The organism is Thermus caliditerrae, from assembly GCF_021462525.1.
GTDB lineage: Bacteria > Deinococcota > Deinococci > Deinococcales > Thermaceae > Thermus > Thermus caliditerrae.
This window is the reverse complement of sequence record NZ_JAKEDT010000009.1, coordinates 1-55067: the sequence shown is the minus strand read 5'-3', so window position 1 is coordinate 55067 and position 55067 is coordinate 1. Positions and strand designations below refer to the sequence as shown.

The 55067-nt window shown below is 67.4% G+C and carries 53 protein-coding genes and 3 tRNA genes (1 of these 56 running past the window's edge); 25 read left to right on the top strand and 31 right to left on the bottom strand.

Going from position 1 to position 55067, the window contains the following annotated elements:
• The 6 genes in view from pstC to L1088_RS06640 are tightly spaced (at most 10 nt apart) and all read left to right on the top strand, a layout consistent with a single transcriptional unit that may run on beyond the window.
• Window positions 1-146: the end of a phosphate ABC transporter permease subunit PstC gene (pstC, locus tag L1088_RS06665; protein ID WP_234554248.1), read on the top strand. Its footprint begins 802 nt before the window's first position; 146 of the gene's 948 nt are visible here — the last part of the coding sequence; its start codon lies off the left edge, out of view; the stop codon is at window positions 144-146.
• The gene (gene pstA, locus L1088_RS06660; RefSeq protein WP_234554247.1) at window positions 143-991 is read left to right on the top strand and encodes a phosphate ABC transporter permease PstA; all 849 of its coding nucleotides are present in this window, start codon (window positions 143-145) and stop codon (window positions 989-991) included. The genes pstC and pstA overlap by 4 nt, the downstream gene beginning before the upstream one ends.
• A complete protein-coding gene (pstB, locus tag L1088_RS06655; protein ID WP_234554246.1) occupies window positions 992-1774 on the top strand; it encodes a phosphate ABC transporter ATP-binding protein PstB in 783 nt (260 codons plus the stop codon).
• A gap of 10 nt (window positions 1775-1784) precedes the next feature.
• Window positions 1785-2957 carry an MFS transporter gene (locus L1088_RS06650; protein ID WP_234554245.1) on the top strand — a complete coding sequence of 391 codons (1173 nt, stop codon included), beginning with the start codon at window positions 1785-1787 and terminating at the stop codon, window positions 2955-2957.
• Window positions 2958-3989: a DNA replication/repair protein RecF gene (gene recF / locus L1088_RS06645; protein WP_234554244.1), complete on the top strand. Its 1032-nt coding sequence runs from the start codon at window positions 2958-2960 to the stop codon at window positions 3987-3989.
• The gene (locus tag L1088_RS06640) at window positions 3974-4726 is read left to right on the top strand and encodes a DciA family protein (protein WP_038048725.1); all 753 of its coding nucleotides are present in this window, start codon (window positions 3974-3976) and stop codon (window positions 4724-4726) included. The genes recF and L1088_RS06640 overlap by 16 nt, the downstream gene beginning before the upstream one ends.
• A gap of 69 nt (window positions 4727-4795) precedes the next feature.
• Here the strand turns inward: L1088_RS06640 and L1088_RS06635 are convergent.
• The 9 genes from L1088_RS06635 to pgi form a co-directional block, all read right to left on the bottom strand.
• Window positions 4796-4872: transfer RNA gene (locus L1088_RS06635), tRNA-Val, on the bottom strand.
• 1 nt (window position 4873) lies between these two features.
• A tRNA-Glu gene (locus L1088_RS06630) sits at window positions 4874-4948 on the bottom strand.
• Window positions 4949-4954: 6 nt separating this feature from the next.
• Window positions 4955-5030: transfer RNA gene (locus tag L1088_RS06625), tRNA-Lys, on the bottom strand.
• Window positions 5031-5054: 24 nt separating this feature from the next.
• Window positions 5055-5756 carry a hypothetical protein gene (locus L1088_RS06620; RefSeq protein ID WP_038048724.1) on the bottom strand — a complete coding sequence of 234 codons (702 nt, stop codon included), beginning with the start codon at window positions 5754-5756 and terminating at the stop codon, window positions 5055-5057.
• Window positions 5757-5813: 57 nt separating this feature from the next.
• On the bottom strand, window positions 5814-8189 hold the full coding sequence (gene ctaD, locus L1088_RS06615; RefSeq protein ID WP_234554243.1) for a cytochrome c oxidase subunit I: 2376 nt from the start codon (window positions 8187-8189) through the stop codon (window positions 5814-5816).
• Window positions 8190-8204: 15 nt separating this feature from the next.
• Window positions 8205-9218, bottom strand: a complete 1014-nt coding sequence (gene coxB / locus L1088_RS06610; RefSeq protein WP_234554242.1) for a cytochrome c oxidase subunit II — start codon at window positions 9216-9218, stop codon at window positions 8205-8207.
• An 11-nt stretch (window positions 9219-9229) separates the two neighbouring features.
• Window positions 9230-11053 carry a heme o synthase gene (locus L1088_RS06605; protein WP_234554241.1) on the bottom strand — a complete coding sequence of 608 codons (1824 nt, stop codon included), beginning with the start codon at window positions 11051-11053 and terminating at the stop codon, window positions 9230-9232.
• Between the two features lie 164 nt (window positions 11054-11217).
• Complete coding sequence (pckA, locus tag L1088_RS06600) at window positions 11218-12807, bottom strand: phosphoenolpyruvate carboxykinase (ATP) (protein WP_234554240.1); 1590 nt, start codon at window positions 12805-12807, stop codon at window positions 11218-11220.
• 24 nt (window positions 12808-12831) lie between these two features.
• Window positions 12832-14121, bottom strand: coding sequence for a phosphoglucose isomerase-related protein (pgi, locus tag L1088_RS06595; RefSeq protein WP_234554239.1), 1290 nt, complete (start codon window positions 14119-14121; stop codon window positions 12832-12834).
• Between the two features lie 48 nt (window positions 14122-14169).
• On the opposite strand from pgi, the gene L1088_RS06590 reads away from it, so the two are divergent.
• The 7 genes from L1088_RS06590 (at window position 14170) to groL (ending at window position 22465) form a co-directional block, all read left to right on the top strand.
• Window positions 14170-16416, top strand: coding sequence for a GNAT family N-acetyltransferase (locus tag L1088_RS06590; protein ID WP_234554238.1), 2247 nt, complete (start codon window positions 14170-14172; stop codon window positions 16414-16416).
• Window positions 16394-17164: a TrmH family RNA methyltransferase gene (locus L1088_RS06585; protein ID WP_234554237.1), complete on the top strand. Its 771-nt coding sequence runs from the start codon at window positions 16394-16396 to the stop codon at window positions 17162-17164. Before L1088_RS06590 ends, L1088_RS06585 begins: the two co-directional genes overlap by 23 nt.
• 1 nt (window position 17165) lies before the next feature.
• Window positions 17166-18455 carry a DUF4129 domain-containing protein gene (locus tag L1088_RS12455; protein ID WP_326490762.1) on the top strand — a complete coding sequence of 430 codons (1290 nt, stop codon included), beginning with the start codon at window positions 17166-17168 and terminating at the stop codon, window positions 18453-18455.
• Window positions 18425-19339, top strand: a complete 915-nt coding sequence (locus L1088_RS06575; protein ID WP_234554236.1) for an AAA family ATPase — start codon at window positions 18425-18427, stop codon at window positions 19337-19339. The genes L1088_RS12455 and L1088_RS06575 overlap by 31 nt, the downstream gene beginning before the upstream one ends.
• Window position 19340: 1 nt before the next feature.
• Window positions 19341-20417, top strand: a complete 1077-nt coding sequence (locus tag L1088_RS06570; RefSeq protein ID WP_234554235.1) for a DUF58 domain-containing protein — start codon at window positions 19341-19343, stop codon at window positions 20415-20417.
• Window positions 20418-20515: 98 nt separating this feature from the next.
• Window positions 20516-20821 (top strand): co-chaperone GroES, encoded by a 306-nt coding sequence (gene groES, locus L1088_RS06565; protein WP_038049680.1) that lies wholly within the window; start codon window positions 20516-20518, stop codon window positions 20819-20821.
• Window positions 20822-20833: 12 nt separating this feature from the next.
• Entirely contained in the window at window positions 20834-22465 is a 1632-nt protein-coding gene (gene groL, locus L1088_RS06560) for a chaperonin GroEL (RefSeq protein ID WP_038048704.1), read from the top strand.
• A gap of 158 nt (window positions 22466-22623) precedes the next feature.
• Here groL and dnaE read toward each other — a convergent pair whose 3' ends face one another.
• The gene (dnaE, locus tag L1088_RS06555; RefSeq protein WP_234554234.1) at window positions 22624-27567 is read right to left on the bottom strand and encodes a DNA polymerase III subunit alpha; all 4944 of its coding nucleotides are present in this window, start codon (window positions 27565-27567) and stop codon (window positions 22624-22626) included.
• A 58-nt stretch (window positions 27568-27625) separates the two neighbouring features.
• Between dnaE and L1088_RS06550 the strand changes: the two genes are divergently transcribed.
• The 3 genes from L1088_RS06550 to L1088_RS06540 are packed head-to-tail and all read left to right on the top strand — an operon-like array spanning window position 27626 to window position 28906.
• Entirely contained in the window at window positions 27626-27928 is a 303-nt protein-coding gene (locus tag L1088_RS06550; RefSeq protein ID WP_038040844.1) for a type II toxin-antitoxin system Phd/YefM family antitoxin, read from the top strand.
• Window positions 27903-28349 (top strand): type II toxin-antitoxin system VapC family toxin, encoded by a 447-nt coding sequence (locus tag L1088_RS06545; protein ID WP_234554233.1) that lies wholly within the window; start codon window positions 27903-27905, stop codon window positions 28347-28349. The genes L1088_RS06550 and L1088_RS06545 overlap by 26 nt, the downstream gene beginning before the upstream one ends.
• Window positions 28346-28906: a 5-formyltetrahydrofolate cyclo-ligase gene (locus tag L1088_RS06540; RefSeq protein WP_234554232.1), complete on the top strand. Its 561-nt coding sequence runs from the start codon at window positions 28346-28348 to the stop codon at window positions 28904-28906. The genes L1088_RS06545 and L1088_RS06540 overlap by 4 nt, the downstream gene beginning before the upstream one ends.
• Here L1088_RS06540 and L1088_RS06535 read toward each other — a convergent pair.
• The 5 genes from L1088_RS06535 to dnaX all read right to left on the bottom strand — a co-directional run bounded on the left by L1088_RS06535 (window position 28903) and on the right by dnaX (window position 34207).
• Entirely contained in the window at window positions 28903-29817 is a 915-nt protein-coding gene (locus L1088_RS06535; RefSeq protein WP_234554231.1) for a 2-oxoacid:ferredoxin oxidoreductase subunit beta, read from the bottom strand. The genes L1088_RS06540 and L1088_RS06535 overlap by 4 nt on opposite strands.
• A 1-nt stretch (window position 29818) precedes the next feature.
• The gene (locus L1088_RS06530) at window positions 29819-31672 is read right to left on the bottom strand and encodes a 2-oxoacid:acceptor oxidoreductase subunit alpha (RefSeq protein ID WP_234554230.1); all 1854 of its coding nucleotides are present in this window, start codon (window positions 31670-31672) and stop codon (window positions 29819-29821) included.
• A 72-nt stretch (window positions 31673-31744) separates the two neighbouring features.
• Window positions 31745-32224 carry a hypothetical protein gene (locus L1088_RS06525; RefSeq protein ID WP_038048693.1) on the bottom strand — a complete coding sequence of 160 codons (480 nt, stop codon included), beginning with the start codon at window positions 32222-32224 and terminating at the stop codon, window positions 31745-31747.
• Between the two features lie 5 nt (window positions 32225-32229).
• Window positions 32230-32511 (bottom strand): metal-sensitive transcriptional regulator, encoded by a 282-nt coding sequence (locus tag L1088_RS06520; protein ID WP_038048692.1) that lies wholly within the window; start codon window positions 32509-32511, stop codon window positions 32230-32232.
• A gap of 7 nt (window positions 32512-32518) precedes the next feature.
• Window positions 32519-34207: a DNA polymerase III subunit gamma/tau gene (gene dnaX / locus L1088_RS06515; RefSeq protein WP_234554229.1), complete on the bottom strand. Its 1689-nt coding sequence runs from the start codon at window positions 34205-34207 to the stop codon at window positions 32519-32521.
• A 17-nt stretch (window positions 34208-34224) separates the two neighbouring features.
• Between dnaX and L1088_RS06510 the strand changes: the two genes are divergently transcribed.
• Both L1088_RS06510 and argB read left to right on the top strand, forming a co-directional pair.
• Window positions 34225-34716, top strand: coding sequence for a hypothetical protein (locus tag L1088_RS06510; RefSeq protein WP_234554228.1), 492 nt, complete (start codon window positions 34225-34227; stop codon window positions 34714-34716).
• Window positions 34709-35479, top strand: coding sequence for an acetylglutamate kinase (gene argB / locus L1088_RS06505; RefSeq protein ID WP_234554227.1), 771 nt, complete (start codon window positions 34709-34711; stop codon window positions 35477-35479). Before L1088_RS06510 ends, argB begins: the two co-directional genes overlap by 8 nt.
• On the opposite strand, the gene L1088_RS06500 is transcribed toward argB, so the two are convergent.
• The 10 genes from L1088_RS06500 to L1088_RS06455 are packed head-to-tail and all read right to left on the bottom strand — an operon-like array spanning window position 35445 to window position 41555.
• The gene (locus L1088_RS06500; protein WP_234554226.1) at window positions 35445-35945 is read right to left on the bottom strand and encodes a type 1 glutamine amidotransferase domain-containing protein; all 501 of its coding nucleotides are present in this window, start codon (window positions 35943-35945) and stop codon (window positions 35445-35447) included. The genes argB and L1088_RS06500 overlap by 35 nt on opposite strands.
• Entirely contained in the window at window positions 35908-36378 is a 471-nt protein-coding gene (locus tag L1088_RS06495; protein ID WP_038048682.1) for an NUDIX hydrolase, read from the bottom strand. The genes L1088_RS06500 and L1088_RS06495 overlap by 38 nt, the downstream gene beginning before the upstream one ends.
• Before the next feature lie 29 nt (window positions 36379-36407).
• Window positions 36408-37004 (bottom strand): MazG family protein, encoded by a 597-nt coding sequence (locus L1088_RS06490; RefSeq protein WP_234554225.1) that lies wholly within the window; start codon window positions 37002-37004, stop codon window positions 36408-36410.
• Window positions 36979-37422 carry a hypothetical protein gene (locus L1088_RS06485; protein ID WP_234554224.1) on the bottom strand — a complete coding sequence of 148 codons (444 nt, stop codon included), beginning with the start codon at window positions 37420-37422 and terminating at the stop codon, window positions 36979-36981. The genes L1088_RS06490 and L1088_RS06485 overlap by 26 nt, the downstream gene beginning before the upstream one ends.
• Window positions 37422-37760, bottom strand: coding sequence for a YbjQ family protein (locus L1088_RS06480; protein WP_038040862.1), 339 nt, complete (start codon window positions 37758-37760; stop codon window positions 37422-37424). Before L1088_RS06480 ends, L1088_RS06485 begins: the two co-directional genes overlap by 1 nt.
• 10 nt (window positions 37761-37770) lie before the next feature.
• Complete coding sequence (locus L1088_RS06475) at window positions 37771-38520, bottom strand: hypothetical protein (protein ID WP_234554223.1); 750 nt, start codon at window positions 38518-38520, stop codon at window positions 37771-37773.
• Window positions 38517-39032 carry a nitrous oxide reductase accessory protein NosL gene (locus L1088_RS06470; protein WP_234554222.1) on the bottom strand — a complete coding sequence of 172 codons (516 nt, stop codon included), beginning with the start codon at window positions 39030-39032 and terminating at the stop codon, window positions 38517-38519. Before L1088_RS06470 ends, L1088_RS06475 begins: the two co-directional genes overlap by 4 nt.
• A 9-nt stretch (window positions 39033-39041) precedes the next feature.
• The gene (locus L1088_RS06465; protein ID WP_234554221.1) at window positions 39042-39728 is read right to left on the bottom strand and encodes a nitrous oxide reductase accessory protein NosL; all 687 of its coding nucleotides are present in this window, start codon (window positions 39726-39728) and stop codon (window positions 39042-39044) included.
• Window positions 39712-40389, bottom strand: coding sequence for an ABC transporter ATP-binding protein (locus L1088_RS06460; protein WP_234554220.1), 678 nt, complete (start codon window positions 40387-40389; stop codon window positions 39712-39714). Before L1088_RS06460 ends, L1088_RS06465 begins: the two co-directional genes overlap by 17 nt.
• Entirely contained in the window at window positions 40368-41555 is a 1188-nt protein-coding gene (locus tag L1088_RS06455) for a right-handed parallel beta-helix repeat-containing protein (RefSeq protein WP_234554219.1), read from the bottom strand. Before L1088_RS06455 ends, L1088_RS06460 begins: the two co-directional genes overlap by 22 nt.
• An 81-nt stretch (window positions 41556-41636) precedes the next feature.
• Here L1088_RS06455 and L1088_RS06450 point away from each other — a divergent pair, with 81 nt between their 5' ends.
• Genes L1088_RS06450 through L1088_RS06440 form a run of 3 tightly spaced genes read left to right on the top strand, consistent with a single transcriptional unit; the run spans window position 41637 to window position 42976 of the window.
• Window positions 41637-42050 carry a copper chaperone PCu(A)C gene (locus L1088_RS06450; RefSeq protein ID WP_234554218.1) on the top strand — a complete coding sequence of 138 codons (414 nt, stop codon included), beginning with the start codon at window positions 41637-41639 and terminating at the stop codon, window positions 42048-42050.
• Window positions 42047-42637 (top strand): SCO family protein, encoded by a 591-nt coding sequence (locus L1088_RS06445; protein WP_234554217.1) that lies wholly within the window; start codon window positions 42047-42049, stop codon window positions 42635-42637. Before L1088_RS06450 ends, L1088_RS06445 begins: the two co-directional genes overlap by 4 nt.
• A gap of 30 nt (window positions 42638-42667) precedes the next feature.
• A complete protein-coding gene (locus L1088_RS06440; protein WP_234554216.1) occupies window positions 42668-42976 on the top strand; it encodes a dolichyl-phosphate-mannose-protein mannosyltransferase in 309 nt (102 codons plus the stop codon).
• A 3-nt stretch (window positions 42977-42979) separates the two neighbouring features.
• Here the strand turns inward: L1088_RS06440 and L1088_RS06435 are convergent, their stop codons facing one another.
• Entirely contained in the window at window positions 42980-43774 is a 795-nt protein-coding gene (locus tag L1088_RS06435; RefSeq protein WP_234554215.1) for a ZIP family metal transporter, read from the bottom strand.
• Between the two features lie 65 nt (window positions 43775-43839).
• Here L1088_RS06435 and prfA point away from each other — a divergent pair, with 65 nt between their 5' ends.
• Together prfA and L1088_RS06425 are read left to right on the top strand one after the other, a co-directional pair.
• Complete coding sequence (prfA, locus tag L1088_RS06430) at window positions 43840-44904, top strand: peptide chain release factor 1 (protein WP_234554214.1); 1065 nt, start codon at window positions 43840-43842, stop codon at window positions 44902-44904.
• On the top strand, window positions 44904-45371 hold the full coding sequence (locus L1088_RS06425) for an NUDIX hydrolase (RefSeq protein WP_234554266.1): 468 nt from the start codon (window positions 44904-44906) through the stop codon (window positions 45369-45371). The genes prfA and L1088_RS06425 overlap by 1 nt, the downstream gene beginning before the upstream one ends.
• Window positions 45372-45455: 84 nt before the next feature.
• On the opposite strand, the gene L1088_RS06420 is transcribed toward L1088_RS06425, so the two are convergent.
• The 5 genes from L1088_RS06420 to L1088_RS06390 are packed head-to-tail and all read right to left on the bottom strand — an operon-like array spanning window position 45456 to window position 52891.
• Window positions 45456-46145 (bottom strand): PhlB family protein, encoded by a 690-nt coding sequence (locus L1088_RS06420; RefSeq protein ID WP_234554213.1) that lies wholly within the window; start codon window positions 46143-46145, stop codon window positions 45456-45458.
• Window positions 46146-46200: 55 nt separating this feature from the next.
• The gene (locus tag L1088_RS12450) at window positions 46201-49134 is read right to left on the bottom strand and encodes a glucodextranase DOMON-like domain-containing protein (protein ID WP_267961095.1); all 2934 of its coding nucleotides are present in this window, start codon (window positions 49132-49134) and stop codon (window positions 46201-46203) included.
• An 11-nt stretch (window positions 49135-49145) separates the two neighbouring features.
• Window positions 49146-50828 (bottom strand): glycogen-binding domain-containing protein, encoded by a 1683-nt coding sequence (locus tag L1088_RS06400; RefSeq protein ID WP_234554212.1) that lies wholly within the window; start codon window positions 50826-50828, stop codon window positions 49146-49148.
• A gap of 8 nt (window positions 50829-50836) precedes the next feature.
• A complete protein-coding gene (locus tag L1088_RS06395; protein WP_234554211.1) occupies window positions 50837-52081 on the bottom strand; it encodes a hypothetical protein in 1245 nt (414 codons plus the stop codon).
• Window positions 52082-52126: 45 nt separating this feature from the next.
• On the bottom strand, window positions 52127-52891 hold the full coding sequence (locus L1088_RS06390) for an early set domain-containing protein (protein ID WP_234554210.1): 765 nt from the start codon (window positions 52889-52891) through the stop codon (window positions 52127-52129).
• 91 nt (window positions 52892-52982) lie between these two features.
• Here L1088_RS06390 and L1088_RS06385 point away from each other — a divergent pair, with 91 nt between their 5' ends.
• Together L1088_RS06385 and L1088_RS06380 are read left to right on the top strand one after the other, a co-directional pair.
• Window positions 52983-54032 (top strand): NADH:flavin oxidoreductase/NADH oxidase, encoded by a 1050-nt coding sequence (locus L1088_RS06385; protein ID WP_234554209.1) that lies wholly within the window; start codon window positions 52983-52985, stop codon window positions 54030-54032.
• A gap of 20 nt (window positions 54033-54052) precedes the next feature.
• Window positions 54053-55018: a quinone oxidoreductase family protein gene (locus L1088_RS06380; RefSeq protein WP_234554208.1), complete on the top strand. Its 966-nt coding sequence runs from the start codon at window positions 54053-54055 to the stop codon at window positions 55016-55018.
• Window positions 55019-55067: the final 49 nt, after the last annotated feature.

Here is a 55067-nt window from a genome sequence, read left to right as displayed (position 1 = left end):
ACGAGTTCACCGAGGCGGTGGAGGACCTGCACCTTTCCGCTCTGATCGCCGTGGGCTTCCTCCTCTTCCTGGTGTCCATGGCGGTGAACTTCACCGCCGCTTACGTCCTCAGGCGGCAGGAACGCCTGGTCAAGGGGGTGCTATGAAGACCTTGGAAAAGGACCTGGCCTTAAGGCGCCGCTACCGGGCGGAGCGCTTCATGATGGGCCTGGTGGCTCTGGGCACCTTGCTGGCCTTCTTAATCCTCTTTCTGGTCCTGGCCTATGCCCTGGCCCAGGGGGTGGGGGCCTTGAACCTAGATTTCTTCCTAAAGGACATGCGCCCTCCTGGGGAAAGCGGTGGGGGGCTTCGCCAAGCCATTGTGGGCACCTTGATCGTGGACGGGCTGGGCCTTCTCATCGCCCTGCCCTTTGGGCTGGCCGCAGGCGTCCTCCTGGCAGAGTACCCGGACCACCCCGTGAACCCCTACCTCCGCCTCCTCTCCGACACCCTCAACGGCATGCCCGCCATCCTCTTCGGCCTCCTGGCCTTCGTACTCATCGTCAAGCCCATGGGAGGCTTCTCGGGGCTTTCCGGGGCCTTCGCCCTGGGCTTCCTCATGATCCCCATCCTGGCCCGGAGCACCGAGGGTGTGCTCAGCCTAGTGCCCAAGGAAATCCGTGAGGCGGGGCTGGCCTTGGGGCTTCCCCGCTGGCGGGTCATCCTTTCCCTGGTTCTGCCCACGGCCCGGGCTGGGCTCATCACGGGAGTTCTTCTGGCCTTCGCCAGGGCGGCGGGGGAGGCGGCGCCTCTCCTCTTCACCGCCTTTGGTAGCCCCCTACTGGAGCTAAACCCCCTCAAGCCCATGGACACCCTCCCCTTACGCCTCTTCGCCTTTGCCATCAGCCCCTACGAGGACTGGCACCGGCAGGCCTGGGCTGCGGGGCTGGTGCTTTTCGGGCTCATCACCCTGACAAGCCTATTGGCCCGGTGGGCCTCGAGGAGGTTCTAAATGGTCAAGGAAGCCGTGGACGTGCACATGGAGTCCAAGAACCTGGTGGTCCGCTACGGAAGCCGGGTAGGGGTGGGAGTCGGAGGTGGGGTGAACCTTCCCCTGTACCGCCACAAGGTCACCGCCCTCATCGGTCCCTCGGGGTGCGGGAAGACCACCTTCCTGAGGGCCCTAAACCGCATGCACGACCTCACCCCCATCGCCCGGGTGGAAGGGGAGGTTCTCCTGGATGGCGAGAACATCTACGCCTCCGGGGTGGACCCGGTGCTGGTGCGCAGGCGGGTGGGGATGGTCTTCCAAAAGCCCACCGCTTTTCCCACCATGTCCATCTACGACAACGTGGCAGCAGGGCTCAAGCTGGTGGGGATCCGGGACAAGCGTCGGCTGGACGAGGCGGTGGAGCGGGCCCTGCGGGGAGCCGCCCTGTGGGACGAGGTGAAGGACCGGCTCCGTACCCCGGCCAGCGGCCTTTCCGGGGGCCAGCAACAGCGCCTCACCATCGCCCGGGCCCTGGCGGTGGAGCCGGAGGTTTTGCTCATGGACGAGCCCACCGCCAGCCTGGACCCCATCTCCACCCAGGCCATAGAGGACCTCCTCCTCTCCCTAAAGGAGCAGGTGACCATCGTCATCGTGACCCACAACATGCAACAGGCAGCCCGGGTTTCCGACTACACCGCCTTCTTCCTCAATGGGGAGATGGTAGAGTTCGGCCCCACGGAAACGATTTTTACCCGGCCTAAAGACCTGCGCACCGAGGCCTACATCACCGGCCGTTTCGGCTAGACTCTGGGGCATGTCCCCCCTCGGCTTGCTCTTCCTGACCCTATTCAACAGCGTCCTGGGGCTGTCCATCCTCTTCCCCATCCTGGGGCCCCTGGGGCGCACCCTGGGCCTTACGGAGGTCCAGGTGGGCCTTTTCTCCACCGGTTACGCCCTCTTGCAGTTCCTCCTCGCCCCCTACTGGGGCAGGCGGAGCGAGCGCGGAAGAAAGCCCATCCTGCTCCTGGGCATCCTGGGCTTTGCGGGAAGCTTCCTCCTCTTCGGCCTCTTCGCCCTCTTGGGGGAACGGGAGCTGGTTCCGGAAAGCCTCCTTTTCCCCCTCCTCCTCCTCGCCCGCCTCCTGGGAGGGGCCTTCAGCTCCGCCACCCTGCCCACCGCCCAGGCCTACGTGGCCGACGTCACCGGACGGGAGGGCCGCACCGCGGGCATGGCCCTTTTGGGGGCGGCCTTTGGCCTGGCGGTGATCCTGGGACCCGCTTTGGGCGCAGGCCTCGCCGCCCTCTTCGGCCTCCTGGCCCCGGTCTTTTTCTCCGGAGGGCTCGCCCTCTTCAACGCCCTCTTCGTGGCCCTGCTCCTTCCCGAATCCCGGCCTGCGGGAAGCCGGGAGGCGGGGCGGCTTTCCCCGTGGGACGCCCGTGTCTTTCCCCTCCTCCTCCTGGGGTTTGCTCTGAACCTCTCCAGCGTATCCCTGGAGCAGACCATCGCCTTTTACTTCCAGGACCGGCTGGGGCTTTCCCCCTTAGCCACCGCCCGAAGCGTGGGCCTGGCCCTGGTGCTCTACGGCCTGGTGGCGGTCTTCATCCAGGGTTTTCTGGTGCGAAGGTTCTCCTGGCCCCCGAGGACCCTCCTTCTCCTAGGCCTGCCTGTGGGCATCCTGGGCTTCGGGGTGCTGGTACTGACGCAAAGCTTCTGGGGGCTGGCGGTGGGTCTGGCCCTCCAGGGGGCGGGAACGGCCCTGGCGGGGCCAGGGGTAACGGCGGCCCTTTCCCTGGCGGTGGGGGAGGGGGAGCAGGGTCAGGTGGCGGGGCTCAATAGTTCGGCACAAGCCCTAGGGCGGATGCTGGGGCCCATCTTGGGCACGGGGCTCTACCGCATGGCCCCCGAAGCCCCCTACCTCCTGGGGGGTGGCCTTCTCCTCTTGGCCCTCCTCCTTCTTCCCGCCCTCTTCCGCCGGGTAAAGCTCTAGATGCGGCTCCTCCTCTTCCGCCAGAAGAACTTCCGCAACCTGGTCTTCCCCGCCTTCCGCCCCCCGTCGGGCCTCTTCGCCCTGGTGGGGGGGAACGCCCAGGGGAAGACCAGCGTCCTCCTGGGCCTCCATCTGGCCCTAGGGGGCGAGGTGCGAGGCCCTCTGGCGGACCTCATCCGCTTCGGCGAGAAGGAGGCCTGGCTCTACGCGGAGGTGGAAACGGAGCTCGGCCTCTACCGGGTGGAGCAACGGCTTACCCCGGAGGGAAGGGAGGTCCTCCTCAACGAGAAGGCGGTGGGGCTCCGGGCCCTCTACGAGCTTCCCGGCTCCGTCTTGGTGCTCCCTGAGGACGTGGAGGTGGTCCTGGGCCCCAAGGAGGAGCGGCGGGGGTTCCTGGACCGGCTGATCGGCCGCTTCTCCCGAAGGTACGCCGCCCTGCTCTCCGCTTACGAAAAGGTCCTCCGCCAGCGCAATGCCCTCTTGAAGGCCGGAGGGAACGGGCTATTCGTGTGGGACCAAGAGCTGGCCCGCTACGGCACGGAGATCATGGCCTTCCGCCGCCGCTTCCTCCAGCGCTTTCTGCCCATATTTCAAGACATTCACCGCACGCTGGCCCCAGGGGAGGCAGGGCTCCACCTGGAGGTTTCGGTGCAGGGGGACTTCCTCGAGGCCCTAAGGGCGCGGCGGGAGGAGGAGCTGGCCCGGGGGCAAACCCTGGTGGGCCCCCACCGCGATGACCTGGTCTTCCTCCTGCAAGGACGCCCCGTGCACCGCTTCGGCAGCCGGGGGGAGGCCAAGGCCCTGGCCCTAGCCCTGCGCTTGGCCGAGCACCGCCTCTTCTGGGAGCACCACGGGGAGGCCCCCCTGCTCCTGGTGGACGAGTGGAGCGAGGAGCTGGACGCCGCCCGGCGCCAGGCGGTGCTGGCCTACGCCCAGGGGCTACCCCAAGCCGCCCTGGCCGGGCTTCTAGCCCCCGAAGGGGTGCCGGTATGCTGGGTGGAAGGGGGGGTGGTGCTGTGCCCTGGCGGCTGAAGGAGCTGATCCCCGAGGCCTTGAAGAAGGCAGGGGGCAAGGAAAAGCTCAAGCGGGGCCTGGTGCTCTCCGCCTGGAAGGAGGTGGCGGGCAAGGAACTGGCCCAGCTCACGGAGCCCGTGGCCCTGGAAGCCGGAACCCTCACCGTGCGGGTAGCCGACGCCGTCGTTGCCCACCAACTTACCTACAGCCGCCTGGCCCTCCTCCGGCGCTACGGGGAGCGCTTTCCTGGGGTGGTGAAGGAGATCCGCTTCGTGGTGGGACCGGTGGAGGCGCCCCCTCCCCCGCCTTCCGCCCCTTCGGAAAACCCCGAGGCCGCCCGCAAGGCCCTCACCCTGGCCCAAAGCGCACCGCCGGAGCTCAGGGAGCGGGTGGCCCGGGCAGCCCTGGCCCTCTTCCGGCGGACCCAGGGAAGGCCCTGCCCCATCTGCGGAAGCCCCAGCGAAACCCACCCCTGCCCCACTTGCCAGCGCCTCCTGGAAAGTCCTTGGGTGCGCAAGGAGGCGGAGCGCCTCAAGCGGGGCCGCCCCTCGGGCCTCGAGGGGGAGGCCCTCCTGGTGGCCCGGCACCTGGCCAGGCAATCCCTTCTAAGCGAGATGGAGGCCCTTTACCCCCAGGCCCTACGGGACGCATCTCTGCGCCCTCTTCTTCGGGACCTGGCCCAGCGCTTCGGAGCCCTATTTCCCGGGGAAACCCTCCCCGAGGCAGTGCGGAGCCTCCTCGCCAAGGAAGCCTAAGCTCCCAAATAAGCCTCCTAAAGGCTTTCCCCCCTCGGTAGCGAGGGGGGAAGCTTTGCGTCCTGGAGCTGGTGGGCGGCAGAGGATTTGAACCTCTGGCCTCTCGCTTGTAAGGCGAGCGCTCTGACCAACTGAGCTAGCCGCCCGTGGTGACCCCAGGGGGAATCGAACCCCCGTTTCGGCCTTGAGAGGGCCGCGTCCTGACCGCTAGACGATGGGGCCCCGCTTTGGTGGGCCGTGCAGGATTCGAACCTGCGACCTACCGATTAAAAGTCGGTTGCTCTGCCAGCTGAGCTAACGGCCCCAAAGCCTTCGTGATTATAGCGGGCTAACCGGACCCGCGCAAGGCGTCCATGATCCAAAGCCCCAAGCGCTCTTCCCGCACACGGGCCTGCAATGTCTCCAGGTGAAAGGGCCTAGGAAGCACCTCCTCCAGGGGCCGTTTGGGCAGCGGCGCCTGCTCCAAGAAGGCGAAGAAGTCGGGGTCGGCCCAGGGGGGTACCCAGGCCCCGCTGCGGCAGAGGAAGACCCGGTGGAAAAGGCCCGCCACCTTTCCCCCCGTGTCCTGGACCCGGGGCAGCGGCACCCAGGGTTCGGGCTCCCCTCTGGGGTCGCGCCAGGGGGGGTAGACCACCCGCAGCCTCGCCCCCTGGCGGGCGTAGAAGACCATCCAGTCGTCGCAGGCGGGTTCTTCCCCCAAAGGGCGGTAGCCCGCGTCGTGGTGGGCATCAAAGAGGACCACCTCCTCCACCCCTTCCCTCACCTCGGGGTGGAAGGCCAGGGCATTGGAGTCCGCGTAGTAGAGCACCGCCCCCGGGGCGAAGGCGAACCGCTCCCAAAACCCTTCCCAGCCCCGCGCCCTGGGTAAGGAAAGGCCCCGCAGGAGAAAAGCCAAAGCCCTGCGCTCCCACACCTCCCCCAGGTAGTAAGGGGTTTCAAAGTGGGCCCAGGCAAAAAGGTCCGCCTGAGGGTCCTGGGGGCTTTGGGGCACGGGGAAGAAGAAATCAAAGTCCACCGCCAAAAGCCGCATCCCCCTTTATCCATAGCAAAGCCCCCGCCTAAAGGCGGGGGCCCAGGGCGCACCCCTTTACCAGACGTAGAAGATGGTGACGATGAAGAGCCAGACCGCGTCCACCAGGTGCCAGTACATGCTGGCGGCCTCGAGGGTGCCGTGGTTATGCTGGGTGATCTTGCCCCTAAGGGCCTGCAGGTAGGCCAGGATGAGGCCAAAGCCCCCGATGACCACGTGCAACCCGTGCAGGCCCACGATGGTGAAGAAGGCCGCGGTCCAGAGGTTCTCCTGCCAGCTTGAAGCGTGGTGGAACTCGTAAAACTCGTAGGACTGCACCAGGAAGAAGAGAACGCCCAGGATAATGGTGATGAGAAGCCCGAAGCGGAAGGGGCTGAAGCGGCCCCGCCTAAGGTCGTGGTGGGCGAAGTGCACGGTGAAGGAAGAGCTCACCAGGAAGAAGGTGTTGAGCAGGGCCAGCCACAAAGCAGGCCGCTCCTCGGGGGGCGTGGCCGCCCCGGAAAGGCGCAGGTACAGGTAGCCCGCGATGAGGATGGCGAAGAGGCCCACTTCCGAAACGATGAACCAGGCCATCCCCATCCAGGCGTTGGACTTGCCAGAGAGGGTGTGGTGCTCCACCGGGTGGCTGTACTCGTCCTCGAGGGCCCAGCGCACCAGCCCGTAGGCAAAGAGGCCCAGGAAGACCCACATCCACACGTTGGGCACGGGCAGGGCGGCCACGGAAACGAAGAAGGCAAAGAGGGTGGCGGCGGCGTAGAAGGGCCAGAAGGAGCTGTTGGGCAGGTGGATGTGGCTGGGGTCTTCCGGCTTCAGCTCCACCCCCTTCTTGGCCCAGTCGTAGAGAGGCCGCTCGGAGGGGAAGTCCTTGGGCAGGGCCACGTCGAAGTTATGGGCCTTGGGCGGAGAGCTGGTGAGCCACTCCAAGGTGTAGCCGCCCCAGGGGTTATCCGGAGCCCTCTCTCCGGAGCGCAGGCTCTTCCACATGGTGTAGATCCAGACCAGGCCGCCCAGACCCAGCACGAAGGCCCCGATGGTGGAGATGAGGTTCAGCTCGGGCCAGCCGGCGATGTCCGCGTTGTAGGTGTAGTAGCGCCGGGGCATGCCCAAAAAGCCCAGGGCGTACTGGGGCAGGAAGACCAAAAGGTAGCCCACCAGGAAGAGCCAGAAGTGGAGCCTCCCCAGGCGCTCGTCGTACAGGCGGCCCGTCATCTTGGGCCACCAGTAGTAAAGCCCGGCGAAGGCCCCGAAGCCCGAACCCGCCATCAAGACGTTGTGGAAGTGGGCCACCACGAAGTAGGAGTCCTGGAAGTGGTAGTCCAAGGGGGTCATGGAGAGCATGACCCCGGTGATGCCCCCCAGGAGGAAGTTGAAGATGAAGCCCAACACCCAAAGGAGGGGGGTTTTCATCTGCAGGTGCCCACCCCAAAGGGTACCGATGAGGTTAAAGAGCTTCACCCCCGTGGGCACGGCGATGAGGGCGGTAAAGAAAGCGAAGGCGATCTGGAAGATGGTGGACTCGCCCACGGTGAACATGTGGTGGGCCCAAACCATGGTGCCCAGCACCACGATGCCCATCTGGGCCCAGACCATCTGCTTATAGCCGAACAGGGGCTTGCGGGAGAAGGTGGAAGCCACCTCGGCCAGGATGCCCAGGTAGGGCAGGAGCATCACGTAGACCGTGGGATGGGAGTAGAACCAGAAGAACTGCTGGAAGAGAACGGGATCACCCCCAATATCAGGGTTGAACCAGGAAAGGCCGATTTTCCGGTCCAGGAGGACCAGCAGGGTGGCCGAGGTGAGCCCCGCCAGGCTGAAGAGGTTGAGGACGCTGGCGGCGAAGACGCTCCACACGTACATGGGCATCTTCCACATGCTCATCCCCTGGACCCGGAGGTTGTAGATGGTGGCGATGAAGTTGGCGTTGCCCAAGAGGCTGGAGAAGCCCAGGAGCAGGATGGCCGCCATGTAGAAGTTCACGCCGCTCCCCGACTGCACGGAGAAGGGGTAGTAGAAGGTCCAGCCCACGCTGGGGGCCCCCCCGGGGAAGAAGAAGCTCATGAGGGCTAGGATGATAGAGCCGAGGAAGGCCCAGTAGCTGAAGGCGTTCACCCGGGGCAGGGCCACGTCCCTGGCCCCCAGCATCAGGGGCACCACGAAGTTGCCGAAGCCGGTAAGCCCGGCCTGGATGATGAAGAAGAAGAGCATGGTGGCCCCGTGGAGGGTGAGGACCTGGTTGTACTGCTCCCCGGTGAGCAGGGTGTTATTGGGCACCGCCAGCTGCGCCCGGATCAGCAAGGAGAAGACCCCCGCCAGGGCGAAGGCGAAGAAGGCGGTAACCGTGTACAGGAGGCCGATCTTCTTGTGGTCTACCGTGGTGAGCAGGTCCCAAAGGACCGCCCAGAAGCCTGGTTTTGGCTTGGTTGCAATGGCCATCTTCCTAACCCTCCCTTAGAACTTAGGCAGCGCCTTGAAGTCCACCCCCTCCACCTTCAAGCCGTCCAGGTAGCGGACCAAAGCGTCTAGGTCCGCCTCCGAAAGCTGGGGAAACGCGGGCATCTTGTTTCCTGGCTTCATGGAGGCGGGGTCCTTGATCCAGGCCTTCAAGTTCTCCGGGGTGTAGTCCACGATGCCTGCCGCCAGGCTGGTGCGGTTGCCCACAAAGCCCAGCTCGGGACCGATGACCGCCGGGGGCATCTTGCCCTGCACCGAGTGGCAGGCCATGCAGTTTTGCTGGAACACCTGCTGGCCTTGGGCGTCGGCCACGGGGGGCGTGTAGGTCTTGGCCGCCTGGACAAAGCGCTCGAAGTCTTCCTGGGGCACGACGATCACCCGGAAGAGCATGCGGGCGTGGCTCGGCCCGCAGAGCTCGGCGCAGAAGCCGTAGTAAACCCCGGGCTTCTCCGGTGTGAAGTGTAAAAGAGTCTTTTGTCCCGGAATGGCATCCCGCTTGCCCACAAGCCCCGGCACCCAGAAGGAGTGGATCACGTCCTTAGAGGTGATCTCCAGCTCCACGGGAACCCCAGCGGGCAGAAGGAGCTCGTTGGAGTTGCGGAAGCCCTGCTCGGGGTAGTTGAAGTCCCACCAGAACTGATACCCCACAACCTCCACCTTCATGGAGCCAGGGATGGGCTTGTTCACCAGGATCAGGCTCCGGGCGGTGAGACCGAAGAGGACAAAGACGATGAGGATGGGGATCACCGTCCAGACCACCTCGAGGCGGTCGTTGCCGTGGAACTGAGGAGGCTCCCCCCCCTGGCCCGGCCTTGCCCGGAAGCGCAGGGTGATGTAGGCCAAAGCCCCCGCCACCACCCCAAAGATCAAGACGGAGAAGACCAAGACCCAGACCAGGAGGAAGTTGGTCTCCCGGTTGAAGGCAGACACCGGGTGGGTGATGGCCACCCGGTGGGCCTCCTGGGCCAAGGCCACACCTAAAAGACCGAAGACCGCGATGCCTTTTTTCATCCACTCCCTCCCTAAAGCACCCGATCCACCGCCATAGCCACGAACAAGAGGGCCAGGTAGAGCATGGAGTATTTATACAGCGAAACCGCCGTCCTCCGCTCGGGCTGGCGGTAGAGGGCCAAGCTCTTAAGGATAAGCAAAGCGTTAAGGGCCAGGCTGAAGAGGAGGTAGAAAAGGCCCAGCTCCCCCAAAACCAGGGGCATGAGGGAAATGAGGGCCGTGAGGACGGCGTAAAGGGCGATCTGCATCACCGTGACCCGCTCCCCCAACACCACGGGGAGCATGGGCACGCCCACCGCCCTGTAATCGTCCTGGATCATGAGGGCCAGGGCCCAGAAGTGCACCGGGGTCCAGAAGAAGATGAGGGCGAAGAGGTACCAGGCGAAGAGGTTGAGGTCCCCGGTCACCGCCGCCCAACCCACCAGGGGCGGGAAGGCCCCCGCCGCCCCGCCGATGACGATGTTCTGCCAAGTACGCCGCTTGAGGTAAAGGGTGTAGACCAGGACGTACCAGATAAGGCCCATCAAGGCCAGGGTGGCCGAGAGGAGGTTCGCCCCCCACCAAAGGAGCAAGTAGGAGAGGAGAGCCAGGGCCAGGGCAAAAAGGAGCGCGTCCCTGCTGGAGATCCGCTGCGTAGCCATGGGCCTTTTGGCCGTGCGCCGCATGCGGGCGTCGATGTCCCGGTCCACCACCATGTTGATGGCGTTGGCCGCCCCCGCCATCATGTACCCTCCCAGGGCCACGGCCAGAAACAGGCCGGTCCCGGGCCAGCCCCTGGCGGCGATGAGCATGGCGAAGAGGGTGGTGAAGAGAAGCAGGCTGATGACCCGCGGCTTCGTAAGGGCCAGGTAGTCCTTCCAGGTGGCCCCGCCGGTACCCCGGTGCACCGCCTTGGCCTCGGCGCCGTCTCCCAGCTCCACCCGCCGGGCCCCGCGGGCCAGGGCCGCGGCCGCCAGGAGAACGAAGATGAGCCAGACGGCATAGGCCAAAAAGAGGTGGACGATCTGCATCCAGACCGGGGCTTTGAGCCAGACGTTCACCAGCCCGGCCAGAAGCTGGGCCCCGTAGAGGTAGGCAAGCCCGTTGGCGAAGCGCTGGGTATGGGCGGAGGGGCGAAGGTGGGCCACCAGGTACCCAGCAAAAACCACGTAGAGTCCTACGCTCACCGCGATGAGGGGGTGGAGGACCCTAAGGCGCACCAGGAAGTGCTCCCCTGGGGTCAGGGAACGCTCCAGGGCCTCGAGGGTGTTCCGCACGGGGAAGAGGAGGTCGCCCAAGGCGGTCACCGCCCCGCTCATGCCGAGGAAGAGCAGGGCCAAGAGGCCCAGGAGCAAGGCCGCCCCCACCGCCCCCTGGCCCCTAAGGCGCAGGGGCGCCCCCCCGGAGGCCCACCAAGCGGTGAGGGTCAAGGAGGCCAGGAGGAAATAGGTGTTGGCCAGGTGGACCATCTGCACCACGGCCCGCTCCGCGCTCACGTTGTGCGCCGTCCAGCCGAAGAGGACCAAGGAGGCGCCCACCAGGCTCTCCGTCACCATGAAGAGGAAGGAAAGCCCGGCGCCCAGGCGGGCGGGATGCCCCTTGGGAAGAATGCGCAAGGCCAGAAGGAAGAGGAGGAGCACCGAAAGGAAGGCCAACCCTGAGGTGGTGCGGTGGGCGAACTCAATGAGGGTCTCCACCTGAGGGCTTCTAGGGATGATCTCCCCGTTGCAGGTGGGCCAGTGGGAGCCGCACCCCGCCCCCGAACCCGTGGCCCGCACGTAGGCCCCCCAGAGGGCCACCAGAACGTTCCACACCAGGACTCCCCAGGCGTAGTGGCCAAGCCGCACTCGTGTCATAGGAACTCCGTCCCCCAGACGGTAACGCTTACCATTCTGCCAGAGGGGTTTGTCCGGAGGTAAAGTACATTTGTCCCTCCCATTTCTGCCACTTAGGAGCCTATTACCCCCTGCCCCTATTTGACAAGGGGCTGGGCCTTGCGCCCAGCCCCGAACCCCCAGCCTTACCCCAGCCGGGGACCCGCCCGGCGGACCGCCTCCTCCACGCCGTCCGCGTACTTTTGAAAGTTCTCCTGGAAGAGCCGGGCCAGCTTCTTCGCTTGGCGGTCGTAAGCCTCCTTATCGGACCAAGTTTCCCTGGGGTCCAGAAGCTCCTTGGGCACCCCGGGGACCTCCAGGGGTACCTCAAAGCCGAAGACCGGGTCCTGACGGTAAGGAACCCCCTCGAGGGCCCCGGAAAGCGCCGCCTGCAAAAGGGCCCGGGTCACGGGCAAGGGGAAGCGCCTTCCCACCCCGTAGGGCCCTCCGGTCCAGCCGGTGTTCACCAGGTAGACCCGAGGGGCGTGCTTTTGGATTTTCTCCCCCAGCATCCGGGCGTACACCCCGGGGTGCATGGGCAAGAAGGGCGCCCCAAAGCAGGCGGAAAAGGTGGCCTTGGGCTCGGTCACCCCCCGCTCGGTGCCCGCCACCCGGGCGGTGTAGCCGGAGAGGAAGTAGTACATGGCCTGCTCCGGGTTGAGGCGGGCGATGGGCGGGAGCACCCCATAGGCGTCGGCGGAGAGGAAGAAGATGGCCTTGGGGTGGCCGGCCATCCCCGAATCCACCACGTTCTCCAGGTGAGCGATGGGGTAGGAGGCCCGGGTGTTTTCCGTCTTGCTGTCGTCGTCCCACTCCACCCGGCGGCTTTCCGGGTTCACCACCACGTTCTCCAGGATGGACTCAAACTGGTTGGAGGCGTTGTAGATGAGGGGCTCATGCTCCGGCGAAAGACGGATGACCTTGGCGTAGCACCCCCCTTCAAAGTTGAAGACCCCCTCCTCGCTCCAGCCGTGCTCGTCGTCGCCGATCAAGGGCCTCTCCGGATCGGTGGAGAGGGTGGTCTTGCCGGTGCCGGAAAGGCCAAAGAAGATGGCCACGTCCCCCTCCCGGCCCACGTTGGCGGAGGCGTGCATGGGGAAGACGCCCCGCTTGGGCATGAGGTAGTTCATCACCGTGAAGATGCTTTTCTTGATCTCCCCGGCGTACCGGGTCCCCACGATGAGGACCAGCTTCCGGGCGAAGCTGATGCCCACGAAGACCTCACTGCGGGTGCCGTCCCGCTCCGGGTCCGCCAGGAAGTAGGGAGCGTGGACCACGGTGAAGCCGGGGACGAAGCGCTCCACCTCGTCGTCCTCGGGGAAGCGCCGGGGCAGGAGGAACATGTTGCGGGCGAAGAGGGCATGCCAGGGGCTTTCCGTCACCACCCTCACCGCCAGGCGGTAGCGTTTGTCGGCCCCGGCGTAAAGGTCCTGCACATAGAGGTCGCGCTCGGAGAGGTACTCGGCTACCCGGGCGAGGAGGGCCTGGAAGGCCTCGGGAGCGAAGGGCTGGTTCACCTCCCCCCACCAGACCTCTCCTTCCACCTCGGGCTCCCGCACCACGAACTTGTCCCGGGGGCTTCTGCCGGTGTAGGGGGTGGTGTCCACCACCAAGGGACCCTTGTGGGCCAAAAAGCCCTCCCCCCGGCTCAGGGTGTGCTCCACCAGGATGGGGGAAACCGTGTTCCAAAAAACCTGCTTCTTCGGGTTAATGCCTACATAGCTCAGGCGGTCCATGCGGGCCTCCTTATGTCCAGGATATCACGAGCTTATTTCCACGCTTCCATCGCCCTCGTATCCCGGTCGGCCCAGCAGGGCCAGGGTGAGGCGCTTGCCCAGCTCCACTCCCGGCTGGTCAAAGGCGTTTACCCCCCAAAGCTCCCCCAGATACGCCGTCTGCCACATGAGGTGCTGCAGGAGCCAGCCCACGGCGTAGGGGGAAACCTCCGAAAGGTAAAGGGTATAGACCCGCTGCCCGGCCTCCGCCAGGGCCCGGTAGGTGGCCTCCGCCTCGGCAGACAAGAGCCGGAACAGCCCCTTACCGAAGAGGTAGCCCGCTTCCTCCTCCAGTCCCGCCACCTCCGGCAGGGGCAGGTCCTCCGTGGGACGTTCCGGCACCACCAGCTGGATGAGCTTGTCCAGGGGGCCTTCCCGAAAGAGCTGCACCTGGGCGTGCTGATCCGCAGGCCCCAGGGCGGGAACCGCCGTGGTGCCCACCCGCTTGCCCTCCCGGTCCCGCTTGCCCAAGGACTCGTCGTGGAGCTGGACGAACCAGGCGGGGAGGTATTTGAGCCTCTCCGAATAGACCATGAAGACGGTGACGGGCAGATGGCGGTGGAGGTGGTGAAGCAGCGTGGTCTGGAGGGAAAGGTTCTGCTCCAAGGGGGCCAGGGCCACCTCGTTGGCCTTCCGGGCGCCCATGAGGAGGGCCTCGAGGTCCGCCCCAGCAAAGGCTAGGGGCAGGAGCCCCACCGGGGAAAGCACGGAAAACCGCCCCCCCACGTTCTCGGGGATGGCGAAGGCCCTAAGCCCCTCCCGCTCTGCCAAAGCCCGGAGCGCCCCCCGCTTGGGGTCGGTGGTAAGGACCAGGTGCCGCCGCCACTCCTGCCCCCGTTCCCGCTTCAGCCAGTCCAAGAAGACCAGGAGGGCGGCCAGGGTTTCCGCGGTGGCTCCCGATTTGGAAACGGCGTTCACCAGGGTCTTCCGGGGGTCCAGGGTGCGGAGGAGCTTCAGGACGGGCTCTGGCTCCACGTGGTCCACGTAGTGGAAGCGCACGCCGCTTCCGTTAAAGGCCGCCTCCAAGGCCTTCGGGCCCAGGGCGCTTCCCCCAATGCCCAAGAGCACGAAGTCCTCTACCCAGGGGTTGGCCTCGCGGAAGCGGCGGACCTCCCTTAGGGTCTCCGTGTCCTCGGGGAGGTCCATCCAGCCCAGCATAGCGCCGGGGTCCTTGCGCTTGGCCAAAAGGGTTTCCTGGGCCCCTAGGAGGGCGGTACCGTGGGCCTTGAGGACCTCGGGGAAGTCCTTCAGGAAGCGGGTGTCCAGGCGGAGCATGGGTCTATCCTACCCAAGGAGGCGGGCCCCGCGGGGTAGGCTAAAGGCATGGGCTACGTGCCCCCGCCCACCCCCCAGTACGGCCTCGAGGAGGGCCCCGTCCTCCTCAAGGACGGGCGCACCGCCCTCCTCCGCCGGGCCACCCCCAAGGACCTCCCCCTCTTCGTGGAGTTCTTAAGGCGGCTATCCCCGGAGTCCTTGCGCATGCGCTTTTTCTCCCCCATCTCCCCGGAGAAGGCGGCGGAGCTCCTCCTTGCCGCCAAGCCCGAGGAGGAGAAGGTGACCCTCATCGTCCTCGCCGGGGAACCCCAAAGGATCGTGGCCACGGGGGAATACGTGCGGGTGAAGGGGGAGGACACCGCCGAGGTGGCCTTCCTGGTGGACGATACCTTCCAGGGGAAAGGCCTAGGAACGCTCCTCTTGGAGCGGCTGGCCCTCATCGCCGCCAAGCGGGGGGTGCGCCGCTTCCAGGCCTTCACCCTGGCGGAGAACCGCCAGATGCTTTCCGTCTTCATGGAAAGCGGCTTCCAGGTGCGGGCCCACCGGGACGGGGGTGAGGTGGAGGTGGAGTTTGAGATCCTCTTGGAGGAAAAGGCTGCCGAGCGCTTCGAGTGGCGGGAGAAGGTGTCCACCATCGCCAGCCTCCATCCCTTCTTCTTCCCCCGGGGGGTGGCGGTGGTGGGGGCGAGCCGCGACCCGGAGAGCATCGGCTACCGGGTGCTGGAAAACCTGATCTTCGGCCGCTTCCAGGGGCCCGTCTACCCGGTGAACGAGGCCATCGGCAAGGAGGGGGGCACGGTGGGCCCCCTTCTGGCCTACCCCAGCGTGGAGAGCATTCCCGGCCCCGTGGACCTGGCGGTGGTGGCGGTGCCCAAGGAGCGGGTGCTGGGCGCTTTGGAAGCCTGCGGGAGGCGGGGGGTGCGGGGGGTCATCGTCCTCGCCACGGGCTTCACACAAGAAGAGGCCAAGGCGCTGGCCGACAAAGCCCGGCGCTTCGGCATGCGCCTCCTGGGCCCGGGCTCATTGGGCCTGGTGCACACCCACCCTGAGGCACGCCTGGCTGCGGCCCTGGCCCCCTTGCCCAAACCCGGACCCCTGGCCCTCTCCAGCCAGTCCGGCACCCTGGGCCGGGCGGTGATGGCCTACGCGGAGGGCATGGGCCTGGGCATCTCCTCCTTCGTCTCTTTGGGGGCCAAGACGGACATCTCCTCCAACGACCTTTTGCAGTTCTGGGAGGAGGACGAAAGGACCCGGGTGATCCTCCTTTACTTGGAAAGCTTCGGCAACCCCCGGCGCTTCTCCCGCCTGGCCCGCAGGATCGGCAAGAAGAAGCCCATCCTGGCGGTCCACCCCTCCCGCGACCCCCTGGTGCGCACCCTCTTCGCCCAGGCTGGGGTGGTGCGGGCCAACAGCCTGGAGGAAGCCTTTGACGTGGCCGCCCTCCTCTCCTTGGGGCGCTTGCCCGGGAACAACCGGGTGCGCCTCATCTCCAACGCTTCCGGCCCCTCCAACCTGGCCCTCGAGGCCCTGAGGGAAGGGGGCTTGGAGGTGGAGCACGTGGACCTGGGCTCCACCGCCCAAAAGGAGGCCTTCGCCCACGCCTTGGAGGAAGCCCTGGAAAGCGAGGCAGGGAGCATCTTCCTCCTCTTCGTACCCATGGGGTTCATGGGTGAGGAGGAGTTCACCGCCCTGGTGGAGGGGGCAAAGGGGGATAAGCTCCTCCTGGCCTGCGCCATGGGCTCCCCAGGGGTGCGGGCGCGGGTGCTGGGCCAGGCGGCCCTCTACCGCTTCCCCGAGTCCGCGGCCATCGCCTTGAGCCGGGCCTGGGCCTACAAGGTTTGGCGGGAAGAACCCCTCCACTTCCCGGATTTCCCCGACCTGCGCCTGGAAGAGGCCAAGCGGCTTCTGGAGGGGAAAAAGACCCTGGGAGAAGGGGAGGCCAAGGCACTCCTCCAGGCCTTCGGCCTGCCCCTGGGGGAGGGGGAAGGCCTTTCCCTCCGGCTCGGTGCCCACCCCCACCCCCTCTTCGGCCCCGTCCTCACCCTCCACCTCCCCACCCCCCTGGGAGACCAGGTGCTGGGCCTGCGGCTTTCCCCCCTGACGGAGAAAGACGCCCAGGAGCTGTTCCGGCCCCTGAAGGGCCAAGCCGACCCCACCCCCTACCAGGAGATCGCCCTCCGCCTCTCCCGGCTCCTGGAGGAGCTTCCCCAGGTGGAGGAGGTGACGTTGGAGCTCTCGGGCCCCCGGGTGGCCCGCTTTGAGGTGCGCCTCCATGCGGATCCAAAGCCCCGCTAACCCCAAGGTGAAAGCCCTCGCCGCCCTCAAGGAGCGGCGGGAGCGGGAGAAGACCGGGCTCTTCCTGGTGGAGGGAAGGCGGGAGGTGGAACGGGCCCTGAGGGCGGGCCTCCATCTGGAAACCCTCCTTCTCGGGCCCAAGGCCACCCTGGAAGACCAGGCCCTGGCGGGCCAGGCGCCCATCCTGGAGCTTTCCCAGGAGGCGATGGAGCGGGTTTCCGTAAGGGAAAACCCGCCTCCCGTCATCGGGGTCTTCCACCTGCCCCACAAAACCCTAAAGGAGGTCCAGCTTCCGCGAAATCCCCTGGTCCTAGTCCTTCTGGGCCTGGAAAAACCTGGAAACCTGGGGGCCATCCTGCGCTCCGCGGACGGGGCGGGGGCCGATCTCGTCCTGGTGGCGGAAGGGGTGGACCTCTACAGCCCCCAGGTCATCCGCAACTCCACGGGGGTGGTCTTCTCCCTGCCCGTCTTTCCCGTGGCCGAGGCGGAAGTGGCCCTTTTCCTGGAGGCTCAGGGGCTCTTCCTGGTGGCCGCCACCCCCAAAGGGGAAAGGATCTACTGGGAAGAGGACTACCGAAGGGGGGCGGCCTTCCTCCTGGGGGCCGAGGACGAGGGGCTTCCCCCAGCCTGGCTCAGGAGGACCCACGCCCGGGTGCGCATCCCCATGCGGGGGGTGGCGGATAGCCTCAATGTCTCCGTGAGCGCCGCCCTCCTCCTCTACGAGGCCCTGCGCCAGCGGGGAGGGTGAGGTGGCCTTACCCCTGGCCCTGGCCCTCCTACTCCTGGCCTTCCCGGGCCAAGCCATCCCCCTGTTCGCGGGCGGGGGGCTCCTCTTACTGGGCAGGCGCTTTTACCTGGGGGGCTTTCTCTGGCTGGCCTTCCTTCCCGGGATCCTCCACGCCGGAGGGGCGCCTTTTCCCCTTTGGCTTGGGAAGTGGGCCCTCACCTCGGGGCTCCTTCTCCTCTTGGGCCTCTTCCTGGCCCTGCGGGAGAACCCTCTGGCGAGCCTCTTCCTCCTCCCCCCGAGTCTCCTCTTGGGGCCCACGGGGCTTTTCCTCCTCGGGCTCCTCCACGGGGTGAACCTCCTGGAGGGGGCCTACCGCAGGGCCAGGGAGCGGGGGGAGGACTTTCGCATGGACCCCAAGGCCCTGGGGCTTCCCCTGGCCCTGGGGCTCCTCGCCGCCAGCCTGGCCCACCTGCCCCTCCCCCACCCCTCCTTTGCCCTCCCGCACCTGGAGGCCCCGGGCTTCCAGGCCACGCAAGAAGCCGGGGGACAGGGCGGAGAAGGAGGGGTCTACCAGGCCCCCGAAGGTGGGTTCCCCGCCTGGGTGGGCCTCCTGAACCGGGCCCTGGGGTACGCCCTGCCCCTAAGCCTCCTTTTCCTCCTCCTGGCCCTTCTGCCCCTCCTGGGCCGGGGAGAGCGGCTTCCGTACCGGGGGGCCCACCTCCTGCCCCTCCTCCTGGCCTTCCTGGCCTTTGCCCTCTTCTTCCTCTACCTGGGCACCCTTGGAGGCGGGAAGAGCGGGGGAACCAGCGGCCCCCTGCCCAGTCCTCCGGCTTCCCCGGAGGCCCCGGCCCAGGAAGCGGTCCCCGGCCCCAGGTGGCTGGGGGAGGCGGGGGTGGCCTTCGCGGCCTTGGGCGCCCTCTTGACCCTGGCCCTCCTTTTGGCCCTGGTCCTCTTCCTCTGGCGGCACCGGGAAGGGGATGGGAGAGGGAACCGGGAAGCTAAGGCAGAGGGGCAGGGCAGGCCTTGGCGGGAACCCCTCCCCCAGGACCGGGTGCGCCGGGCCTACCTGCGGGCCCTTAGGGCCTTGAAGGCCCGGGGGCTTCCCCGCCAGGCCTGGGAGGGGCCTTGGGAGTACCAGGCCCGGGTGGCCACCCTCCTCCCCGAGGTGGGGGAGGCCCTTTCCGGCCTCACCCGGCTCTACCTGCCCGTACGCTACGGGGGAAGGGCGGGAAAGGAGACGGCGGAAGAGGCCGAAGCTTTTTTGGAGACTATCCTTAGGCTATGCTCCACGAACGCGTCCGCAAGGCCTTAGAAGGGCGGGTCCTCCTGCGGGAGGAAACCCTGCAGCTGGCCCTGGGCACCCTCCTTTCCGGGGGGCACCTCCTCTTGGAGGACGTGCCCGGCACGGGCAAGACCACCTTCGCCAAGGCCCTGGCCCGGGTTCTGGGCCTCACCTTCAGCCGCATCCAGATGACCCCGGACCTCCTGCCCCAGGACCTCACCGGGGTCTACCTCTACCGGGAAGGGAGCCTGGTATGGCAGGAGGGCCCCGTTTTCGCCCAGGTCCTCCTGGTGGACGAGCTGAACCGGGCCACCCCACGCACCCAGTCCGCCCTCCTCGATGCCATGGGGGAAAGCCAGGTGACCCTGGAGGGGAAGACCCATCCCCTGCCCGAGCCCTTCTTCGTCCTGGCCACGCAAAACCCGGTGGAGGAGGAGGGCACCTACCCCCTACCCGTGGCCCAGCGGGACCGCTTTACCGCCCGGCTCTCCCTGGGGTACCCCGACGAAAAGGCCCTGCTCCAGGCCCTAAAGGAGCGGGAGCCCCTTTCGGGCCTCGAGGCCGTCACCGGGCCCGAGGAGCTTTTAGCCCTGCGGAAAGAGGTGCGGCGGGTGCGGGTTTCCGAGGAGCTTTTGGACTACCTCCTCTCCCTCTCCGCCTGGCTCAGGCGCCGGGAGGAGGTGCGGCTTGGGCCCTCCCCCAGGGCCCTTTTGCAGGTGGAGCGCCTGGCCCAGGCCCTGGCCCTCCTGGAGGGGCGCCCCTTCGCCATCCCCGAGGACGTCAAGCGGGCCTTCCGGGCGGCCATTCCCCACCGCCTTCTCCTGAGGCTGGAGGCAGAACTTTCCGGGGCGAGCCCGGAGGGGCTGGTGGCAGAAGCCCTAAAGGCGGTCCCCGCCCCGGTGGAGCGGGCCTAGCATGGAAGGCCTCTTGGCCCTCCTGGGGCTTGCCCTCCTCCTGGCCCTTTACCGGGCACCCTGGCTGGCCCGGGCCCGGGTGGAGCTGGGAGGGCTTCCCCCGGGCTTCCCTGGGCAAGGGGGCGAGGGACGGGCCGAGGTGGAGCTCCTTTGCCCCTTGCCCGTCTTCTTCCGGCTGGAAAGCCTGCCCTCGGCCCCCCTGGGCCTCGAGCCCCGGAGCACTTCCGGGGTGGCCTGGGGGAGAACCCGGCTCGCCCTCCCCCTCCCCCACCGCTACCGCAGGCGGGGGGAACACCCGGTGCGCCTAGGCCTCCGCCTCCAGGGCCCCTTGGGGCTAGGGGAGCGCCTCCTCCTCCTGGAAGCGGGGAAGGCCTTGGTCTACCCCCCCTTGCGGCCCTTACCCCCTTACACCCCCGTCCCCAGCTTCTTCCTGGAAGGGCGGCCCACCCCCTTCGGCCTCCCCGACCCCCTCGAGGCCAAAGGCCTCCGCCCCTACCGGCCCGGGGACTCCCTGCGCCTCCTGGCCAAGAAGGCTAGCCTCCGCCGGGGGGAGCCCCTGGTGCGGGAGGTGGAGAAAAGCCTCCTGGGAAGCCTCTTTCTTCACCTGGACACCCAGGCCCTCCACCCCAGCTACCTGGACCACGCGACAAGCCTCGCCGCCTGGCTCCTCCTGGAAGCGGAAAGGCGGGGGGAGCGCTACGGCCTCTCCGCAGGGGAGGTCCTCCCCTTGGGCCGGGGCAAGGCCCACCTGGAGCGGGCCCTGGCCCTCCTCGCCCGGCTTGCCCCCACCCCCTCCCCCGCCCTCCCCCCACCCGCCCCGCCGGGAAGCACCTACTTCCTGGTGAGCCAGGGAGTGGAGGAAGCCTTCCTGCAAGCTGCCCTCCGGGGCGCAACGCGGGCCCGGCAGGGGGTGCTCCTCCTCCTGCCCGAAGGCTACTTCCTCTACCCCGGGGAAAAGGGCCGCCCCGTCTTCGGAACCCCCCCGGGGCTGGCCCGGGCCCTGGCCCTGCGAGGCCTCCTCCTCGCCCACGGCCTGGAGCTCAGGGTGGTGCGCGGACACCAGGCCCCTACCCTATAACGACCTCCCTCAACCCCCTTGACAGAAGGGCGTGGGGGTCAAATAATAAGCCTCGGTTTGACACTCTCGCCCTTTGAGCGTCAAAGGAGGGAGTGAAGATGGCTGCGGAGGTGAAGACCGTGATCAAGCCCCTAGGCGACCGGGTTGTGGTAAAGCGGATCGAAGAGGAGCCCAAGACCAAGGGCGGCATCGTGCTCCCCGACACCGCCAAGGAAAAGCCCCAAAAGGGCAAGGTGATCGCGGTGGGCTCGGGCCGCGTTCTGGAGAACGGGCAGAAGGTGCCCCTCGAGGTCAAGGAGGGGGACATCGTGGTCTTCGCCAAGTACGGCGGCACCGAGATCGAGATCGACGGCGAGGAGTACGTGATCCTCTCCGAGCGCGACCTCTTGGCGATCCTTGGGTAAGGGAGGTAGGGTATGGCGAAAGTCCTAGTGTTTGACGAAGCGGCCCGCCGGGCGCTGGAGCGCGGCGTGAACGCTGTGGCCGACGCGGTGAAGGTGACCCTTGGCCCCCGGGGCCGGAACGTGGTCCTGGAGAAGAAGTTCGGCTCCCCCACCATCACCAAGGACGGGGTGACGGTGGCCAAGGAGATCGAGCTGGAGAACCACCTGGAGAACATCGGGGCCCAGCTCCTCAAGGAGGTGGCCTCCAAGACCAACGACGTGGCCGGTGACGGCACCACCACCGCCACCGTCTTGGCCCAGGCCATCGTGCGGGAGGGCCTGAAGAACGTGGCCGCCGGCGCCAATCCCCTGGCCCTCAAGCGGGGCATCGAGAAGGCGGTAGAGGCCGCGGTGGAGAAGATCCGCTCCCTGGCCATCCCCGTGGAGGACCGCAAGGCCATCGAGGAGGTGGCCACCATCTCCGCCAACGACCCCGACGTCGGCAAGCTGATCGCCGACGCCATGGAGAAGGTGGGGAAGGAAGGCATCATCACCGTTGAGGAGTCCAAGAGCCTGGAGACCGAGCTCAAGTTCGTGGAGGGGTACCAGTTCGACAAGGGGTACATCTCCCCCTACTTCATCACCAGCCCCGACACCATGGAGGCGGTCCTCGAGGACGCCTTCATCCTCATCGTGGAGAAGAAGGTCTCCAACGTGCGTGAGCTCCTCCCGGTGCTGGAGCAGGTGGCCCAGACCGGCAAGCCCCTCCTCCTCATCGCCGAGGACGTGGAGGGCGAGGCCCTGGCCACCCTGGTGGTGAACAAGCTCCGGGGCACCCTGAACGTGGCCGCGGTGAAGGCCCCCGGCTTCGGCGACCGCCGCAAGGAGATGCTGAAGGACATCGCCGCGGTCACGGGCGGCACCGTCATCTCCGAGGAGCTCGGCTTCAAGCTGGAGAACGCCACCCTCTCCATGCTGGGCCGGGCCGAGCGGGTGCGCATCACCAAGGACGAGACCACCATCGTGGGCGGCAAGGGCAAGAAGGAGGACATCGAGGCCCGGATCAACGCCATCAAGAAGGAGCTGGAGACCACCGACAGCGAGTACGCCAAGGAGAAGCTCCAGGAGCGCCTGGCCAAGCTGGCGGGCGGTGTGGCCGTGATCCGGGTGGGCGCCGCCACCGAGACCGAGCTCAAGGAGAAGAAGCACCGCTTTGAGGACGCCCTCTCCGCCACCCGGGCGGCGGTGGAGGAGGGCATCGTGCCGGGCGGCGGCGTGACCCTCCTCCGGGCCATCAGCGCCGTGGACGAGCTCCTTAAGAAGCTGGAGGGGGACGAGGCCACTGGGGCTAAGATCGTGCGCCGGGCCCTGGAGGAGCCTGCCCGTCAGATCGCCGAGAACGCCGGCTACGAGGGCTCCGTGGTGGTCCAGAAGATCCTCTCCGAGGCCAAGAACCTCCGCCTGGGCTTCAACGCCGCCACCGGGGAGTACGTGGACATGGTGGAGGCGGGCATCGTGGACCCCGCCAAGGTGACCCGCTCCGCCCTGCAGAACGCGGCCTCCATCGGCTCCCTCATCCTCACCACCGAGGCGGTGGTGGCGGAGAAGCCCGAGAAGAAGGAGTCCACCCCCGCCCCCGCGGGCGCCGGGGACATGGACTTCTAAGCCCACCTAGGGCGAAGGGCCTGGCCGGTGCCAGGCCCTTTTACCTTTGCGGCTTCCCGGCTTTGGCCCTGAGGGGGTTNGGGGGGGGGGGGCCCCAAAGAGGCCATGAGTACGCCGCTTTGGCTTTGGCCGATGGGGCAACCTTTGCGTGCGGATGCTTAGAAGGGCACCGCCTCCTCCTTGCCCCCGTTCCCCCCGTTCCCCTGCAAGAAGGCCTCCCGGTCGGGCACGGGGTAGGCCCGGAAGCCCTCGGCCTCGAGGGCCTCCAGCGCTCCTTCCCCCACCCGGGTTTCCCGCAAGGAGAGGATGGCCTCACCAAAAGGCCCCTGCACCCTGAGGTAAAGGGGAAGGGTCCCGGGGTACTCGTCCAGAAGGCTCTTTAGGAGGGCCACACCCGCTTCGTCCAAAAGAGCGTGGTCCACCTCCACCTCCAGGGCCTTAGGAGCCTCGGCCACCTCCTCGTAGGTCCAGACCGCCTGGGCGATGACCCTAAGCCCCCCCTCCTCCCGCTCCACCTCCGCCAGGACCAGAAGGGGGGTGTCCTCCTTGAGCTTGGGGGAAACCCCCTCGTAGGCCCGGCCAAAAACCACTGCCTCCAAGGCCCCGGTCTCATCGGAGAGCATGAAGCGGGCCATCATGCCCCCGCTCCTCGTGGGCTTGCGCACCACCTCCTCCACCATGCCGGAAAGGAGCACCCGGGCGCGGGGCGGGAGGTCGCGGGCGAAGTGGGGGAGTTCGGCCAGGGGGCAGCTCGCCACCTCCCGAAGCCCAGGGTAGCGCAACACCGGATGGCCGGAAACGTAGATCCCCAGGGCCTCTTTTTCGTAGCGCAGGCGGGTGATCTCGTCCAAGGGCTCGGCCTCCACCAAGGGAGGTTCCTCCACCTCGGCGAAGAGGCCCATCATCCCCGAGCGATCCCGCTCCCGGCGCTCCGCCGCCCACCTAAGGAGAGGCTCCAGGGAGGCCAGGAGCCGGGCCCGGTCACCGAAGGCGTCAAAGGCCCCCGCCTTGACCAAGGACTCCAGGGTGCGCTTGTTCACCACCTTCTCGTCCAGGCGCTTCAGGAAGTCCCCCAGACTCCTGAAGCGCCCCCCCCGCTCCCTCTCCTCCAGGATGGCCCTAGCGGCGCCTTCCCCCACGTTTTTCACCGCGGAGAGGCCAAAGAGGATCTCTTCCCCCACCACCTTGAAGTCGAAGCCCGAGCGGTTGATGTCCGGCGGAAGGACAGCAATGCCCATGGCCCGGGCGTCGCGGATGTACTCCGCCACCTTGTCGGAGTCGTGGCGCTCCACGGTGAGGAGGGCGGCCATGAACTCCACCGGGTAGTGGGCCTTCACGTAGGCAGTCTGGTAGGAGAGGAGGCTGTAGGCAGCGGCGTGGGAGTTGTGCACGATCACGTCCTCCGCCACGAAGGTATGCGTGCCTTCCACAGTGAGGTCGAAGACCTCCTCCACCCCCAAGGGCTCTATGGCCTCTACCCGGTCCCAGTAGACCTCGGCCTGGGCCAAGCGCAAGAGGGCTAAGCTTCCCGTGAGGGCCGCCAGGCGCTCTGCTGTGGTCCGGGAAAGCCCCCTCCGCCCTTTCCCGGGGCGCAAAAGGCCCTGGGCGAAGCCTGCGGCCTCCAAGAAAGCCCTCTCCTTTCCCTGAGAAGCCTCGGCCACCGCCTGGCGCACGAGGGGTAAGAAGGCCATGGGGAGCAGGTCCTTGGTGCTGCGGCCCGCCTCCTCCCAAGAGGCAAGGAGGGCCTGGAGATCGCGCTTTCGCTTGCCGAGGAGGTAAGGCCCCAGGGTTTCCGCAAACCGACGGGCGGCCTCGAGGCCCCCCAGGAGATAGACCACGTATCCTTGCCGACCCCCTCTATAGGGAAAGCGTTTCTCCACCAGACGGCTTTGCAAGCCCAAGCGGAGGAGCAGGTGCTGGACCCCCCGGGCCAGGGCCTCAGAGGCCGTGGCGTAATGGATGAGCCTACCCTTGGCGTCTACCCCGCCATCCCCCACCCACAGGCGTCCAAGAAACCGGGCCACCCCTTCCTGGGAAAGGCCAAAAACCTTTTCGGGAAGGTGCTTGTCCTTGGCAGCAAGCCCCAAAAGCCCCATCTCCTTCAAGAAGGCTTCCGCCTCCGAGGGAACCTTGCGGTCCCACCGGCCCACGTAGATGTGGGCCACCCCCCGGCGCCAGGCCACCCGGGTGCGGGTGTTGGCAAAGCCCGCCAGGGCCTCTTCCATAGCGGCCAGCTCTTCCTCCGAGGAGGTGTAAAGGTAAAAGCCGGAGGGATGGCGGAGGTTTCCCTCGCTAAGGGCAAAGCCCAGAAGGTCCAGCTCATGGGGCTTCAGGTCCTCTGAAGGCTGGTAAGGAAGGTGCCTGGGCAGGGCCACGAAGTCTCCTGGGCGAAGGGCACCCAACTCCCGCCAACCCTCCGGGGTGTAGAGGGGGTGGTTGGCGGTGGCCTCGAGGACCCGGCCCGTGGCGGTGCGTAGGCGATACACCTGGGCCTTCCCGCTGGAAAAGGCCGCCACCACCGGCCTCGGCACCAGGCGCAAAGTCCTTTCGTCCAGGGAGGCCACCCAGACGCCTTGGGCCTCCCCCCGGACGATGGCCTCAATGGGCACGGGTTTCCCCGTGCGGAAGTCCACCACCCTGGCCCTTCCCGGAAGGCACTTGTTGAAGCCGTAGTTGGCGAAGGCCTCCAGCATGTCAAAAAGCCGGTTGGCCTCCTCCTCGGGCACGCCCCGCTCCCTGGCCCCCCGCACGAAGCGCTCCCGGTGCTTCTGCATCTCCTCCACCTTCTTCTTGCCCATGGCGCGGCGGAGGAGGTCCGCCTCCCCCAGGGAGTACCCGGCCACTGCGGAGGCGATCTGCATGATCTGCTCCTGGTAGACGGGGATACCGTAGGTCTCATCCAGGATGGGCCTCAGGTACTTCTCCGCGTGGGGGAACTCCACGTAGCTCACGGGCTCCTGCCCGTGGTGGCGGCGGATGTAGGTGGGAATGTGCTCCATGGGCCCAGGGCGGTAGAGGGAGACCAGGGCGATGATGTCCTCGAGGCGCCTGGGCTTCAGCCCCCGCACCGTGTTCGTCATCCCCCCGGACTCCAGCTGGAACACCCCCTTGGTCTCCCCCCGGGCGAGGAGCTCAAAGGTCTTGGGGTCGTCCAGGGGAAGCCGGTCGTAGTCCAGCTCCACCCCTTTGGAGTCCTTCACGATCTTCTTGGCCTCGTCCAGGAAGGTGAGGGTGCGCAGGCCCAAGAAGTCCATTTTCAAAAGGCCCAGGGCCTCCACCGCCCCCATCTCGTACTGGGTCACGGTCCGCCCCTCGGCGTCCCGCATGAGGGGCACCAGATCGGTGAGGGGCTCTTGGGCGATCACCACCCCGGCGGCGTGCACGGAAGCGTGGCGGTTCAGGCCCTCCAGGCGCATGGCCACCTCAATCACCTCCCGCACCTTGGGGTCCTTCTCCATCTCCGCCTTTAGCTCCGGCACCAGCTCTATGGCCTCGGCCAGGGGCTTGGGCTTGCCGAACTGCACGGGAATCAGCTTGGCCAGCTCCTCCGCCTTCTTGTGGGGGATGCCGTAGACCCGGGCCACGTCCTTCAAGGCGGCCTTGGAGGCCAGGCTCCCGAAGGTGCCGATCTGGGCCACCTTGTCCTCCCCATAGCGCTTCCGCACGTACTCGATCACCCGGTCCCGCTTCTGGTCAGAGAAGTCGGTGTCGATGTCCGGCATGGAGACCCGCTCCGGGTTCAGGAAGCGCTCGAAGAGGAGGCCGAAGCGCAGGGGGTCGATGTTGGTGATGCCCACGGCATAGGCCACCAGGCTCCCCGCGGCGGAACCGCGCCCGGGCCCCACGGAGACGTCGTTCCCCTTGGCCCAGTTGATGTAGTCCTGGACGATGAGGAAGTACCCGGGAAAGCCCATGCGCTCGATGATGGCAAGCTCGTACAGCGCCCGGTGGAGGATGGCCTCCGCCGTCCACTCCCTTACCCCTTCCAAAGGGGGTAGCTCCCGCAACAACCCCTCCCAGGCGGCCTGCTCCACCTGGGCCAGGCTCGCCGCCAAGGCCGCCCCGTCCCCGTGGGGGGGCATCTTGCCCAGCCGCCGGAAGACCTCCCGGTAAAAGTCCTCGGTGATGCGGTCGGGGTAGCGCCCAAGGAGCCCCTTGAAGGTGAGCTCCCGCAGGTACTGGGCCTCGGTGCGGCCCTTGGGGAGAGGGAAGCGGGGGATGCGGTAGGTCATCTTGTCCCCGATGGGCAGGTCCACATTGCACATGCGGGCGATCTCCACCGTGTTGTCGAAGGGCTCGTCCCCCCACTCCTCCTTTGGGAGCATGGCCCGCATCTCCTCCGGGGTCTTCACGTAGAACTCGTCGCAGGGGAAGCGCCAGCGCTCGGGGTCGTCCAGGGTGCTCTTGGACTGGATGGCCAGGAGCACCTCGTGGGCCCGGGCGTCCTCCTTGCGCACGTAGTGGCCGTCGTTGGTGGCCACCATCCCCAGGCCGTACTTCCGGGCAAACTCTCGGAGGACCTCGTTCACCTTCTTCTGCTCCGGCAGGCCGTGGTTTTGAATTTCAATGAAGAAGCGATCGCCGAAGATGGCCAAATACTCGTTGAGCCTCCTCTCGGCCAGGTCCAGGCGGTCTTGCAGGATGAACTGGGGGATCTCCGCCCCCAGGCAGCCGGAGAGGGCGATAAGTCCCTCTGAATGCTCCTTCAGAATCTCCCGGTCAATGCGGGGTTTTTCGTAAAACCCCTCCAGGTAGGCCCGGCTCGCCAGGCGCACCAGGTTCTGGTAGCCCGTGAAGTCCTTGGCGAGAAGGGTGAGGTGGAAGTAGCCCCCGTCCAGGCCCTTGCCCCGCTTGCGGTCGTAGCGGCTTTCCGCGGCCACGTAGGCCTCGTAGCCGATGATGGGCTTCACCCCCATGGCCGTGGCCTTCTTGTAGAACTCCACAGCGCCAAAGAGGTTGCCGTGGTCGGTGATGGCCAGGGCGGGGTCCTCGGGGGAAACCTCCTTCACCCACTTGAGGAGGTCCGAAAGCTTGGCCGCCCCGTCCAGGAGAGAGAACTGGGTGTGCTGGTGCAGGTGGGCGAACTTTGGCCTAGAGCCCATAGGTTTTACCAGCTTACGCTTGCGGCTGGCCTCCCGCGGGAATAAACTAATCCATGCAATGATGCATCAAAAGCGCAGGCTCAGCGCCACCGAGGCCCGGGTGCACTTTGGGGAGGTGCTCCGGCGGGTGGGGGAAGGGGAGGTGATCCTGGTGGAGGGGCGGGGCAAGCCCTTGGCGGTCATCCTCTCCCCCGAGGCCTACGAGCGCCTGAAGGGGGAAGGGGAGGACCCCTTGGGGCTTATCCTGAGCGTAAACCGGGGCATCCGGGAGCGCCTGGGAAGACCCCTCACGCCGCCGGAAGAGGTGATCGGAGCCATGCGGGAGGAGCGTGACCGTGAGCTTCTTGGTCCTGGACGCTAGCGTCCTGGTACGCCTTCTCCTGGCGGACTCGGAAAAGGCGCCCGCCGTCCAGCGCTATCGGGAGTGGAAGACCCAGGGCCTGGAGCTGGCCCTCCCTAGCCTGGCCCTGTACGAGTCGGCCAATGCCCTTTACCGCTACGCCCGCTCCGGGGAGATGACCCTGGGGGAGGCCCAGACCCTTTGGCGCCAAGTCCTGCGCCTAGGGTTGCGGTACTTCCAGGAGCCTTGGGTCCACACCCGGGCCCTGGAGCTCGGCCACGAGCTGGGGCTAGGGGCGGCCTACGACGCCCACTACCTGGCTCTGGCCGAAGGCCTTGCCGCCCCCTTCTGGACAGCGGACCGGAGGCTTTACCAAAGGGCTTTAGAGGCCCAGGCCAAAGGCCTTTTGCCCGCGGTTTCCCTCCACCTCCTAACCCCATGACCCTCGGCGAGCTTCGGGAAGAGGTCTGGAACGCCTTGGCCCGCTACGACTTGGCCCTCCACCCCACACCCCCCCACGGCCACCATCCCAACTTCCTGGGGGCCAAGCGGGCGGCGGCGCACCTCCTCCGCACGCCGGAGTTCCAAAGGGCCAGGCTGATCCTGGCAGGGATGGACGCCGTCTTAAAGCCCCTAAGGGAGGAGGCCTTAAAGGCAGGCAAGGCCCTTCTCCTCCCCCACCCCGACCGCCCGGGGGAGTTTCTCCTCCTCAAGGACGTGGACCCCAGGCGGCTCAAGCGGGTGCGGGAGGCCTACCGCCACGGGGTGAAGGTGGACCTCGCCGCCCAGCCCATCGACCTGGTCCTCATCGGGGCCGTGGCCGTGGACGAGGAAGGGGGGTGGGTGGGGAAGGGCTACGGCTTCCCTCAAGGCTGGCTACGGGTGGAAGCCCCCTTCGCCACCCTGGCCCACGCCCTCATGGTCTACCCCAAGCTCCCCGTGGAGCCGGAGCGCCGGGTGGACCTGATCGCCACCCCCCAGCGGCTCATCCGGCCCTAGAGGGCGAACTCCTTCAGGAGCCCCTCGAGGTCCAAGGGCTCCCGCTGCCCCAGGGCGGGGTAGACCTCGGGGTAGCGGGGGAGGTAGGCCTTGAGGCGCTCCTCAAAGGTGGGCACCTCCGCCTTCCAGAAAACCCCTATGGGAATCCTTTCTCCCCATTCTGCGGCCTTTTCCTGGAATTGCGCCATCTTCCTGTCCAACTCCTCTGGGGGAAGCCCCTCGGGAACATACGGATCGTACCCCTCATCCTGGAGCTTGTAGAGCCTGGGAGCGAACCACTCCTTGGTGTGCAGGTCGTTGTAGGTGGGGCAGGGCTGAAGGACGTGGAGGAAGGCCAGGCCCTTGTGCTCGAGGCCCTCCTTGATGAGCTCCTTCAGGCCCTTCACGTCGTAGGCGTAGCCGCGGGCGATCCAGGTGTAGCCGGAGGCAAAGGCCAGGAGAAGGGGGTTGATGCGCCCTTGGGGGTTGGGCTTGGGGAGGCTTTTGGTCTTCTCCCCGAAGCCCAGGGTGGGCCCGGCCTGCCCTTTGGTGAGGCCGTAGACCTCGTTGTCGTAGAGGATGTAGAGCATGTCCACGTTCCTCCGCCCCGCGGCCACGAAGTGCCCGGCCCCGATCCCGAGGCCGTCCCCGTCCCCGCCCACCGCCACCACCGTGAGGTGGGGGTTGGCCAGCTTGGCCCCCTGGGCGGTGGGCAGCACGCGGCCATGGAGGGTGTGGACCCCGTAGAGGTTGAGGTAGTGGGGGGTTTTGGCCGAGCAGCCAATCCCAGAGAAGACCGCCGTCTGGCTAGGGTCCTTCTTCAGTTCAAAAAGAGCCATCTGCAGGGCGGAGAGGATCCCGTAGTCCCCGCAGCCCGGGCACCAGTCCGGCTGCTTCTCCGCCTTGTAATCGGCCAGCTTGAGCTCCAGCATCTTAGACTCCTTTCCTGAGGACCAGGCGCTCCGGCGCCTCCTTGGCAAGCACCTTCTTCAAAGCCTCCACCACCTCGTCCAGGGTGAAGGGGCGGCCGTTGTACTTGACCACACGGTGGTGGACCCGTTTCAGGGTTTCCTGCTGCACCAAATCGGCCAGCTGCCCCGAGTAGTTGTGCTCCACGGTGACGAGCCGCTTCCCCTCCAGGAGGTGGGCGATCTTGGGGAAGGGCCAGAGGAGCCTAAGGTGCAGATACCCCACCCCGGGCAGGTGGTCCAAGGCCTCCAGGAGGGTGCCCTTCACCGTGCCCCAGCCCAGGACCAGCACCTCCCCATCCCGGTAAAGGGTGTACTGGTCCTCGAGGAGGATCTCCTCCTGGGCGGTCTTGAGCTTTTGCATCCGCTTTTCCATCTGGTATTCCCGCAGGGGGATGTCCTCGGTGATGTGGCCCACGAGGTCGTGCTCGTCCGAGGTCATCCAGTAGAAGCCCCCGGGGGTACCGATGGGGATGAAGGGAGAGATGCCGTCCTCGGAAGGGGCGTAGCGCTCGTAGGGGCCAAACCCCTCCTGCCTGGGCGCAAGGCGCCGTTCCCCATCCAGCTGGAGCACCCGCAAGGCCTCCTTGGGGAGGCTTTGGGCCATGGAGGCCAGGAACTTGTCCACCAGGTGCACCACCACCGTCTGGTAGCGCCAGGCCCAGGCCAGGGCCTTCTGGGCGTCCAAGAAGGCGTCCAGAATATCCCCCGAGGCCAGGACCAGCCGGGGGTACTCCCCGTGCCCGCCCCTTAGGGCGAACATCAGGTCCCCTTGCTCCGTGCGGGTGGGAAGGCCGGTAGAAGGTCCGCCCCGCTGGTAGAGGGTCACCACCAAGGGGGCCTCGATCATGCCGGCAAAGCCCATGCCCTCGGCCATGAGGCTGAAGCCGGGGCCGCTGGTGGCGGTGGCGGCCTTGGCCCCGGTGAGGGCGGCACCCACGGCCATGGTCACCGCGGCGATCTCGTCCTCGGTCTGGACCACGGCCACGTCCGCCCCCTGGAAGGCGGTGTGGGCCTCGAGGTAGGTGGACTCGTCGGTGGCCGGGCTGATGGGGTAGTAGGTCTGGAAGCGAAGGCCCCCGGCCAGCTTCCCCAAGGCGGCGGCCTGGGCCCCGGTGAGGTAGACCCGGCCCGGCTCATAGCCGTTCAGGTGAAGCTGGAAGGGAAGCTTGGGCACCTCCTCCCGGTACACCGCCTTGGCCACCTCCTGGTTCAGCTCCAGCACCTTGCCCCTAAACTGCAGGGCCAGAGCCTCCAAGAGGGGCTCCAGGGGGAAACCCAGGAAGTGGAGGCTCGCCGCCACGGCGATGGTGTTCAGGGTGCGCCGGGCCTGCAGGGAAGGGACGCCCAGCTCCGCCCCGATGCGGTCCGCCACCTCCTCAAAGGGGTAGGGCAGGGGCTGGACCCCCGCTTCCACGTAGGCCTGCAGGAGGTCCTTCAGGCTTGGGTCCAGCTTGCCGAAGCGCTCCGAGAGGGCGTCCGCCACCCGGTGATCCAGCATGGGGAGCTTGTGCACCGTAAGGTCCAGCACCTTGGGGTCGTAAAGGAGCGCTCCCCCAGGGCGCACCTGGTCCAGGTGGCGGGCCAGGGTCTCCCCGTCCAGGGCCACCAGCATCTCCACCCTTTCTCGGAAGGCCTCCACGGGTTTTCGCGAGAGCCGCACGTCCAGGTAGGAGTGCCGCCCCATGATGTTGGAGTGGTACTCCCGCTTGGTGGCCACCCACCAGCCACCCTTGCCCACCGCCCGGGCGAACAAGGTGGCCGCCGTCTCTATGCCGCCCCCTTGGGGGCCGCCCACGCGCCAGGTGAAATCATCCATAAGCCCTCCTCCGTTCTCCGATACCCTACTCCTTAAGGGCCCGCGTTGGCTAGGGGCATTTGCCCAAAGGCTTCACTCCTCCTGGTCCGCCTGGTGGAGCCGTTTTCCCCAAAGGCTCTTGGGGCAGTGGTGCTCCAGGACCAGGGCCCGCACCCGAGGGTCCTCTATGCGCTCTGCCGCATAGAGGGGGTGGTGGCGGCGCACCTGGAAGGCCCCCAGGAGCCCACCCCGCAAGGGGTGAGGGGGCACAGGGGGAGCCCAAAGCCCGGTGAGCACCCGCTCCAGGGGGCGGTAGGGCCTTAGGGCCTTGCCGGCGTCATGCAGGAGGGCCGCCCGCACGGCAAAGGCGGGGGCCTCCGGGTGGTTCTGGAGAAGCCTCCTGGCCACCCGCACCCCATGGGCCCGGTCCCTCGGGTCCATGGCCAGGTACAGGGCCCGCTCCTCTCCCTCCAGAAAGGCTAGGGCGAAGGCGTCGTCTGGAGCCTCCCCCGGGGGAAAGAAGGCGTGGAACAGGCGGAGCAGCCTTTGCCTGAGCTTCCTCGCGGGTGCCAAGCGCTTCAGATGAACTTCTTGAGCATGGTGGCGATCTCCTCGGGCTTCTTGGGGTCCGCCTTGCCCTCGGAAACCTCCGTGGCGCAAACGTTCAGGAACTCGTGGAGGATGAGGGTGGCTGCCGCCTCCATGGCCTTCTTGGTGGCGGTCATCTGGGTGAGGACCTCGTCGCAGGGACGCCCCTCGGCCACCATTTTCTGCAGGCCCCGGACCTGCCCCTCAATGCGCCGTAGCCGCTTCAGGATGTTCTCCACGGTTTCTTGGCCTAGTTCGGTGGTCCTGGTCATGGGGGCATTATATACCAGTACCCCCTATTTCATCCTCGCTCACGGGTTCTTCCGCCTCCTGAACCCTGGGCCGCCGCACCCAAAGAAGCCTAGCCCCCAAAAGGCGGGCGATCTGGGCGAGGCGCTGGCCGGGGTCCTCCTCCGGGTCCTCCTCCGCCAAACCTACCCCAGGTTCCTCCCAAAGGGGTTCCCAGGGGGGGGCTTCCTGGGGCGGGGTAGGATCCGGCGGAAGCGGCTTGGGATTGGCTTTAGGAGCCTCGAGGCCCGGCGGGGAAGCCGGGGCCGGGCTAGGGCCCAGCGTTTTTTTTTCTAGGACGAAGGCCAGCTCCTCCACGCCGAAGTGGCCCCGGGCCAGGGGCAGAAGGGCGGCCTTTTGCTCCTCGGCCTTCTTGTGGTGGAAGGCCTTGTTCTCGGGGAAGCGCAGGACCAAGGTGGCGCCCTCGAGGCTGGGCCTCGCCTCCCGCACGAAGGCCCGGAGGGTGGGCTTCAAGGCCTCCAAGAAAGCCCGCCAGGAACCGGAAAGGTCGGCCTGGGGGGGGGCCTTCGGGCCTTCGGCCTCCCTGCCCGGCTGGCCCGCCGGGGGCCGGGAAGGAAGAGGCGCCAGGGGGTCAAACTCCGGCAGGGGCGCCGGCTCGGGGGAGGGGGGCTGGGCCAGGGCGGCAGCACCCTTGGCCCCGGCGGGCAGGCACCCCAGGAGGGCCACCTCCAGGGCTAGGAGGTCCGAGCGCCGGGACAGGCGCTCCAGGGACTCGTCCAAGGCGGCGAGGGCAGCGAGAAGGACCTCGGGGGGGGCAGGGAGGGCCCTTCCCGGGAGGCCGTGGGCGGCGTAGAGGGCCTCCCGCAGAACCTCCATCAGCCCCCCCACCAAGCTCCTAGGGGCGAAGCCCTGCCCGTAAAGCCGCCGGGCCACCTCCAGGGCCTCCTTGAGCCTCCCCCCCAGGAGGTCTTCCGCCAGGCGGAAGAGGGCCTCCTTGGGGGGGAGGCCCAAGGCCCCTTCCACCTTCTCCCGGGTAAGGGGGTCTTCCAGGAGGAGGAGGCGGTCCAAGAGGCTTTCCGCATCCCGCATGGCCCCGTCCGCCAGCCGGGCCACCAGGAGGAGGGCCTCCGCCTCCGCCTGCCGCCCCAGGCCCTCCAGGATGCGGGCCAGCTTGGCGGCGATCTCCTCCTCCTTCAGGCGGCGGAAGCGGTAGTGCTGGGTGCGGGAGAGGATGGTGGGGGGCATCCTCTCGGGCTCGGTGGTGGCGAAGACGAAGAGCACGTGGGACGGGGGCTCCTCCAGGGTCTTGAGGAGGGCGTTGAAGGCGCTCTTGGAGAGCATGTGAGCCTCGTCCAGGATGAAGACCTTCCTGGGGGCGGAAAGGGGAGCGAGCTGAATGCGCTCGCGGAGCTCGCGCACGTCCTCCACCGAGTTGTTGCTGGCGGCGTCGATCTCCACCACGTCGGGGTGGGCCCCCCGTTGCACCGCCTGGCAGTGAGCGCAGACCCCGCAGGGGCGCTCCCCCTCCCCCTGGCACCCCACGGCCATGGCCAGAAGCCGGGCGGTGGTGGTCTTCCCCACCCCCCGGGGCCCGGAGAAGAGGTAGGCCTGGGCCAGCCGCCCCTCCCGGATGGCCCGCATGAGGGGCTCCTTCACGTGCTCCTGGCCCACCACCTCGGCGAAGGTGAGGGGGCGCACGCGGCGGTAGAGGGCGCTCACAGAGGCTAGTATAGGGCTTGGTGCGGAGCTTTCTCTCCTTCCACGTGAAGGCCCCCCTGGAGGAGGTCCTGGCCTTCGCCCAGGAGCGCACGGGGGGCGCGGGGGTCTACCTGGTGCCGGACTTCCCCTGGGTGAGCCTCTACCACGAGGCCCTCGAGGCCCAGGAGGACCCAAAAGGGGTGCGGGCCTTTTTGGAGGCCCTTTCCCAGCTGGGGCAGGCCCTGGCCTTCCTGGTCCTGGCGGAGGAGGACCTCCTCTTCCTCCTGGCGGAAGGGGGCCAGGTGCGGGCGGAGCTGAGGCGGGGTCCGGAGCTGGGGGAGGCCCTATGGGGCCCCGAAGACCTTCTCCCCCTGCTCCAGGAGGCCCAGGCCATGCCCCCCGTGAGCGCCGTTCAGGCCCTGGCAGCCCCCTTCGGCCTCCACCCCGACCACGCTGCCTTGGGCTTCTTGGACCTCCTCGAGGCCGAGGAGGAGGAAGGCCTGCCCGAGGAGGTGGTCTACCTTGAGTGAAGCCCTCGTGGTGAAGGTAGGGGGAAGCCTAAGGGGGGCCGAAGCCCTGCTGGACGAGCTTTCGGGCTACCCCGGCCCCCTGGTCCTGGTGCACGGGGGCGGGCCCGAGATCGGGGCCCTCCTGGAAAGGCTCGGCTTCCAGAGCCGCTTCGTGGGGGGCTTGCGGGTGACGCCTCCCGAGCAGATGGAAGCGGTGGAGATGAGCCTGTACCTCACGGGGAAGCGCCTGGCGGAGGGGCTTTCCCAAAGGGGAAGAAGGGCCCTGGCCCTTTCGGGCCGCGATGCCCTCCTCCTCCGGGGCCGGGCCCTGCCGGAGCTCGGGCGGGTGGGGGAGGTGGTGGGGGTGGGGGTGGACCTGCTCTTGGACCTCCTGGAAAAGGGCTATACCCCCCTCCTGGCCCCCATCGCCCTGGACGAGGAAGGCCCCTTGAACGTCAACGCCGACACCGCCGCCGGGGCGGTGGCCGGGGCCTTAGGGTGGCCTGCGGTCTTCCTCACCGACGTGGAGGGGGTGCTCAAGGATCCCAAGGACCCCCAGACCCGCTTTCCCCGCCTGACCCCCCAGGAGGTGGAGGCCCTCAAGGCCCAGGGCGTGGTCCAGGGGGGGATGATCCCCAAGGTGGAGGCGGCCCTAAGGGCCCTGGAGGCAGGGGCCCCCTGGGCGGCCATCGCCAAGGGGGAACGGGGCGTTTTGGCGAGGGTGCTCTCCGGGGAGGCAGGGACCCGCTTTAGCCTCCAAGGAGGTCCAGGAAGGCCCGCATGAAGCCGGGGAGGTCTTTAGGCCCCTGGGCGGTGACCAGGTTCCCGTCCACCACCACCCCCGCCTCCTGGTAAAGCCCCCCGGCGTTTTCCAGGTCGTCCCGGATGGAGGAAAAGCCCGTGACCCTTCTCCCCCGCACCAGCCCGGCGCTCACCAGCACCCAGCCCGCATGGCAGATGGCCCCGATGGGCTTGCCCTCCTCCGCCACCCGCCGCACCAGGGAAAGCACCTCGGGGCTCCGGCGCAGGTAGTCCGGGGCGAAGCCCCCGGGGATGAGGAGGCCCCTAAGCTCTGGGGCCTCCTGGGCGCCTGCCTCCGCCTTCCAGGCGAAGCCCGACTTGGCCCGGTACTCCCGGGCCTCAGGGCCCAGGACCACTGGGGTGTAGCCCGCCTCCTGCACCCGGTAGTAGGGGTAGAGGAACTCCCGTTCGTCAAAGAGGTCCGCCAAGAGGATCCCGATGCGCTCCACGCCACACCTCCAGGAACTCCCTCAGGATATTCCCCGTGACCCCCCAGATGTCCACCCCCCGCCAGGGGAAGTGCCACACCCTGCGGCCCAGGCGCACCTCGCTCCAAGGGGCCACCGCAAGGAGCTCCTCCAGGGGGGCCAGGAGGACCTCGGCCACCTCCTCGGGGCTGGGCCTCAAGGGGGGAAGGTCTTCCCGGTAGACCACCACCGGCTGGACCAGGAAGCCCTGGGGGGAGAGGGCGGGGGAAAGGAATCCCAGGGGCTCCACCCCCTCAAGCCCCACCTCCTCCGCCGCCTCGCGCAGGGCCGCCTCCACCGGCGTTTCCCCCGGCTCCACCGCCCCCCCGGGGAAGCTCACCTGGCCGGCGTGGGTGGGCAGGTGGGGGCTTCTTAGGGTGAAGAGGAGGCTTTCCCCCAGAAGGGGCACGGCCACCGCCGCCAGGCGGAAGCCCTCGGGGAGGTCTAGCCCTCCCGGCAGGCCCTGAGGGAGCGCCGCCTTAAGGCGCTCTCGGGGTCCAGGCCCCGCTCGGCGAAAAGCCCCACCAGGTTCCAAAGCGCCTCCTCCAAGTCCCCCCGTTCCAGCGCGGCCCTTAACCCCGCCTCACTGCCCTTTTCCACCCCCTTCTTCTGGAGCTCGTAGGCCCGGAGGAGGGTGGGCAGGTGTTTGGGCAAGCCACAGGGCTTTTCCTCCTTCCCCTCCTCCGCCTTTAGCACCTCCCAGCGGGCCTTGACCTCCTCGGGGGTGTCGGCCCTGGCGTCCCCAAAGACGTGGGGGTGGCGGCGGATGAGCTTCTCCACGATGCGGCGCTCCACGTCCCCGTAGGTGAAGCGCCCCTCCTCCTCGGCGATGACGCTGTGGAAGGCCACCTGCAGGAGGACGTCCCCCAGCTCCTCCGCCATCGCCTCGGCATCCCCGGCCAGAAGGGCATCCGCCGCCTCGCTGGCCTCCTCCAGCAGGTAAGGGACCAAGCTCTCATGGGTCTGGGCCCGGTCCCAGGGGCAGCCCCCGGGGCCCCGTAAGCGGCGCATCACCTCAAGCAGCCGTTCCATGCCCCCCATTCTCCCGCAGGAGGGCCCCCCCTGCTAGGGAGAGGCCCACCAGGAGGAGGGAAAGGAGGTCCAGGGGGGCGCGCTCCAGCACCCATCCCCCAGGCCCAGGAGCAGGAAGGCCGGTGAGGCGGGTGAGGAGGAAGAGGAGGGCAAGCGCCCCCACCAGGTACCGCCCCACCCGGAGCCACCCCGGGCCCAGGCGGACCTCCAGGAGGGGCAGAAGGAGCAGGCTCAGGCCGTAGCCCAGCTGCAGGGCCAGGAGGAGCATGAAGAGAAGGCCGTACCAGAAGCCGGGGGTCTGCAGGGCCAAAGCGGGGTCCCGCACCTGGAAGACCTCCCCGCAAAGCCCCCCGCCCAAGGGGGTATCCCCCAGGCCCAAAAGCTGGAGGAAGAAGGGAAGGAGCAGAAAAAGGGCCGCAAGCCGCACTAGGGGCGCTCCCTGGAGGGCTCTAGGCGGACGGCGGTCCCGTAGGCCAGGATTTCCGCCGCCCCCGCCATGACGCTGGCCGTGGCGTACCGCACCCCCAAGACCGCATCGGCGCCAAGCTGCCTGGCCGCTTCCACCATGCGCTGTTCCGCCTGCTCCCGAGCCTCTTGCAGCATCTCCGTGTACTCGGGGATCTCCCCTCCCACCAGGGTTCTAAGCCCCGCCAAGAGGTCCTTGCCCAAGTGTTTGGCCCGGACCGTGCTCCCCTTGACCACCCCCAGGACCTGAACCACCCGGTGGCCCGGCACCGCGTCCAAGGTGGTGAGCAAGACCTTCATACGCCCCATGCTACCGGTCCCGGCGGGCGAAGACCAGGGCGCCGAGAAGCGCCAAGGCCAGGCCAAGGAGGAAGAGGTGGGCGAACCCCAAAAAGGGCCCCACCTCCCCCAGCCTCTCCGCCACCAGGTAGCCCACGGGCCCGGTGAGGACAGGGGCCTTCAGGCCTGCAAGGAGCCCCACCCGGTGGACCTCCTGGGGGTTCAGGAGGAGGGCCAGGGTGAGGAAGCCCTCCAGGGGGTAGTCCTTGAGGCGCACCGCCAGGGCCACCACCAGGGGTCCGTAGAGGACGTTCAGGAGGCCAAAGAGGGCGAAGCCCAGGCCCAAGGCCCGCCTTTCCTCAAGGAGAAGGGCGGAAAGGAGGGCCGCCAGCCCCACCCAGAAGGCCAGCACCCCCGCCCCCGAGAGGAGGAGCCAGAGGAGGGCTTCCCCAGTCAACCCCAAGACCCCCGCCCCCAGAAGGAGGCCCAGGGCCAGGGGCAGGCCGAGGCCCAGGAAGACCCCCAAGGCCCCCAGGAAGAACCCCCGGAAGGGGCGGAGGGGCAGGCCCAGGAGGAAGGCCCACTCCTCCCTCGAGGCCAGAAGGGGCGCCCCTAGGCCCAGGACCAGGGGGGGTAGGAGGAGGAGAAGCCCCGAGTAAAGCCCCACTAGCCCCACCCCCTCCCCCCGGCCCAGGAAGCCCAGGGCGAGGAGCGGGGGCAGGGCCAGAAGCCCCAAAGTCCAAGGGTTGCGCCAGGTCTCCTTCAGGAAGAGGGCGGTCATGGGGCCTTGGGGGGCGGCGGGAAGAAGTCGGCAGGCACCCAGGTGCGCTTCTCCCCTTCCTTGAGGGCCTCCGCCCAGGTGAGCACCCGCCCCCCGGCCCGCTCGGGCCGTTCCTTGAGGTGGCGCTCCAGGGCCTCCCGGCTCCTGAAGGCCAAAAGCCCCGAGCCCATGGGAGTGCGCACCTTGGGGTTGTGGTAGAGGAGGGCCTTCTCCGCCGCCACCCACCTGGGCGCGGCGCGGGAGCTTTCGGCGAAGTCCGCCAGGTAGACCTCCTTGGCGGTGAGGGAAGGCCCTCCCCAGCCGTTCAGCTGGTCCAAGAGGCAGGCGGGGTCGTCGTAGAAGAAGGCCTTCCCCTGGGGGTTCACCGCCTGGGCGGCGTAGCGGGCGTCCAGGATGGTCATGAAGCAGTAGGGGCAGGCGTCCACCCCTACCCGCAACGGGCGTGGGGCGGCCAGGGCCCGGGCGAGGAACACCCCGGCCGCCAACCCCGCCAGGAAGCGCCTACGATCCATGGGGAAAGTCTAATGGCTCCCGTGGTCCCCGCCCCCCAAGAGCCCTGCGTGCTGGGCCAGGAGGGCCACCAGGTTCATCTCCGGCAAAGGGGCCAGGTCCCAAAGGGTCTGGAAGCTGTAAAAACGCTGGCGGCCGTGCTGGGCCTTGTTCCTCTCCGCGAACTCCTGGGCGGCTTTGGCGCTGGCAAAGGCCAGGAGGTGGGCGTTCATCACCACCATCATCTTCTCCCCCCAGTAATAGGTGGCCTGGCGGGCAGGGATGAGGCGCACGATTTCCTGGGGGCGGGCAGGGTCGTAGGCCCCCCGGTCGGTCACGTAGAAGGTGGCCCCTTCCCCGTCCCTAATCCCGTGCACCCAGGCGTAGTTCACCATGCAGGCGATGCTCTCAAAGTGCAGGGCCTCCACCACCTGCTTGGGGTCATGGGGGGCGGGCCTGGGCTTCTCAAAGGCGATCTGGGAGTAGGTCTGCTCGAAGAAGCCCTTGGGGAAGGTGCGCCCCCGCCACTGCCCCTCCGGGGTCTTGATGGGCATACCGCAGAAGGCGCAAGCGCCATTCTCCCAAGGAATGGGCTTGGCGGCCACGCGCACCGGCTCCACGGGCGCTGGAGAAGCCCCCATACCCCCCTGCTGGGCCAGCACGGGAGCCACCAGCGCCAAGCCTCCCAATGCCTTCAGCACCTCACGCCGATTCCTCATAAAGCACCTCCATTAGCCAGGGAACGCGCTCGTCCCTTAGGCCCAAAACCGCTTCGGGGGGGCCTTCCTCCAGGACCTCACCCCCCTTCAGGAGCACTAGGCGGTCCGCCCGCCGGGCCTCCTCCACGTGGTGCAGGGCCAGGAGGACCACCCCCTCCCGCTTGGCCCCCACCCAGGCCCAGAAGCGCTCCCGCCCCTTGGGGTCCAAGGCGGCGGTGGGCTCGTCCAGGAGCCAGATGGGGGGGTCCCCCATGAGGGCTGCGGCCAGGGCCAAGCGCTGGCGCTGCCCCCCCGAAAGAAGGCCCACAGGCCGGTGCAGAAAACTTTCCAGGCCCATGCGCCCCACCGCCTCCTCCAAGGCTCCTTTCCCCAGACCCTTTACCCGTCTGGCTCCCTCCAGGACCTCGAGGGCCTTCAGGTGGGGAAAAAGCCTGGGGCTTTGCGGGAGGTAAGCCCGAAGGGGCAAGGCCCTGGGATCCCGGGGAGCGTGGCCCAGGAGGAGGGCCTCCCCCCCATCGGGCCCTAGGCGCCCGGCGAGGAGGGCCAAAAGGGTGCTCTTCCCCGCCCCGTTGGGGCCCAATAGGCCCACCACGCCCCTCTCCACCCGGAGGCTCACCCCTAGGAGCCGCCCCCGCTTCCTCAGGCCCTCCACCGCCACCATAGGACACCTCCCAAAAGACCTAGGACCAGCCACCCCCCATGGGGCCCGGTTTCCCTGGCCAAGGGCTCCGCCTTGGGATCGGCCAGGGCCACCAGCCTTAGCCCCGGCACCTGGGCCTCCGCCGCCTCCCAGAGGAGCACCCCTGGGGAGAGGGCGAAGAGGGAAAGCTCCGGCTGGCGGGCCAAGAGGAGGGCGAAGGAGCCCGTGGGCAGGTGGGGCACGGGCAGGCCACTGGCCCGGTCGTAGCGGTTGCCCACCACTTTGGCCTGGGCCTCAGGGTCGTCCACCAGGAGGTCGTAGAGGTTCCCCTGAAACGCATTCCCCTCCACCCGGGCGGAGTTCCCGCCCCGCTCCCGGGTGATGCGCAAGGCGGTGCCGTTTTCCGGAAAGCGGTTCCCCTTGACCTCCACCCCTTGGGCATCCATGAGGACCAGACCCAGGGTGTTCTCCTGAAAGCGGTTGGCCTCCACCCGGGTCCCCCGCTCGTCTTGGACCAGGAGCCCGTAGCCCACCGGGCTCCCCTGTCCGGCCAGCAGGTTCCCCCGCACACGGTTGGCCGCCCCGTGCATCACCGCGTTGCCGATGCCGTTACGGAGGCTCCGGTTCTCCTCCACCCGCGCCCCCCAGGAAAACATCACGTGGAAGCCGTAGCGCCCGTTCCCCTCCAAGAGGTTCCCCCGGATGACCATGTCCGGGCTGTACTCCACGTAGACGGCATCCATGTAGCCAAGGAGGCGGCTTCCCTCCACCCGCACCCCCGGGCTCCCGTAGACCAGAACCCCGGGGGACTCCCCCAGGCCTTTGGCCCTCAAGCCCCGCACCACCGCCCTTGGAGAGTCCTCCATCCGCACCGCCGCGGGGGCCCCTTCCACCTCTACGTCCTCAAGGAGGCATCCCTCGCACCCCTGGAGGTAGATGGCGGCGTCGGGCTCGAAGAAGTCGTCCACCGGCCCCGCCCCCACCACCCTAAGCCCCCGCACCCGGATGCCGGGGGCGAGGAGGGAAAGGGTGTGGCCCTTCGCCCCCCGGAGAACCGCCCCCTCCCCCTCCACCACCAAACCGGGGGTGGTGAGGACCAGAGGGCCATCCATCTCTCCCCGCAGGCGAAGGACCGGGGCCGCCAAGGCGAGACCCATCAGGAGGGGAAAGAGCCCGAAGCCCCGCATTAGCCCCAAGGTAGATGGGGGCGTAAGGACATTTGTACTTTCCCTGGAAGCAGGGGGTGCCCCTCTGGTAGGCTAGGGGGCGTGAGGTTTCTCCTCCCCCTACTGGCGATGGCCGCTTTCGCCCAGCCCGCCCTCCTTTCAGGCTGGGTGCGCCTGGTGCCCCCGGTGGTGAAAGATACCGCCGCCTACTTCACGCTGGAAAACCCGGGCAACGCCGCCCTGCGCCTGGTGGGCGCGGAAACCCCCGTGGCCCAGAGGGTTTCCCTGCACCGCGACCAGCGGGAGGTGCGCGGGGGCCAGGTGGTTTTGGGGATGCGCCCTCTGCCCTACGTGGACATCCCCCCGAGGAGCAAGGTGGAGTTCCGCCCCGGCAAGTACCACCTCATGCTGGAGGGGCTTAAGCGCCCCCTAAAGGCCGGGGAAAAGGTGGAGCTCACCCTGAGGTTCGCCGACGGCACCCGGCTCAAGGTGAGCCTACCGGTGGAAATGCGATGAAAGGGAAACTGCTTGTACCCGTTCTGGCGGTGCTGGCCCTGGTGGGCCTGGCCTACTGGCTTCTGCCCAAGGGTTCCCACAGCTTCTACGGCACAAGGCTCCTCAACCCCAAGCCCGTGGACTTCCTCCTGCAAAGCCCCAGCGGCCCCGTGCGCCTTGGGGAGATGCGGGGCAAGCTGGTCCTCATCTTCTTCGGCTACGTGCACTGCCCCGACGTCTGCCCCACCACCATGCTGGCCCTGAAGCGGGCCTACGAGGCGCTCTCCCCAGAGGAGCAAAACCGGGTCCAGGTGGTCTTCATCAGCGTGGACCCCGAGCGGGACACCCCGGAGATCGCCGACCAGTACGCCAAGGGGTTCCACCCCCGCTTCCTGGGCCTCACGGGGAGCCCGGAGACCATCCAAGAGGTGGCCCGCACCTTCGGGGTCTACTACCAAAAGAGCCAGTACCGGGGACCCGGGGAGTACCTGGTGGACCACACCGCCACCACTTTTGTCGTTCTGGAGGGGAAGCTGGTCCTCCTCTTCAGCCCCGACAAGGTGGAGGAAACCCAGCGGGTGGTTGCCGACCTTCGGGCGTTGCTCTAAGCGGGAGCTACCTTGGCTTTCAAGGGATTTTTGCAGAAAGCCAAAGAGGCGGTGCCCTTGGCGGCGGAAGAAGCCGAAAAGCGGGTCCAGGAGGTTAGGGAAAGGCTGGACCAGGACAAGGATGGGAAGCCCGATGTGGTGGAAAAGGCCCTCGAGGAGGCCAAGAAGGCCCTGGAGGAGGCCAAGGCCCGCCTGGCGGAGCTGGACCAGGACCAAGACGGCATCCCCCACCGGCTGAAGGCCCTTTCCGAGTCGGCCAAGAAGGCCGCGGAAACCGCCAAGGCCAAGGCCGAGGAGGCGGCCCGCCTCCTAAGGGAGCGCCTGGGCAAGGACGCCTGAACCCTACCCCAAGGCCACGTCCAAGGCCATCATCAGGGCGAAGCCCGTCATGACCCCGAAGGTGGAGAGGTCTCCGTTGCCCTCGGCCTGGCTTTCCGGGATGACCTCCTCCACAATGACGAAAACCATGGCCCCCGCGGCCAGGGCCATGAGGTAGGGCAAGAGGGCGAGCATCTGGGCCACCAAGACCGCTCCCAAGACCGCCCCGATGGGCTCCACGATGGCCGAAAGCTGCCCGTAAAACCAGGCCCGCCCCGGGGGAAGCCCCGCCCGCCGCAGGGGCCAGGCCACGGCCAAGCCCTCGGGCAGGTTCTGCAGGCCGATGCCCACCGCCAAGGCTATGGCTCCACCCAGGGTAGCTGCCCCCGTGGGGTCCAGCCCCACCGCCCCAAAGGCCACCCCCACGGCCAGCCCCTCGGGGAAGTTGTGCAGGGTGATGGCCAGGATGAGCAAAGTGGTGCGCCGCCACTGGGTGTGCAGGCCCTCCTCCTGGGCTCCGGGGTCCAGGTGGACGTGGGGCAGAAAGCGGTCCAGCAGGCGGAGGAGGCCGCCCCCCAGAAGAAAGCCCACCACCGCGGGCACCCAGGGGACCATGCCCTGGGCCTGGGCCATCTCCATGCCGGGCAGGAGCAGGGAAAAGACGCTGGCCGCCAGCATCACGCCCGCGGCGAAGCCCAAAAGGGCGTCCAAGAGCTTACGGCTGGGTTCCCGGGCTAGGAAGATGCTGGCCGCCCCCACCGCGGTGAGGCCCCAGGTGAAGAGGCCCCCCAAGAGGGCGTAGAGGAGGGGCGGTGTCACGGGCTTTAGTTTAGGGATGCCTAAATCCAAACGCAAGGCCGCCTTGGGGTATCCTGAGGTAAGGTATGCTAGATAAGCTTGCACGGCTGGAAGAAGAGTACCGGGAGCTGGAAGCGCTCCTCGCGGATCCCGAGGTCCTCAAGGACCAGAAGCGCTACCAAGCCCTTTCCCGGCGCTATGCGGAGATGGGGGAGGTGATCGCCCTCATCCGGGAATACCGCAAGGTGCTCCAGGACCTGGAGGGGGTGGAAGGCCTCCTGGAAGACCCCGAGTTGCGGGAGGTGGCCAAAGCGGAGAAGGAGGCCCTCGAGGCCCGCAAGGGGGTGCTGGAGAAGGAGCTTGAGCGCCATCTCCTCCCCAAAGATCCCATGGACCAGCGGGACGCCATCGTGGAGATCCGCGCCGGCACCGGGGGGGAGGAGGCCGCCCTCTTCGCCCGGGACCTCCTGGAGATGTACCTGCGCTTCGCCGAGGAGATGGGCTACGAGACCGAGGTCCTGGACTCCAACCCCACGGACCTGGGCGGCTTCTCCAAGGTGGTCTTTGAGGTGCGGGGCCCCGGGGCCTACGGCACCTTCAAGTACGAAAGCGGGGTCCACCGGGTGCAACGGGTGCCCGCCACGGAAACCCAGGGGCGCATCCACACCTCCACGGCCACGGTGGCGGTTTTGCCCAAGGCGGAGGAGGCCGACTTCCAGCTCAACATGGACGAGGTGCGCATCGACGTGATGCGGGCCTCGGGACCAGGGGGCCAGGGGGTGAACACCACCGATAGCGCCGTGCGGGTGGTGCACCTGCCCACGGGCATCATGGTCACCTGCCAGGACTCTAGGAGCCAGATCAAGAACCGGGAGAAGGCCCTCATGATCCTGCGTAGCCGCCTCCTGGAGATGCGGCGGGCAGAGGAGGCGGAGAAGCTCCGCCAGACCCGCCTGGCCCAGATCGGCACCGGGGAGCGCTCGGAGAAGATCCGCACCTACAACTTCCCCCAGTCCCGGGTCACGGACCACCGCATCGGCTTCACCACCCACGACCTCGAGGGCGTCCTCTCGGGGCACCTCCAGCCCCTTCTCGAGGCCCTCAAGCGGGCCGACCAGGAGCGCCAGCTGGAGGCCATGACGGAAGCGTGATGCGCCGCGAAATCCTGGTGGTGGCGGCCATCCTCCTGGACCGCCAGGGGCGGGTGCTCCTGGTGGGTAACGACTGGGGCCGGCGGGGCCAGGTGCGCTACACCCTCCCCGGGGGCACGGTGGAGCCGGGGGAAACCGTCCTGGAGGCCCTGGTGCGAGAGGTGCGGGAGGAGACGGGCCTCAAGGTAAAGTCCATCGAGCACCTGGCCTACGTAATCCAGGTGGAGGACCGCCGCAAGAACGAGCGCACCCTGGCCATGGCCTTCAAGGCCAGCTACGAGGGTCTTTTAAACCCCCGCGACCCCGACGGCCACATCGTGGAGGCCCGCTTCTTCACCCCAGAGGAGGTGGCGGCAAGGCTTCAGGGCCACCGCCCCCTGCAGGAACCCCTCTTGGACTACCTGGCGGGGGAACGGGGGCGGTTTTACGCCTACACCGGCTGGGGCCAGCCGGGCACCCGGGTTTGAAGGCCACCCCCCGCGGATCTGGTCCGCATGGGGCATGGCCTCGGATTCCGGAAGAGGAGCGAAGGGGTCAGCGGCAAAGGGGACTTAGGGGCCTAGCTTGCGCTTCAGGTAGGCGGTGAGTTCCTCGATAGCCTTGCGCAGGGCCCGCTGCTCCTCCGCCAGGGCCTCGAGGGGGTCCTTGGGTGCCTCTCCCCCAGAAAGGGTCTTGAAAAGCAAGGTGGCGTTGCCGCACTTGGGGCAGGCCACCTGGGCCGGCCGCACGGAGGGGGCGTAAAACACCCGGCTCCCGCACCGGGGACAAAGAAGGTACTTGGCGCCCAAGGCCTCGCCCCGGCGCACCGCCTTCTCCAACTCCATGGCCTCCTCCCGGGGAAAGCCCAGGAAATAGTCCTCCCCCACCTGCACGAGCCCCAGGGTCTCCTCCGTGCTCCGCAGGTCCCCTTTCCCCCCTTCGGGCACCTCCCAGGTGAACCCATTCCAGCGGAAGTGCCTAAGGTGCTTCCGGCCCTCCCGGTCCTCGATCTCCACGATGAGCTGGAGGTTTGGGTCCCGGGGATAGTAGTAAAGGCGCACCCCCTGCACCCCGGAAAGGCTCTTGGTGCGGGGCAGGGTATAGCTCAAGGGGCCGTCCCCCTTGGCGGGGTAGCCCACCAAGCGCTCCAGGTCGTAGAGGGTGAGGCCGGGGCGCTCCATGTCCCCGAAAAGGAGGCGCTCCACGTAGTGAAAGGCGGCCGCAAGGTCAGCGCTTGAACCCTGACCGAGGCCCGGTTCCATAAAGCCAGTCTACCCCGGGGGAGCTTCCCGGGGTAGAGGCTTTCTTAAGGAGCTTTCAGGGGGCGGGCCAGGTGAGGCAGTAGGGCTTGAGCACCGCGTACCTCCCGCCGCCGTACTGGGAAAGCATGGCCTCCTGCGCCCCCTTCTCCGGCCAAAGGTAGTCCACCACCAAGGGCGCGTCCTCCCCCGCCGCTCCGCCCAGGTTCCAAGGCCCCGCCTCCCGCCCCACGGGCCGGAAGTGGTCCGGGCCGTAGCCGTCCTGGCTCCCCACCAGGACGTAGAAACACACCCTCTGCCCCGGGGCTGGGTTGAAGTGCTTTTTGTCCAGCTGCAGGATTACCTGCTTGTCGGCGGGGTTGCTGGCCACCACCACCCCGTCGGCGGTGTCCGTGCCGTCCGGGAAGCCCACCCGCTGCCCGTACTGGGGCCAGCCCGCCGCCTTCAGGAAGAGGTCCCAGGGGTGCTCTGGGTCAAAGGCCACCTTGGCCCCCTTAGCGAAGGTGTCGGTGCGGCCGCCTTCTTTGAAGTCGATATACACATTGATGAGCTGGTGACTGAAGCCCGCCGGGGCCCCCCAGGGGTTGGTCATCTCCCCGAAGGTGAAAACGAAGGTCCAGGTGGCCCCGCTATCCAGAACGCGCATCTCCAAGAGGTCAAAGAGGCCCTTGAACGGGGCGAAGGCGCTTTCCTTGGGGTAGGTGTAGGTACCGGGCCCATACTCGTCGCCCGCCGGGTCCGGGATACGGAGCACCTCCTTCCCTGCCAAGCGCTGAGGCAGGCTAAGGGCCAGGGGGTTCCCGTTGGGGGCGGTGTCCAGCACCCGCCCTCCCTTTTCCAGCACCACCGCCAGGCGCAGGGTATCCCCGGCCTCGGCCTTGAGGGTGGTGTAGGGGATGCGCATCTCTACCCCCTCCCCCACCCAGGCCCGCCGGCCCGCCAGGTCTGCGGGGGAGCTGGCCAAGACCCAAGCCCCCTCCCGATAGGCGTACCGCACCAAGACCCCCTGCCCCTCCCGAACCTGGTCCAGGTCTAGGGTGATCCGCTGCTGCAGGGGAAAGCCCAAGGAGATTTCCGCCCCTTCTGGGAAAGCCGCACCCCCTTCTTCCCTGGGGGTGGTGGCGTAGACGTGCAGGCGGTAGCCCTGGCCCAGGAGGTCCTGGGCCCGCACCCCGTCCCGCAGGTCCACCCGCAGGTAGACGTTCTGCTCGTCAAAGCCCAGGTAAATCCCTTTCAGGAGGTCGTCTTGGGTCTGCATGGTGGTGCCGTCGGCATCGGGCAAGTAAGCGGCCCCCTTCCACTCTTCCGCCTCCCCTTTGCCGTCCAGGTTGGGCTTCACCCGGCCCGGAGTGCCCTGGGGGGCCACCGGGGGCCGCACGGCGATGAAGAGTTCCTCCGGAGGCTTCTGGCCCAGGGCGCGGTACACCGCCTGGAGGAGGGCGCGGAAGGCCTCGTCAAAGGGCGGGTTGTTGGGGAAGCCGGTGTCCTGGCCGTACCACCAGAACCAGTCCGAAGCCTGGGCGGCGTAGATCAGGCCCATGGCCTTCTCCACCACCTTGGGGTCCCCGCCCCCTTCCTTGTAGGCCAGCACCGCCTGCCGGGCCCGGGCCAGGCGGTCCCAGGCTTCGTTCTCCTCCGGCTCCCCCGCCCACATGGCGAAGTCCCCCGCCCAGCCCCCCGTGCCCAACCGGGCGATGGGGAGGGAGGGCTTTTCCAGAAGCTCGGAGAAGAGGACGGTCTTGAGGGTGCCTTTCCTCTGCTCCTCGCTCAGGCGCCGGTAGAGGAGGCGGCGGAAGTCGTTGCCATTGTTGGGGTAGTTCTCCCAGGCGTTCTCCCCATCCAGGGCAATGGTGAGGACGGCCTCGGGGTTTTGCGCAATCACCTGGCGGCGGATCTCCAAGAGGGTGCCGATGAAGTCCTCCACCGCCTTTTCCGCTGGCATCCCGCTGTAGCTGAAGCCGATGCGGTCCGAGAGGTCCCGGTGGCGGAAGAAGAGGACCACCCGCCTGCCCCCCTTTTCCACGTGGTAGGTGCGGGTGAGGGTGGCGGGGGTGACGGGAAAGCCGCTCTTGCCCAGGATGGCCTCGTCCGTCACCAGGAAGCCGATTCCCTCCTGGGCGTAGAGCTCCGTGGCCTTCTGGCTCACCGCCCCCTCGGGCGGCCACATGCCTGTGGGTTCCTTGCCGAAAAGGGTCTTGAAGTACTCCTTTCCCGCCCGCACCTGCCAGGCCGCGTCCTCGGGCCAGGCAATGGGCTCCTTGGGCAGACTCAGGGCGGGGTTGGACTCGCGGATGGCTTCCTTGTCCAAGAGGATGGGCAGGATGGGGTGGTAGTAGGGGGTGGTGATGAGGTCGATCTGCCCCCGCTCCCAGAGCTCCTTGTGCAGGGGCAGGATGGTGGCCATGAGCTCCAGGTGCTTCCTCAGAACATAGTCCACGTCCTCCTGGGTGAAGCCCCTGTCCTTCCGGTAAAGCGCCCTCAGCCCAGGGTCGCGCTCGATGTAGTCGGCGTTGATCCAGTAGAGGTTCCAAAGCACCCGGAGGTCCTGGAGGTCCTGGTCAGAGAAAGCCTCGCCGCGAGTCTTCTTGGCCTGGAGCTCCCGGTAGCGGGGGCTTTTCTCCACAAAGCGGGGGTTGATGTCAAAGAAGTGGTCCACGATGAAGGCCCGCTCCTCGGGGGTGAGCTCTCCAAGGGGCTTCTCCGAAAGCCGCCAATAGGCGTCCTTGGCCTTGCCGGAGAGGTAATCCCCAATCTGCTTGAGGAGGGTGGAGGTGTAGTCAAAGGTGACCTTGATCTCGGGGAACTCCTTCAGCACCTCGGCCATCCAGGGGTAGTCGTTCACCCCGTGGGCCCGCACCCAAGGGCCCTCGTACTGGCCGGTGACGGGGTTCTCGTAAGGGGGCTGGTGCTGGTGCCAGAGGATGGCCACCTTTAAGGGTTGAGCTAGGGCTATACTCCAGAGCACCGCTAGAGCCAGAAGCGATTTCCTCATGCATACCTCCTTCAGAAGGGCACCACCCCCGCTAGGGCCAGGTGGGGGGTCAGGTCTTGGCCCAGAGCGAAGTCAAGGTAAAGGGTTCCCAAGCCGAAGGGTCGGCGGCCTCGTGCCCTAAGGCTCGCCCCAGCTGGATCCACGGTCACCCCTATCTCTCCGGAAAAGCCCAGCGCCTCTCCAGCCACCCCGAGCTCTCCGGAAAGGCGCTGGTAGTCGGTCTGGAAGCGTAGGAGCGGCGCAAGCCCAAGGAGAGTATAACGAGCCTCGAGGGCCAGCTCCTTCAACGGGGTAAAGCCGTTCCGCTCCTCCCCCAGCAGGGTCAGCCTCTGCGTCCTGAAGCGGGCCTCAGAGAGCCCCAAACCCGAGGGCTCCGTGGCGGCCAGGTCCAAGAGGAAGTCGCCGAAGGCGTAGGCGCCGTAGCCGGAAAGGCGGAGCGGCCCTTCGGAGTAGACCACATGGACCCGCAGGCCAAAGCCGTTCCCCGCGGAAAACCCTGCCACCGAGAAGCCAAAGGTAGCCCCTAGGTTCAGGCTTCCCTCCACGGGACCCCCCTTAGGGATGCCGAGGGTCAGGAAAGCCCCGCCCCCCACCGCACCCGAAGGGAGGTGCCACCCTCCGGTGGCGAAGACGGCGTCGGCCCAGATGGGAAAGCCCAGGACCCCGCTGCCCAAGGACGCCAAAACGTAGGCATTCTGCCCCGGCACCGCCCCCAGGTAAAAGCCCAGGTCCATCCCAGGCAAAGCAGTGGAGGCCCCTAAGGCGGTAAGCCCCACCCCGAAGCGGTCCACATAGCTCAAGCGTTCCCGGGTGAAAAGGGGAGCGTTGAAGCCTAGGGCCAGGCGCCACTCCCCGTACTTGGCGCTCACCTGGGCAGACTGGAAGGAGAGGTTTCCGGGAAGTGTGCCCTCGAGGGCGTAGGCCAGCAAGAGATCTTCAGCCTGGTAGGCCAATTGGAGGAGGGCCCTCCCCTCCGATACCTTAAGCCCTTCAGTTCGCACCAGGCCGTGTATAAAGCCCTTGAGCCCAAGCCCGGTGCCCGCAGCCTTCACCTTCAGCACGCCCTCCTGGCGCACCAGCTCCACCACGGCGTTCTTGCCCCCATAGCCGTCGTCGGTAGTGTCCAGGGCGTTGGGGTCCTCGGTCCAAACCCCGTCCACGTAGTACTTGTACTGATGGCGGCCAGGAGGGAGGTCCAGGAGAACGTACCAAACGCCGTTCCCGCCTGGAAACATGGGGGTTTCGCCCCAGGCGTTGAAGCTTCCCCGCAGGGAAACGCTCCGGGCCTCTGGGGCGTAATAGGTGAACAGCACCTTCCCATCCACCACCCTAGGAGGCCCGGCCTCATAGCTGGCCTTGGCCTCAGCCCCCGGCACCCTCACCACCCCGTTTCTACCACCGTAGCCGTCGTCAGCGGTTTCCAGGGCATCGGGGTCCTCCTTCCATGCCCCGTCCACGAAGTACTTGTACTGGTACACCCCTGGAGCGAGGCTAACGGTGACACACCAGTGGCCATCGGGCTGACGGGTCAGGGGAAGCGCCCCAGGGTCCCAGCCATTAAAGCTAGCCGGAAGGGTGACCAGCTTCGCCTCCGGAGCATAAAAACAAAAGACCACCCCTTCCGGGGTGATGCGGGGTGGGGCCGCCAGCGCCAAGCCGAAAAAGAGGAGCAAAAGGAAAAAGGGTCTTGCCATCCTGCCTCCTAGAAGCTCACCGCAGTGCTCACGCGGAAAACCGGACGAAAGCTCTTGAAAGCCTCAAAATCCGCCTCCCCCAGGCCGAAGGACAAGGTAAGGCGGGAGAGGCTCAGGTTCGCCTGGGCGTAAAAGGTGGCGAGGCCCTCCGTGGGGCGGAGAAGGGCCTTGCCAAAAAAGCGCCACTCTCCCCGCCTGGCCTCGGCTTCCCCGTAAAGGGTGTAGGAGAGGCTTCCTTGTAGGCTAAAGCCGGTGTTGGCCTTCAGGGCCAGGTCTGTCCCCTCCGCTTTGCCGTACCAGGCCAGCTCCAGGAGGCCGGAGAGGCGGCTTTGCCCAGGGCTTTGCGCGTACTCCAGCTTGCCGTAAGGCCTCAGGCCCTCGTAGGGATTGCGCCAACCCTCGAGGCCCACACCAAAGACCCGGCCTGCATTCCCGGCGTATGTGAGGCCGTAAACCTTTACAGTGTGGGCCTGTACATCCTCGCTTTTCACCTCCCCGTAGAGCTCGGCTTGGGCGTTCTCCCTCCAAGGTTCCCCGAAGAGGCGGGTTTCGCTCTGCCAGCGTTGGGAGAGATAGGCCCGGTACTCGGGGGTCACGTGGCGCATCCCCAGGGTGTAGCGGAAACCGGGCAAGGGGCCAGACCCCAGGGCCTGAGCCTCCAGGGCCCAACCCCCAACCCCCTCGGCGTTCCCGTAGGCCACCTCCCCTTGCAGGCGGTGCCCGCCTGCCTCCCCCCCTGCCTGCAGGGCCAAGGCGTGGTTCATTTGGTCCCCGTAGGCCTTGTAGGTGTAGAAGGCCAGGAGGTCCAAGCCCGCCCAGCGGTCGCGGTAGAGGCCCAAAAAGCCGGTATCCGCTCCCAGGCGGGCCATGTGAATTTCCAGGGGGCGCAGGTCCAGGCGAAACCCGGTGCCGCTCCCCCAGCCCTCCGCCTGCGAAACCCCCAGGAGGTCCCCCGCCTGGCCTTCTTTGAGGTTGTAGAAGAGGCGCAAGGAGAACTCAGGAGAGCGGAAGCGAAGCTCGGCGTCCCCCAGGGTCAAAGCCTCCCGGGGGCCGGCGTAGAGGTAGGCCCTCCCTTCCCCCGCCCCCCCAGCGAAGCGCAGGTTCAAGTTGAGCTTGTGGCTGGCCTCTCCTTGAAAGAAGCTCCCGCTCTCCCCATCCCGCACCCAACCGGTGGAGAACTCGTAGCTTCCGGAAAGCCCTCCGGCCACAGCCAAGCCGAGGAGGGCGGTCAGCGCGGTGAATCGCTTCCACATAGGAACCTGGGAAGGCCCCGGAGTAGCCCCGGGGCCCAGGAAGTTTCACTTAAAGCGTTTGATGGTGTCCTCCATCAAGAGAACGCCCCCCTGCACCTTGTAGGCGTAGGCGATGCGGTTGCCATCCCCCTGGCCCGTGGGCGGGGTTTCCTCCTCCACCGTTTCCCAGCTTCCCTTGGTGTACTTGTACTCCAGCCAAGGAGAGTAGTCCACCAGGTTCACAGCAATGGCGGCATCAGGCTTCACGCTAAGGGGGGGGTCCAACGCAATCTCCTTGACCCATTTGCCCCCTTCCAGGGTCATGGCCTCGTGGGTCCAGCCATTCATCACTCCCGCCACGTGCACCGTATCGCTCACCCCCGGGGGCGGGGTGGCCTCGAGGCGGATTTTGCTCACCTCCACCGCAGGCTTGTCCGCACGCCCTTGCACATTCCACTCGTTAACAATGGAAGCCTTCCCACCTCCTTCGTCGGTGATGAAGCTGCTGCGGTTGATGCCCCGGGGGAAGCTCTCCGCGCCCGCCCAGTCAAAGGCCCCGGTGCTCCCCACGTACTTGTAGTGGATGCGGCTCTCCTTGGCGATTTTCGCTTTCACGGTGAAGCTGCCGCTTTCCCCAGGTACGGGGGACATCTCTAAAGCGTCGCCACCCCAGTTCGTGAAATCGCCCGCCAGGTACACCTTGGTGTACTCCGCGGGAACGTTGGTCACCTTGAAGGTGACCTCCACTTCCTGCATCTCGCCCACCGGTGGCGTGCAGGCGGAAAGCGCCCAAAAGAGGATCCCCAGCACCCAGAAGGCCGTCTTCTTCATAGGGTTCACCTCCTCGGAGCCCCATGGAAGGGGTTCCACTCGTCTGACTTTCCCATTATAGTCTTCCCCTGTCCGCATCCATAATGGACTCATGTCCCTTCTTTTCAGCCCCCTGGGCCTGCGAAACGTCCGTTTAAAGAACCGCCTGGTCCTGTCCCCCATGTGCCAGTACTCGGCCACGGAAAAGGGCGAGGTCACGGATTGGCACCTCCTCCACTACCCCACAAGGGCCCTGGGGGGCGTGGGCCTGGTCCTGGTGGAAGCTACCGCCGTGGAGCCCTTGGGCCGCATCAGCCCCCACGACCTGGGCATCTGGTCCGAGGCGCACCTCCCGGGCCTGAGGGAGCTGGCCCGGAGGATCCGGGAAGCGGGGGCGGCGCCGGGCATACAGCTGGCCCACGCCGGGCGCAAGGCAGGGACCGCCAGGCCCTGGGAAGGGGGGAAACCTTTGGGCTGGCGGGTGGTGGGGCCAAGCCCCATTCCCTTTAACGCGGGCTACCCGGTGCCCGAACCCCTGGACGAAGCAGGGATGGAAAGGATTCTAGAGGCCTTCGTGGAGGGCGCTAAACGGGCCCTGGAAGCCGGCTTCCAGGTAATCGAGCTCCACATGGCCCATGGCTACCTCCTTTCCTCCTTCCTCTCCCCTCTCTCCAACCAGCGCACCGACGCCTACGGGGGAAGCCTGGAAAACCGCATGCGCTTTCCCCTTCAGGTAGCCCAGGCTGTGCGGGAGGTGGTCCCCCCCGAGCTTCCCCTCCTGGTGCGGGTATCCGCCACGGACTGGGGGGAAGGAGGATGGGGCCTCGAGGACACCCTGGCCTTCGCGGAAAAGCTCAAGGCCCTGGGGGTGGACCTCCTGGACTGCTCCAGCGGGGGTGTGGTGCCCGGGGTGAAGGTTCCCGTGGCCCCCGGCTTCCAGGTGCCCTTCGCCGACGCGGTGCGCAAGCGGGTGGGGATGCGCACGGGAGCGGTGGGCCTCCTCACCACCCCCGAGCAGATGGAAACCCTTTTGCAAGCAGGGAGCGCCGACCTCATCCTCCTGGGCCGGGTGCTCCTTAGGGACCCCTACTTCCCCCTGCGCGCGGCCAAGGCCTTAGGGGTGGCCCCGGAGATGCCCCCCCAGTACCAGAGGGCCTTTTAAGGAGTAGACTGGGGCTTACCATGAAGGCGGTCCGGGTTCACCAGACAGGCGGCCCCGAGGTCTTGCGGCTGGAGGAAGTCCCCGTCCCCGAGCCGGGACCCGGAGAAGTTTTGGTGCGGCTTCTGGCCATCGGGGTCAACTACATCGACACCTACAAGCGGAAGGGCCTCTACCCCATGCCCCTCCCCTTCACCCTGGGGGAGGAGGGGGCTGGGGTGGTGGAGAAGGTGGGGGAGGGCGTGCTGGGCGTGGCCCCAGGGGATAAGGTGGCCTTCGCCAACGTGCAGGGGGCCTACGCCACATACCAAGTGGTGCCCGCGGAGAAGCTGGTGCCCGTGCCCGAGGGGCTGGAGCCGAGGCTCGCCGCCGCGGTCCTCCTCCAGGGCATGACCGCCCATTACCTCCTGAAGAGCACCTACCCCGTAGCTCCCGGGGACCAGGTGCTGGTGCACGCAGGAGCCGGGGGGGTGGGCCTCCTCCTCATCCAGTGGGCCAAGCGCCTGGGGGCCACCGTCTACGCCACCGCCAGCACCGAGGCCAAGAGGGCCCTGGCCAAGGAGGCAGGGGCGGACTACGCCCTGCCCTACGAGGGCTTCGCCCAGGCGGTGAAGGCCCTCTCCGGAGGGGGGGTGGACGTGGTCTATGACGGGGTAGGGCAGAGCACCTTTGAAGGGAGCCTGGACGCTTTGCGCTCCAGGGGCGTTCTCGTCCTCTTCGGCCAATCCTCGGGGCCGGTGCCCCCCTTGGACCCCCAGGTGCTGAACCGCAAGGGGAGCCTCTTCCTCACCCGCCCCACCCTGCACCATTACACGGCCAGCCGCAAGGAGCTCCTCTTTCGGGCGGGGGAGGTCTTCCAGGCGGTGCGGGAGGGATGGCTTAGGGTGCGCATCGGGGCCGAATTCCCCTTGGAGAAGGCCCGGGAAGCCCACGAGGCCCTGGAGGGGCGGAGAACCACGGGGAAGGTCCTCCTAAGTAGCCATGCATAGACTTTGCCCCACTTCCCTCTCCAGGCGCTCCCGCAGTTTCCTCAACGCC

Bases quoted from the DNA above. Each gene is read 5' to 3' on its own strand.
- L1088_RS06590 (WP_234554238.1), top strand. From the start codon at position 14,170: ATGGGCTACGTGCCCCCGCCCACCCCCCAGTACGGCCTCGAGGAGGGC.
- L1088_RS06530 (WP_234554230.1), bottom strand. From the start codon at position 31,672: ATGGATGATTTCACCTGGCGCGTGGGCGGCCCCCAAGGGGGCGGCATA.
- ctaD (WP_234554243.1), bottom strand. From the start codon at position 8,189: ATGGCCATTGCAACCAAGCCAAAACCAGGCTTCTGGGCGGTCCTTTGG.
- pckA (WP_234554240.1), bottom strand. From the start codon at position 12,807: ATGGACCGCCTGAGCTATGTAGGCATTAACCCGAAGAAGCAGGTTTTT.
- L1088_RS06400 (WP_234554212.1), bottom strand. From the start codon at position 50,828: ATGGCAAGACCCTTTTTCCTTTTGCTCCTCTTTTTCGGCTTGGCGCTG.
- prfA (WP_234554214.1), top strand. From the start codon at position 43,840: ATGCTAGATAAGCTTGCACGGCTGGAAGAAGAGTACCGGGAGCTGGAA.
- L1088_RS06425 (WP_234554266.1), top strand. From the start codon at position 44,904: ATGCGCCGCGAAATCCTGGTGGTGGCGGCCATCCTCCTGGACCGCCAG.
- L1088_RS06460 (WP_234554220.1), bottom strand. From the start codon at position 40,389: ATGGTGGCGGTGGAGGGCCTGAGGAAGCGGGGGCGGCTCCTAGGGGTG.
- L1088_RS06445 (WP_234554217.1), top strand. From the start codon at position 42,047: ATGAAAGGGAAACTGCTTGTACCCGTTCTGGCGGTGCTGGCCCTGGTG.
- groES (WP_038049680.1), top strand. From the start codon at position 20,516: ATGGCTGCGGAGGTGAAGACCGTGATCAAGCCCCTAGGCGACCGGGTT.
- L1088_RS06570 (WP_234554235.1), top strand. From the start codon at position 19,341: ATGGAAGGCCTCTTGGCCCTCCTGGGGCTTGCCCTCCTCCTGGCCCTT.
- L1088_RS06585 (WP_234554237.1), top strand. From the start codon at position 16,394: ATGCGGATCCAAAGCCCCGCTAACCCCAAGGTGAAAGCCCTCGCCGCC.
- L1088_RS06470 (WP_234554222.1), bottom strand. From the start codon at position 39,032: ATGGATCGTAGGCGCTTCCTGGCGGGGTTGGCGGCCGGGGTGTTCCTC.
- coxB (WP_234554242.1), bottom strand. From the start codon at position 9,218: ATGAAAAAAGGCATCGCGGTCTTCGGTCTTTTAGGTGTGGCCTTGGCC.
- L1088_RS06550 (WP_038040844.1), top strand. From the start codon at position 27,626: ATGATGCATCAAAAGCGCAGGCTCAGCGCCACCGAGGCCCGGGTGCAC.
- L1088_RS06620 (WP_038048724.1), bottom strand. From the start codon at position 5,756: ATGCGGCTTTTGGCGGTGGACTTTGATTTCTTCTTCCCCGTGCCCCAA.
- recF (WP_234554244.1), top strand. From the start codon at position 2,958: ATGCGGCTCCTCCTCTTCCGCCAGAAGAACTTCCGCAACCTGGTCTTC.
- L1088_RS06490 (WP_234554225.1), bottom strand. From the start codon at position 37,004: ATGGGGGGCATGGAACGGCTGCTTGAGGTGATGCGCCGCTTACGGGGC.
- L1088_RS06540 (WP_234554232.1), top strand. From the start codon at position 28,346: ATGACCCTCGGCGAGCTTCGGGAAGAGGTCTGGAACGCCTTGGCCCGC.
- L1088_RS06380 (WP_234554208.1), top strand. From the start codon at position 54,053: ATGAAGGCGGTCCGGGTTCACCAGACAGGCGGCCCCGAGGTCTTGCGG.
- L1088_RS06420 (WP_234554213.1), bottom strand. From the start codon at position 46,145: ATGGAACCGGGCCTCGGTCAGGGTTCAAGCGCTGACCTTGCGGCCGCC.
- L1088_RS06390 (WP_234554210.1), bottom strand. From the start codon at position 52,891: ATGAAGAAGACGGCCTTCTGGGTGCTGGGGATCCTCTTTTGGGCGCTT.
- L1088_RS06575 (WP_234554236.1), top strand. From the start codon at position 18,425: ATGCTCCACGAACGCGTCCGCAAGGCCTTAGAAGGGCGGGTCCTCCTG.
- L1088_RS06650 (WP_234554245.1), top strand. From the start codon at position 1,785: ATGTCCCCCCTCGGCTTGCTCTTCCTGACCCTATTCAACAGCGTCCTG.
- dnaE (WP_234554234.1), bottom strand. From the start codon at position 27,567: ATGGGCTCTAGGCCAAAGTTCGCCCACCTGCACCAGCACACCCAGTTC.
- L1088_RS06605 (WP_234554241.1), bottom strand. From the start codon at position 11,053: ATGACACGAGTGCGGCTTGGCCACTACGCCTGGGGAGTCCTGGTGTGG.
- L1088_RS06455 (WP_234554219.1), bottom strand. From the start codon at position 41,555: ATGCGGGGCTTCGGGCTCTTTCCCCTCCTGATGGGTCTCGCCTTGGCG.
- L1088_RS06480 (WP_038040862.1), bottom strand. From the start codon at position 37,760: ATGAAGGTCTTGCTCACCACCTTGGACGCGGTGCCGGGCCACCGGGTG.
- pstA (WP_234554247.1), top strand. From the start codon at position 143: ATGAAGACCTTGGAAAAGGACCTGGCCTTAAGGCGCCGCTACCGGGCG.
- L1088_RS06465 (WP_234554221.1), bottom strand. From the start codon at position 39,728: ATGAGGAATCGGCGTGAGGTGCTGAAGGCATTGGGAGGCTTGGCGCTG.
- L1088_RS06385 (WP_234554209.1), top strand. From the start codon at position 52,983: ATGTCCCTTCTTTTCAGCCCCCTGGGCCTGCGAAACGTCCGTTTAAAG.
- pstB (WP_234554246.1), top strand. From the start codon at position 992: ATGGTCAAGGAAGCCGTGGACGTGCACATGGAGTCCAAGAACCTGGTG.
- L1088_RS12450 (WP_267961095.1), bottom strand. From the start codon at position 49,134: ATGAGGAAATCGCTTCTGGCTCTAGCGGTGCTCTGGAGTATAGCCCTA.
- L1088_RS06395 (WP_234554211.1), bottom strand. From the start codon at position 52,081: ATGTGGAAGCGATTCACCGCGCTGACCGCCCTCCTCGGCTTGGCTGTG.
- pgi (WP_234554239.1), bottom strand. From the start codon at position 14,121: ATGCTCCGCCTGGACACCCGCTTCCTGAAGGACTTCCCCGAGGTCCTC.
- groL (WP_038048704.1), top strand. From the start codon at position 20,834: ATGGCGAAAGTCCTAGTGTTTGACGAAGCGGCCCGCCGGGCGCTGGAG.
- L1088_RS06475 (WP_234554223.1), bottom strand. From the start codon at position 38,520: ATGACCGCCCTCTTCCTGAAGGAGACCTGGCGCAACCCTTGGACTTTG.
- L1088_RS06535 (WP_234554231.1), bottom strand. From the start codon at position 29,817: ATGCTGGAGCTCAAGCTGGCCGATTACAAGGCGGAGAAGCAGCCGGAC.
- L1088_RS06520 (WP_038048692.1), bottom strand. From the start codon at position 32,511: ATGACCAGGACCACCGAACTAGGCCAAGAAACCGTGGAGAACATCCTG.